Here is a 56621-nt window from a genome sequence, read left to right as displayed (position 1 = left end):
TGAAATCGCACTTTGCGGCGCCGGTTCGATATACTCGGGAGCCTGGAACGACCAATCGCCGTACACTTCCATAAACCACACGCCGATTCTAAACGCCATCTGCAATAATGCTTTCGCTTCATGCACTTCTCCATAACTTGGTTCATGCACCGCTTTGTTCCCTTTTTGGCGAATGACATTTAACAAATCATAAATTTCTTTTGGGATAATTTGATCATAAAAGAGCGCTCTTAGACGTTCTTGCTGGTCCGTTCCCCGCTCTTCGCGAATGTCTTCCAACGCTAAAATATATTTTGTAATCGTTTCCGCAAATTTTCTCAGTTCGCTAATAGCGACGTTTGGATTTTGATACACATTCCGTTCCGCCGTTTCCCCCACCTTGGCGAGAACTTCCCATTTTTCCTCAAGAAAATGAAAGTTGTGCGGCATATGGACACCTCGTTTTTGCATATTCCTTATCTCTATTACTCTAATCACAATGATAAGAAATACCTTTATTTTTCTAAGAGATTCTTAGTTCTATTTTACCACAAAATTAACAGTATACCTTAATCATTTCCAATGGAATTCAACGCAAAAAACCTAAATAAAACATTGCCAGGTTATTCACCTTACACCAATCAATTGGATTCGAAACTTCATGTATGTTGAAGTCATCATATATTCCCTAAGTTGCTGCCATCGTGAAAAAATTACAAAGACGTTCCAAATCAAATGGATCGTCTTTTAACTTTCCTCTAATCCAAAGAATTTTAAAACTTTTTCAATTGTATACTGGCTTCTTAATTTGTATGCACTGTTTTGATTCGCTTTTAATCCCTTTGTCCAATATGCTTTCTCCTTTGGAACAGTTTCCACCCATTCGACCCGTACAACATGTTCACATAGTTCATCGTTCTCTAAATCATGTTTCATATTTGGGGCGTTTAGCGGTAAATCAATAAGTTTTTTCCTTTCCTCGTTAATCTCAATCTCGACATCCCGCATCGGCTTTGCCTCTTCTACCACTTTTCCGATTCCTACATATCCATGCTTCGGGATCATACAAAATATTCTTGCGCCTACAAATAATTGCTTTAGAGTCCTGCTGTACCATTTGCCATTTCCAGCAGAAATAAAACCATATTTAGTCGCATCTTCCCAGCTTCGATACTGTCCGTCATCAAAATTAACGACAAAGTCTTGTTTGTTCCATTTCTCTGTTTTGCTCTCATTCCTTGTATTACTTGATTTTTCTTCCACAACATTCGGGTCAATTAACCAGCTTCTCGTAATAAACTCTTGGTTTCCTTCTTTAAAATATCTAAAAAACACAGCGTTAATCGGAACACCAAAATTATCGGACAAATAGTTGATAATTCTTTCCGTTTCTGCATCTAATTGCGACGAAACAATAATTATTTGGTGGGACTCATTTAATTTTTCCGGCAAATCAGTTCCAAATTTATCTACAAATGCTTCCTCTAAAGGAATCCCTTGTTTATCCTCAAAAAGTTTTAAAATTCGTTCGTAAGATAAATTTTGTACCCAAGAAGCATAGTCAAGAGCTTGGGCTACAACTTCTCTTGGGGTACGATTTTTCTTTAGTTCGATAATTGAGATGTTTCCCTCTTGATCCAATGCAAACATATCAATAAATTTCCCGTAATCAGTCTGAATTTGCCGACCAATTAAAAGCAAATCATCCGAAAGAATCGATAAATCTTTTTCTAATATATCTTCTAGCTTTTTTTCTGATTCTATTGGTGAGTAAGACAACTTTTTAACTTCATTATCGATCTTCCAAATCCCTACTTCAATCGGCATTCTGTCTCCCTCCAATTCATTTAAACAGATTGTTCTATGTTTTTCCCTAAGATTTTAACATAAAAATCCAATAGTTAACTATATTGAAGAACGCTTTTGTATGCACTATCGTCACCAACGGTGATAAAATGGTTCTGCCACAATTTTGGTGAAGAAATCAAGGATAGATTCATGTGGTTAACTAATATTTTTTTAGAAAAGTATTAAACGAATGGGTAAAGGACTTTTTTGCTCAGTAAATCGAACTTGGCTCGCCCATACATTTGGCGTTTGATGACCTTTAGACGGTTTACTTGTCCTTCTACAATGCTGTTGCTCCAAGAGTAGGATCATGCGTGTTTGACCGATTCTATATCTGATTGTATGTATTTGATAAATTGTTGTACTTCATGTATCTTACTGTCTTCAGCCTGTAAGAGTCGTTCCTGAAGTGCTTGTTTATTCTTTTGTTCGTTCATCAGCTTCTGGAAGGCCTGAATAACGGATTTTAGTCGATGCAAAACTTGATGTTGTTTGAAGCACTTGTCAAAGGGGATTGGTTCCTCCTGCGTAGGGAGAAGTTGGGACCACAAGTATGCTTGTAGTTTATATCTAGAAATACGAATCTTGTTTGTGTTTTTTTCATTCATCTCCCGTTTTCTTAGCCTTGCAATATAGTCCTGTAATGTAGACAATGACTGGTCATATCTCTGTTTTTGTATCACAGAAAAGATATGATTGACCGTTGCTTGTGCTTGTAGAAGCTCTAGGATTTCCGAACGGTAGAGATCGGCACGATGTCTACCACGCCGTATAGGCTTCGGGGGCTTTTTCAGCTGTAAGTATTTGTCTAATGTTTTTCTGTCCATGCCAAACTCCCTTATGATGTCTGCTTTACGTTGTCCTTCCTTATACCGTAGTTGTACTTGCTGAATCAGCGCCCATCTTTTCTTCTCACTAGCAGTGAGAGAATGGCACTCTTGTCTAGAAGGTCTGTAGTCATCCGACCCTGCAACACAAATAGAAATAGGACGAGGGAAGCTCTTTTTTAAAAACTGCTCCACCTTTTGCGTTAAGTTGTGAAAGAGATGCCAGCGGTCTGTAATCTGTACCGCATGAGGGCATCCTTCACGAATTCCTTTCGCGTATTCCGTGGAACCATCACGAGTTACAACTTGAATAGAAGGATACTTTCGCAGCCAGTTAGACACCTCTTGTACCGTTCGATTTTCCAATAACGCCATCGGCTTTTGGGTTTGTAAGTCACAAACGATACTTCCGTATTGTGCCCTTTTTTCACGTCCCAGTCGTCAATTCCAATGATAGTAGGTTCTGTAATAGGAGGTATTTCTTCCTTACGAATCAAATACAGAAAACTATCTGCACTCGTAGGAATCCCATACTGCTTAGAAACTTTACGAGCAGTCTCTGAGGCAAGATGCTTGAGAAAGGCGGTCAAGCGACTGGTACGTCTAGCATAAGGAGACCACCAATCTGGAGTTTGCTCCGTAAAAATACGTTGTGAACAGGCAGAATGATCACAAAAGAATTTCCTTGCACGTACATCCAGAAATATTTGTAACGAGAAAATAGTTACATCTTGAATCACACGCCAGTATCGGCTGTGGACACGCGAAGAAGGCATGTTACATGATGGACAAAGATTCAATTTTTGTTGAGATTGGACATACAACTTGACGCACGAACGATCAACAGAATAAAATAGCAACTTCCAATCCTTATAGAATGTTTGCAGTTCCAAAATAAACCCTCCCGTGATAATAGTTTACTACTATAATGACCACGAGAGGGTTTCACCAAAATTGCGGGAGAACCGATAAAATCCCCAATAACAGCGGTTTAAAATTCCCCACTTACAATAGAACCATCGTGTCAATGAGAGGGGCTATGGTTCGTGATGACGAGAGGGGAATTTTTTATGATCAAAGAAATGTATGAAAGAGGAATGAGTATTTCCGATATGGCGAGGAAATGGAGGATCGATCGGAAAACCGTTCGAAAGTATATTCAACCCCCAATCTACAATGAACCCATAGAGTGCGACACAAGGAGGAGATAAATAAGTTATACTGAAGCTATGGAAAAACGGAATCGATACACCGCAGAATTTAAGACGAAGGTTGTCATGGAAGTGCTGAGAGAAGAGCAGACAATGAATGAGATTGCTGGGAAGTACGAAATTAGTCCGGTGATGCTAAGCCGGTGGAAGGCGGAGTTTGTGGAGCGTGCCTCCATGGTGTTCGGCCGTGAAACCAAAGAAGCCGAGAAAATGAAAAGAAACTACAAGGAGAAGCAAGAACAATTAGAAAAACTGGTTGGTCAACTGACGCTAGAGGTCAGTTGGCTCAAAAAAAAATCTGGCCTCTAAGGTATCGACAAGAGATCGGGAAGCGATGGTGGAACGAGATCATCCAAAAATCAGCATCAAGCGTCAGGCGGAGCTCTTGAGTATCCATCGCACGAATGTGTATCGGCAGCGGGAGCCGAGGCAAGAAACGCCGGAGAATGTACAGCTGATGCATGAGATTGACAAGTTGTATACCAAACATCCGTTTTTTGGCTACAGGCGGATGAGCAGCAAATTGCAGGAACAGGGATGGCGCGTCAATCGCAAGCGCGTTCAGCGGCTTATGCGCGTGATGGGAATCGAAGTGATCTACCCGAGCCCGAACCTGAGCAAACGGTACCATGCCCAGTATATCCGTCCCTACCTGCTGCGCGGGTTGAAGATTGATCGTCCGAACCAGGTCTGGGGCATTGATATTACGTATCTACGGATGGGTAAAGGCTTCATGTATCTGTTTGTGATCATTGACTGGTACAGCCGCAAAATCATCGATTACGAGCTTTCCAGCACGTTGGAGAAGGCGTTCGTGCTGACGTGCCTGAAACGGGCACTGGGGCGCTGTCAGCCCGAGATTATGAACAGCGATCAGGGCAGTCATTTTACGAATCAGGATTACTTGGACTTGTTGATCAAGCACAACGTAAACGTATCGATGGATGGCAAAGGCCGGGCACGGGATAACAGCCGTACGGAACGCTTCTTTCGTTCGCTCAAATATGAGGAAATCTATCTGAATGAGTATGAGAACCCTCGGGCGCTTCGCAAGGCGATTACAGCTTATCTACGCTTTTACCATACCGAACGCCCCCATCAGGCGTTGGGTTACGCCAAGCCGGCAGATGTGTATGCGCGGACTGCTTAACGGCATCCGCTCCCCATTACAATTGAAGGAGGACTTAACTTATTTTTTCCGAAATTGTGTCTTGACAATGGGGGGCATTACAATCCCTCAATCCCCCTTCCCTATCCAAGCGAAAACCAAGAAAAAGCAAGTTAGATCCATTTAAGCCGTATCTTCAAAAACGAATATTAGAGGATGGGGTGTTCAATAGCGAAAAGTTGTTTTTCGAAATTCGATAACAGGGCTATACCGGGGGGAAAGACGATTTTAAAAGACTATATGAAACCTTTCCGAGAGACGGCGAAAAAGAAATACACCGTTTGCTATGAAACGCTTCCTGGCGAACAAATGCAAGTCGATTGGAAGGAAGAAAAGTCAAGTTATCGCTATTTGTGGCCACGTTAGGCTATTCGCGGATGAAATACGCGGTATTTACGACCAGCCAGGACCAGGAGCACTTAATGGAATGCCTGATTCAAAGTTTCAAGTACTTTGGAGGGATTCCACAGAAAGTGTTATTTGACAATATGAAGACCGTTACAGACGGGGAGGAACGCTTGTCGAAACTGCCGTATTCGCAAGCCGATCGATCCGTTTGATGTTACCGCGCAGCCTTCGGTGGATGAGCGCCGGATTCGAGAGCTGCTTACGTTGTCCTTTATTGACTGGAAAGTGTTTAGTGCAAAATAAAAGTAGCGCATGATGCAAGATAAAAGTTTAGCAGTTTATAAAATAAAAAAATCATTGTCAGCACCCCTATCCCACCACTAATGTTTATTGCATTTGACATCAGGAACATGTTACAAAACAAATATATAGATGCATAAATGCACATAAAAAAACATCCCTTGGAAATTATATACACTGATCGCAAACTACAATCTCAATGATGATACTATAAATTCCAATTAGATCGAAAAACATATATGTCCTTTTAGGAATTAGATCGTAATGTACACCTCTTGGGATGTATTTTTGGTCACTATATACGCCTTCCAATAGGATAGATTTTTTTATGTGCATGCATACATTGGTTTTGTACGTTTTGCAACAAGTTAATATTATTGACCTGTAATTTCTTTTAATTTGTTTGAAAAATCCATATCTAAGAGTGCCTTATTTAACTTCTTATAATACGGTTGATTAAGAATCCACTGATTATTTTCTTGAATTTTATTTTTATTTATAAACGCAAGCCATTCTTCTTCTAATTCATTTAAAGATTTTTTATAAACTTGCTCGATTTTTGTTTTTAAATTTGCCTGATTGTATATGAGAAAATACTTTTCTTTTCCGTACTTATCTATTAAATATGTTGTAAAAGATCCGGCTTCGACATAACTTACCCAACTTAATGCTTCATTTCCATATACATCCACAAATTTTTCCGCTAATTTCTCATTCATTAGAACTTCTAGGGGAATATACCTTCTATTATTCACAAAATAATTCATTAATTGATGTATCGGTGTTTTCTCATTTGGAAACAGATTTTCCTTGTACTCATTCTGAATAAATACTGCTATTCCTTCTTGAGTAAAATAGCCTGAACCGGGGGTATAGCCAAATAACGCATGAGATAATTCATGAATAATTGGGGCTCTTCCTTCTAGATACCTATAGTAATGGATACTATTCCCATTCACATAACTTACTTTATTCCCCTTGTTCAATGTAATATAATACTTTTTCTCTTTAATAATAAGTGGTTTAAAATTTCTTTCCAAATAAAGAGCAGCTTGCTTCAATCTTTTTTTAAAATAACCAAGCTCCTTTGGGGTTAAGTTCAAATCATTTTTTATAATAAACTCTATACCATATTCATCCATTATAAGTTTATCTTCGAGAATATTGTTCTTACCCTCTTCACTCTGATACCTATTATTTGAATTGATTTTGGCTCCACCCTGTGAACAAGAAGCTAAAAGTAATACAAAAGCGGCTAAAAGTACGCTAAATTTTCTCATCAAAAATCCTCCTATTCTTAAAATTCATAACTCAACTTTCGCAGTGAAAAATTTATGAATAATCCTTGATTTGATAGGTTTCTTTGGGTATCTCATATTCACTTGACACTGAAAAAATTCGTCTAAAAAACAAAAAGACACCTCTTTCTTTTGGTAACTATTGGTGTCCAAACCAAAAACCAAAGAAAGAAAGGTGTCACCATTATGATAACGAAAAAAGAGTGTTTTGCGCAATTACCAAAAGAAATAAAAGACGGATTTTCTGAATTACAAATTGGTAAACATTTAAGAAAAGCTGGAATTATCAAGGCTTGTGGTTATTCTTGCTTATCGATTTTTCAACTATTATTTCTTCTTTGTGTCTAGTTACAAATCCCACACATTGAATAACAACTCCTCTAAAATATATTTTTAGAATATAAATCCATATTGATTTTATATATTAGATATTTAATATTTGATTCCTTCTTTTCTATTTTTTATCTAGACAAATAAGAGCACATGCGCTAATATTTATTATTAGCTCAATTATTTTTGAATACAATTATCATTTTTTTATACGATTTATCAAAGTTTATACGCTAAAACAGATTGCTGATTCTTGTATTCGGTCGTACATTGACATAATTGTGTATGGATTAATGACAACATTATGTACTCATTAGCCCCCTAATGAATTTGGACACTCGATAAGGTGTTTTTTATAATCGAAGTGACCAAATGAAGGGGGCTTTTGATGTACATGAAACGAAGAAAACATTCGAAGGAATTTAAGCTACAAGTAGTGAAAGAAGCATTAGAAGTTGGAAATAAAGCATTGGTAGCTAGAAGATACGATCTTAGCTCGAATCTCGTGCAAAGATGGGTAAAAGCGTATGAAGAAGGACAGCTAGGCGAAGAAACGGTTAATTCCTCTTCAGCTGAAGTAAAAAGGCTGGAGGAGGAAAACGAACAGCTTAAGAAGCTATTAGGGGAAAAAAATTTAGAAATTGCGATTTTGCGTGATTGGATAAAAAAGAAGAACCCTCACTTACTGAAAAATGGGAAGTAGCCGAGCAGTGGATCGAGAAAGGATATCCGATTACGAAAGTGCTGGAGATTCTGGAAATCAATCGTTCGACCTACTATTATCAACAAAACGGAAAAGTCGAGGAGAAAACAGTAGGTGAGGGACGTCCAATCCCCGGCTACTCTCTGACGAAAATGGGTGAAAAAGTGCCAGACGAGCAAATCAAAGAATGGCTATCTGAGCTGGTCATGAGGGAAGGATTTGCTTACAGATACCGAAAGTTGACGATCCAGTTAAGAAGAGACCATCAGCTCATGATCAATAAGAAAAAGGTTTATCGATTGTGTAAAGAGATGGATTTACTATGTCCACAGCGAAAGAAATAGATTTCTTATCCACGGAAACTCGCTCGAAATCGCATTATTACAGGCTCGAATCAGTTATGGGAAATGGATGTGAAATATGGATATATCGAAGGAGAAGAACGCTTTTGCTTGGTTTTGTCGCTCATCGATGGGTATGACCGTTCGGTGATTGATGACCATATTGGGTTGAGTGGTTCAGGAAGCGATGCCGTAAAGACGCTTCAAAGAGCGTGATTCAAGCGTCAGCAATTTGAACAGGCAAATAAACCTGTGATTCGGACAGACTACAATGAACCCATAGAGTGCGACACAAGGAGGAGATAAATAAGTTATACTGAAGCTATGGAAAAACGGAATCGATACACCGCAGAATTTAAGACGAAGGTTGTCATGGAAGTGCTGAGAGAAGAGCAGACAATGAATGAGATTGCTGGGAAGTACGAAATTAGTCCGGTGATGCTAAGCCGGTGGAAGGCGGAGTTTGTGGAGCGTGCCTCCATGGTGTTCGGCCGTGAAACCAAAGAAGCCGAGAAAATGAAAAGAAACTACAAGGAGAAGCAAGAACAATTAGAAAAACTGGTTGGTCAACTGACGCTAGAGGTCAGTTGGCTCAAAAAAAAATCTGGCCTCTAAGGTATCGACAAGAGATCGGGAAGCGATGGTGGAACGAGATCATCCAAAAATCAGCATCAAGCGTCAGGCGGAGCTCTTGAGTATCCATCGCACGAATGTGTATCGGCAGCGGGAGCCGAGGCAAGAAACGCCGGAGAATGTACAGCTGATGCATGAGATTGACAAGTTGTATACCAAACATCCGTTTTTTGGCTACAGGCGGATGAGCAGCAAATTGCAGGAACAGGGATGGCGCGTCAATCGCAAGCGCGTTCAGCGGCTTATGCGCGTGATGGGAATCGAAGTGATCTACCCGAGCCCGAACCTGAGCAAACGGTACCATGCCCAGTATATCCGTCCCTACCTGCTGCGCGGGTTGAAGATTGATCGTCCGAACCAGGTCTGGGGCATTGATATTACGTATCTACGGATGGGTAAAGGCTTCATGTATCTGTTTGTGATCATTGACTGGTACAGCCGCAAAATCATCGATTACGAGCTTTCCAGCACGTTGGAGAAGGCGTTCGTGCTGACGTGCCTGAAACGGGCACTGGGGCGCTGTCAGCCCGAGATTATGAACAGCGATCAGGGCAGTCATTTTACGAATCAGGATTACTTGGACTTGTTGATCAAGCACAACGTAAACGTATCGATGGACGGCAAAGGCCGGGCACGGGATAACAGCCGTACGGAACGCTTCTTTCGTTCGCTCAAATATGAGGAAATCTATCTGAATGAGTATGAGAACCCTCGGGCGCTTCGCAAGGCGATTACAGCTTATCTACGCTTTTACCATACCGAACGCCCCCATCAGGCGTTGGGTTACGCCAAGCCGGCAGATGTGTATGCGCGGACTGCTTAACGGCATCCGCTCCCCATTACAATTGAAGGAGGACTTAACTTATTTTTTCCGAAATTGTGTCTTGACAATGGGGGGCATTACATTTTATTGGCTTACATGCTCGTTGAATAAGAAAGCTTAACCAGAAACATGAGTTAAATAATTCTTATTCAAATAAGCTTATAATATAATTGTTTAACTATTAAGTACTATGAATTCTAAACTAAAAATTTAGACTTAAAACAGCTAAAGTAACCAAAAAAGTTTATATAGCTGTTGGTTCCATTTAATTAATAAGCGGAACCTGTGATACAGTTGGTTTAACTGTTGCGTATAGAAATTATTTCAATTAAAAATATATTTACATATTCACTGTAACATATTCCTACTTCTACCAATCCTTTCTTTCAATGTATCTATTAAGATATCTAACGAATCATTCTCTCTCATGTCGATATATCTATACTCTTGTACAAGTGGCGGCAAGTCACTATGCTCAACATCAAAATTCAAACAAATAAAATCTACCTTACCCGACCGCATTCTCCTCTGAATAAAGTAATTTAATTCGCTTTTAGTCCATCCCGTAGATGAATTTAAGAAATTTTTGGAAATACAAATAATACCTAAATCACTATTTTCAAGTCCTTCATTAATTTTATCAACTATGCTATCTCCCAGTTGTATTTCATACTTATCATACCAAGCTTTTATTTCATGCACTTGTAACTTATTAAAAATAACGTCTACCAAAGGTTTATCTTTACTTGAATGAGATAAAAATATTGTAAAATCTTCTTTTAAAACATCACTATCCCAAATTTTGTTTAGTTCACTCTTTTCAGGAAACAAAAATATATGATTTGAGTTTGAAACTATTACTTCATCAACTGAGTCCTCATCAATAAATGTTGCAATATTATATCCTTTACTAGGCATGGCCTCAAAAATATCTGTGTGAAAATAATTAAATCTTCTTTTCTTATCGGGATAATTTTCGTTTAGCCAGTTTTCAAATTCAGCGGTATCAATAGAAAAATTAAGATGCAATAACAGCTGGAAATTATATGGATTATTGCTTACATAAATCCCTGCACCAACTAACTGATTAGTATCATATCTTCGTAAAATATCTTTTATAAATTCTTTTTCTTTTGTCCTTTCAGCATAACTTAGCGAAAAAACATAGCTTTTCATTTTTCTCCTCCTAATTTTGAAACTTTTAACTAACTATGTACATTTCCGATATTTCTAAAATCCTTTTTCAAATCTACTGATTTCTATGCTACTACCATCAAAAACAAACAGTTTCCCCCCCCTAAATTTTTTACAGTTAATTCCTGCAAAATAGAAACTCCCTCCCATTGCCATTTCTATTGAACATATAGTTTTTATCGACTATTACAACATTACCATGATTTCAGACCTATTATAGCGAATCTCGACGAAAAATAATGTCGAATTATGTCGTGTCAAATCGTTTATATTTATAAAAAATGCAGCATGGATACACCCTTTCACTCCATACGATTGCTATCAGCCTAATTACAATCAAGAAGCCAGAAATGAGACAATTTTTCATCATATTATTTATTGTCACTGTTCCATAAAACAGATACAATTAAATATAGAGGAAACAAGGGTATAGTTACACTACAAACATTTCTTTGCAATAACTCCCCTTTGCTTATCGATCGAAGGAAATGCAAAAAGTGAATTTTAAATTAAAGAACTAGTGCCAGAAGCAACTTCAAACACCGTTAGCAACATCTTAGCAATGAACATAAATTCATAACGTTGTCATTTCCTTTTATAAGTAGTCTCCTCTTACCTCCAATATTTCGTCAACCATATAGAAAATAAAATGACATCACCACCTATAACGCGAAGAACTAAAAACAAGGAGTGAGGTTCTTTGCAAGCATTAACCATTAAAATCCGCTTTTTCCCAGATGATCTCGAACGACTTCTCGATTTGAGTGAAGAGTATATCCGCATTGTCAATCAGATGAGCGAACAAGCAGAGAAACAAAGCTCATTCCCGAAAATTTCAACCAAAGATGTGACTGCTCGTCTTCCTTCCGCCGTTCTAAATCAAGCTATTCGGGATGCGAAAAGCGTCTACAAGAAGATGAAAAAGAAGGCAAGCGTCCCATCCTTAAAAAACCCGTCTACTTCGTGAATAACCAAAACTATACGATTGGACCTGAGCGATTGCTTTTCCAATTATGTCAGGAGAAAAAACAAGAAAAACCGTCTTTCGAGCCGTCGTGACCAAGCGGGATTGGAGGTTTTTACGCCATGCTAAACTCGGACTAATGCTCATTGTAGAAAAGGGCGGAAAATGGTATGCACAAATTTCTATTCACGTTCCTGTAAGCGAAAAGAAAACTAAAAAGGTGATGGGAGTCGATTTAGGAATTAAATTTCCGGCGGTAGCCGTCACTTCGGAAGGAAAAACTCGTTTTTTCGGAAGCGGAAAGCAAACGATTTTTAACTTTTTACAATTTTTCATATTATCCTAATCGTTTGTTGCCACAATACTAAGATAAATCCATTTGTATAAAAACAAAAACCGCAAATCCAACTAAGGATCTGCGGTCTCCTGTTTCGATGATTCCGACTGGGCTCGAACCAGCGACCTCTACCCTGTCAAGGTAGCGCTCTCCCAGCTGAGCTACGGAATCGTATGTTGTTGCAGTGCTCTATCGAACACATATCTTATTATATAAACGCGCATGGGGTTTGTCAAATACTTTTTTGAAAAAATGGAGGGACATTTTGGTGGAGTGATTGTGTGAGGTTTTTTGACATACTTTCACATCAATCCGTGATATCTTCCCATTGCCGTTATTTTGTGGAATGTGTTATGATAGGAAGAAATATTTCGGACGGAGGGAAGCTTATGAGATACGTCACGTTAACAGACGTGTTTGTCCATCCGGTTGCGCAAAAGTATTTGAAGCGGTCTGGCATCGCTCATGCGATTGCTACGGCGTATAATGCGTATCGCCTCGCTATTCAGCATGGCGTCAACGCTGACTTGGCGACGAAGGCCGGGCTGCTGCACGATATGGGCCACTATGAGTGGTACTCCAACGGAACATGGGATTACGAACAATATAAACAAAACGATATACATGCGATCAAAGGTGCCGAGCGTGCCCATAAACTGCTCATTCGCTTGGGCGAGCATCCGCAAAATGCCAAGGAGATCGCTTTGGCGATTCTGCTGCATACCGATTCTTATTTGCCTGAAGGCGAATTTAAACGCAAACCGCTGCAGACCATTATCAAGCTGGCGGATGAGGCGGATGAGGAACCAGGCGGCAAGCACCATTACCGGCAAATCGATGATGCGCTCGCATTGAAAAAAATTAAGCAGCTTGATGAACTTGTCAATCGCCAGCTGCAAAAGGAACGTCTTGATGATATCATCTAATAGGATTTTTTATTCGGAATCTGCCTAAACAGCCTTTCCCCGCTCCGGCGCAAGGAAAGGCTGTTTGTGTTTGCTGCCCTTTTCAACAAGCCGGCACAGCCATCGAACCGCGAGTGATTTTGTTTTTTCACTCGGATTCAGAAAAACAGCTCCTTTTGAAAAGGCTCCATAAGCAGCGGCCGGTAAAAGCTTCTGTAATCGCTATACTGATGGACGATGTGCTGACGGTTTCGGTTCACTAGCTCCAGCTTTTGCAAAAGCTCCTCTTCCAATTCTACCGCATCGGTCGATACGACATATCGCTCCAGACCGAGCGAAGCGGCACAATCAAATACTTTAAAGCGATAACCGAGCAGCACCGGCGGCACGCTGGCAGCCAATGAAAGCAAATTGGCATGCAACTTTAAATTAATCGTGGCCGAAAAACGGGATAAAAGCCGAATCAGCTGTTTTTCTGAATAGAGCTTTTGATCCCAAACAACGCGGTACGGGCAGCTGATTTTATCATAAAGCCGCTTGCACGCTGCCCGATCATTGTCCCAAACGGCGTAAATATAAATATGATATCCTTGCCTCATCAGCTTTTTTGCTACTTTGGCTAAAGCATTTTCAACCATTTCTTCATTTTGGCCGAATAGTCGATTATAAGTGGTTCCCCAATTAATGCCAATGATTTTTTCGTCGTTTCGTTTTTGGCGAGGGCGTTTCGTTTTCAATAGCAGAGCCGGATCGCTGACGGTATAGATATGGTCATGATCGGCAGCTAACGCTTCAAGCAGTTTTTGGCTCAGCGGTCCGCGAATCCCGGCAAAAGCAGCTGCGGCCATCGCATGCTTAAGCACAAATGAATCTTGCGAAGAAAAATATTTTGTAAGATCGGGCAGCTCGTTGGCGAGCAAAAGATCGACATCTCGCTTGTCAATTCCATCGATTCCGCTTCCCCACACTAACACCTTTTTTTCCATCTGCGTCGCTTGTTGTAAAATTTGCATATATTCAGGCTTTATCAGCGATCCCCCGCCCAGCACAACCACATCATAAGGAGCGATCTGTTCGGCGCACACCAGCGGCAGAGAAAAAGCGATTTTTTCATATTGGCCGTATTTCTTGCTAAAACGCTGAAACAAGCGCCATGACAATTCGTCTCCTAAATTTCGAAAGCCTACCCATCCCAAATACAACACCTTCGTCATAGCAACACTCCTTATAGCGACAGCCTTGACCGATCCGCTTTTCTATTCGTTTCTTTGTAAATGTATATTCCAACCAGCTTTATCGACAGTCTCCCTTTTCGTGAAACAACCGCTTTTTTTTATCTTCTTTTTGCGGATAATGACATCGATTCATCAGCTAAGGAGAAAATTATAGGCATGAAGGACAAAAACGGATTTTCTCCATGTATAGCATATTAAGGAGGATTTCTAGTGGTGAACCTTCCAGGGGAAGTGAGCGGATGATAAACAAGCCAAATCATGATAAGATGAAGCATAAAGCGGGATACGGACAGGAGGAACTCAAGTGGATCCATTATTGCAGGTGTTTGTCAAAGTCGCTGAAAAACAAAATTTCACTCGCGCTGCGGAGGAGCTGCACATGACACAGCCGGCAGTAAGCCAGCATATTCAGGCATTAGAGCGCCTCGCAGGAACAAAGCTGATTGAACGAAATAATAAGTATGTAAAGCTGAATAAAGCGGGACAGATTGTCTATCATCATGCTAAAGAAATATTGGGGCTTTATACCCGCATGAACCATTTGCTTGATGACTTAATGAACCGGGCGAGCGGCACGCTCGCGATCGGCGCCAGCTACACTTACGGCGAATATATTCTTCCCCATCTGATAGCACAATTGCGTGCACAATATCCGGACATTCAACCGACCATCACTATTGGCAATTCTCATGAAATCACGGAATTAGTAAGCAATCATCAATTAGATATCGGCATTATCGAAATGGAGATTGAACCGAAAGATGTCTATATCGAGCCATTTGCCGAGGACGAAATGTTCATCATCGCCTCCGCCCATCATCCGTGCGCTCAAAAGCAAACGGCGACAATGGAGGAGCTTTGCCGCGAGACATGGATCATTCGCGAAAAAGGATCAGGCACGCGCAAAGCAACCGATCAGCTATTTGCAAAATCCTACTGTTATCCACGCCAGCTCATGGAGTTTGGCAGTACCCAGTTAATCAAAGAAGCGGTAGAAGCAGGGTTGGGAATTACCTTTCTTTCACAATGGACGGTGAGAAAGGAATTGGCGCTTGGTTCTTTGCGGCAAATCCATATAGATGATGCGCCTTTTGTGCGCCAATTCTCCTTTATTACGCAAAAGACGCCGTTTTACACAAAAGCGATGGAAGTGTTTATCGATATTTTGCGGGAGCAGGGCGCAACCAAAAGCTTTTTGGGCGGGTGATCATAGAAGGACATCCCGCCCATTCCTTCGAACGAAAAAATATGGAGCGGCTGCTTGCCAATCCGCTCCGCTATAAGCTCCATCCTCTCAACTATATATGGGCTAAACGACAAAAAAAGAGAGGAAGGATAGCAAAATCGATGTGATACATATTGCAGCCAACGGGCGCAACGCTTTTGTCCGCAGATCGCGAAGGCTGACATTTAAGCCGAGGCCTACCATCGCCGCTGTCAGCATAAAAGAAGTCAAAGAAGAGAGGCTGTTTAAAAGCGGCTTCGGGATAGAAACGACACTGCCAAATAAGCTTAACAGCATAAAACCGAGTAAAAACCAAGGAAATTCGATTTTCTTTTCCTTCGTGTCAGCGTTCTTCTTTTTTCGCTTCATCCAATACATACATAACAAGCTGAGCGGTAGAAGCAATAAAACCCTCCCCAGCTTCGCCAGCAATGCAAAAGCTAATGCATCCTGTCCGGCCGCCGCACCGGCTAGCGCCACATGCGCCATTTCGTGCAAGCTGATTCCGCACCAAATTCCGTAATACTTATGAGAAACGGGCAGAAATGGCTGAATGAATGTATAAGCCAATGAAAAAACCGTCCCAACCAGCGCAATGATTCCTACCGATATCGCCGTATCTTCTTCCTTCGCCTCTATAATCGGAGCCACAGCGGCAATCGCAGCGGCCCCGCACACCCCTGTTCCAATTCCAAGCAACAGCGATAAAGAAGCGTTCGCTTTGACGATTTTGCCGAGTGCCATCATCATCCAAATGGAAAAAACGATGACGGCCGCATCGCGAAGAAGAAGCCCTAAACCTTGATGAATGACAACGGCCATATTCAGCTTTAAGCCAAACAAAATGATCGCCATCCTTAATAAGTGTTTGGCGGCAAATTGAATTCCAGACCGAAGCGCTTCCGGATAGCCAAAAAAGTGGCGATACATAACGGCCAGCACAATCGCACAGGCGAGCGGCCCTAAATGCTCCAAGCCGGGAATGGATGCGAACGCAAAGCCAAGCGCCGCAAACAAAAAAGAAAAGGCAACTCCTCCTATCCATCTCCAAGCCAAACGGCGATCCGAAGACGGTTGCTTGAAAACAGCCATGATGTCGTTTTTCATTGATGCTTCACCTCTTTATTATAATGGATCGTCCAGATCGCTGACCAATGGTCCTCTTCAGCATATCCCGGTTTCTTTCATAAGTGAAATAATAATTTTCAATAAATACCATAAGTAAATTTTATAACAATCGTCATCTACGCTTGTCTCCGGTCGGGACAACGATGGGTCGTCTGCCGAATAATAAAAAAATAGACCTTCCTTCATGCAACAGCACATGTTTAGAAAGGTCTATTTTCCACAGGCGGTGGTCCATATTCAATTGAAAGAGGCTACCTTCTCGCATGCTCTTAACCTAAGAAAAAGCGGACGTTGGCTTTTAGAATGATCGAGCCAAACTTTCTTTCGCGCTGACATAGGACAATCCTTGTTCAAAGTCGGCAATCAAGTCTTCTGCGGCCTCCAATCCGACACTTAAGCGCAGCAAGCCATCTGTAATTCCTCTTTGTTCTCTTTCCTCTTTTGGCATCGCCGCATGCGACATTTTAGCCGGATACGATAAGATCGATTCGACCGCTCCTAAGCTGACGGCAAACACCGGAATTTGGACATGCTTGACAAACGTACGGACGGCCGCTTCATCTGCTAAGCGAAACGAAAGCACCGCGCCAAATCCCTCTGCTTGGTACCGTTGTACCGAATGTCCCGGATGATAAGAAAGTCCTGGATAGTACACTTCCTCTACCTTTGGGTGCTTCGCTAAAAACGAAGCGATTTTCAGCGCCGCTTGGCTTGATTGCTGTAAACGGACGTGAAGGGTTTTTAAGCCGCGCAGAACGAGCCAAGCATCTTGCACTCCCAATATGGCGCCAAAGGCATTTTGCAGCTTATACAGCCGCTCGGCCAGCTCGCGATCTTTGACAACCGCTAACCCGGCCACCACATCGCTATGTCCTGATAAAAATTTTGTCGCGCTATGCAACACAACATCGACGCCGAGCTCAAGCGGCCGCTGCAATGCCGGAGTCATAAACGTATTGTCTAAAAAGGTTAAACAACCGTTCGCTTTTGCCAGCTTCACAATGCCGCGAATATCCGTAATTTTTAATAGCGGGTTGGAAGGGGTTTCTACATAAATCACTTTTGTATTTGGCCGAATGTGGGAAGCGACTGCATGCAAATCCGTCATATCGACAAACGTGTACTCGATGCCAAAACGGCTTAATACTTCGGTAATCATTCGGTACGTTCCGCCGTATACATCTTCGGTCACGAGCACATGATCCCCTTTGGAAAGCAGCAAAAACGCGGTCGAAATCGCCGCCATTCCCGAAGAGAAGGCAAAGCCGCGGATTCCTCCTTCCAGCTCCGCTATCGTCTCTTCAAGCGCCTCGCGCGTCGGATTTCCAGATCGGCTATAATCATACTTTCCAAACACATCAAAATCCGCTTGATGGAACGTCGAAGCGTGCTGAATGGGCACGCTGACCGCTCCTGTCTGCTCATCCACTTTCCATTTGTTATGCAATAAGTTGGTTTGAAATGAAAATGATTTTTCCATTGCGCTACACCTCTTTCATATTTTCCAAGGCCTGCGACAAATCAGCGATTAAATCCTCCACATGCTCAATGCCTACAGAAAAGCGCAATAAGCGGTTGCATACCCCATTGGCAATCCGAATCTCTTCAGGGATATCGGCATGTGTCTGCGTCGCCGGGTATGTAATAAAGCTTTCAACTCCTCCTAAGCTTTCAGCGAATGTAATGACGTTTAAGCTTTGCAAAAAGCGGTTGACCCACCGCTCTTCACGCAGGCGGAAGGACAGCATGCCTCCTCTTCCTGGATACAGCACATCCGTGACCGCTTCGTGTGATGCCAAAAATTCGCTGATTCTCCGCGCATTTTCTTCATGCTGCCTCATTCGCAGCGCCAGTGTTTTCATGCCGCGAATCAACAGCCATGAATCAAATGGCGACAGGACCGCGCCGATTGCGTTGTGATACTCGGCCAGCCGCTGACAAAGAGGCTCACCCTTTACGACGACGAGACCAGCGAGCACATCATTATGGCCTCCTAAATATTTTGTTGCGCTATGGATGACGAGATCCGCTCCGTGGCGAATCGGCTGCTGGATCACAGGCGTATAAAACGTATTATCCACAATCAAAAGCAGCCCGTGGCGTTTGGCCAGTTTCGCCACCTCGTCGATGTCTGTCTCCTGCATAAGCGGGTTTGTCGGCGTTTCTAAAAAAATCGCCTTTGTGTTTTTCGAAATCGATTTCTCCACTAATTGTATGTCGCGAAAGTCAACATAATGAAACGCTAAGCCGTACTTTCTCCAGCCTCTTTCAAATAGCCGATACGTTCCTCCATATAAATCGGCAGACACTAAAAATTCATCACCGCTTTCAAACAGGGAAAGCACCGTCTGAATCGCCGCCATTCCCGAACTGAATGCATACCCTTGATCTCCTCCCTCCAGTTTAGCAATGGCTTCTTCTACGATTTTGCGCGTCGGGTTTCCGGTACGGATGTAATCAAATCCTGTTGATTGGCCAATTCCCTCATGGCGATAAGCGGTGGAAAAATAGACAGGCGGATTGACGGTTCCTGTCAGCTTCTCGCTTCTGTTGCCAATCTGCGCCAGTAAGGTTTCTACTTTTTCCATCCTTTTTTCTCCTTCCTTTCCTCCAATAAAAAAAGCCTTCTTTAAGAAGAAGACTTTTACAGATCAACAAAAGCGCTTCTTCTTATCTTTCGAATTGAAACCAATTCGCTGGATTTAGCACCTGACCGATATCGGCTGGTTGCTGAAGCTTCACTGGGCCAGTTCCCTCCGCTTCTCTTGATAAGAATGAACGACGATATGGAATTTTCTGATTTTCTATCAATTTACATGATTTTCTGATAATTTGCAAGCTTTTTTTTACTGCGCGGTATATCCTCCATCGATCACAACGGCCTGCCCGGTAATTCCCTTTGCTTTTTCGCTTGCTAAAAAGAGCGCATAATCGGCCACTTCTTTCGTTGACAGCAGGCGCTGCTGCGGCACAAGCGGATAAATGACTTCCTCTAATACATGCTCAAGCGGCACGTGGCGTGCTGCGGCCAAATCGGCCAGCTGGTTGCGTACAAGCGGCGTATCGACATATCCCGGGCATAAAGCGTTCACTGTAATACCGTGAGCGGCTCCTTCTAGAGCAGCTACTTTGGTTAGGCCAATGACCCCATGCTTCGCGCTATTATACGCCGCTTTGCAGGCAAAGCCGACCAAACCGTTAATCGAGGCCATATTGATAATCCGGCCATAACGCTGCTGCTTCATGATGGGGAATATATGCTTTATCGCCAAAAACGGCGCGATAAGCATGACGCGAATCAGTTTTTCAAACGATTCGGAAGGAAATTCTTCAATCGGCGCCACATGCTGCAGCCCAGCGTTATTCACTAAAATGTCAATCCGGCCATAACGAGCAACGGTTTGAGCCAACATTTGTTTGATTTCCTCTTCTTTTGTTACATCACACTTCAGTCCCCATGCATCCCAGCCTTGTGCACATAACGATTCGGCTGCTTTTTGGACAGCCCTTTCATTGATATCACTAAGAACGACTTTCGCGCCATGCTCAGCAAAGCATTTGGCGATTTCAAAGCCGATTCCTTGCGCCGCTCCTGTTATGAACAATACTTGATCGTCTACCATTTTTCATTCCTCCTCGTTCATATCCCTAGTCCTAATGAGAAAAGAATAATCGCCAGAATCGTCCCAAGAGCAGGTACAATAACCGTTAAAGCCCCAACCGCGCCATATGCCTCGCGGTGCGTTTCACCGCAAATCGCTCGAATCGTCGTCACGACATAGCCATTATGCGGCAAAGAATCCAAAGCTCCTGACGAAATCGCGACCACCCGATGCAGCGCTTCAGGATGGACTCCCATATCCAAATAATGCGGAGCGAGCAACGGAAGAGCAATAGCCTGGCCTCCTGATGACGAGCCGGTTAGGCCAGCGATGACACTGACAGCGATAGCGCTGCCAATTAATGGACTTCCTGGAATACTGGTAATCGCGTGCACGGCATCCGTAAACGCTGGAACGGCTTTCGCCACACCGCCAAACCCGACGACGGCCGCCGTATTTCCAAGCGCGATCAATGCGCCTAAAGTTCCCTCAGAAACAGCCCCGCTAAAGTTTTGAAAATAGCGGCGATTGAGAGCATATACCGCAATGACTCCGCCAAGAAGCGCCACAATTAATGCCGATTGCTGCAACGAATGATGGAAAACAAAAGCAATCACCAACACGACAAGAAGCGGAATAAACCCCAAAATAGGAGGCGGCAATTCCCTTGTACCGTCCAGTGGATCTCCCTCTCTTGCTACAAATTTCTCTCCTTTTGCAACCGCTTTCATCACCATGCGCTTTAACCACCAATACCCGAAAATCGCCATGAAAATGGAGACAATGATGCTAACTTCCCAACCTGCATACGGCGATGTTTTTAAATACTCAATGGGAATCCAGTTTTGAATTTCCGGCGAGCCAGCTGATGTCATCGAAAACGTCACGGACCCAAACGCTAATGCCCCCGGAATAAAACGCCGCGGCAAATTCGCTTGTTTAAATAAGCTGACAGCCATCGGATAAACGGAGAACGCTACGACAAATAGGCTGACACCGCCGTATGTCAGTACGGCGCAGGCAATTACAACCGCCAAAACCGTCCGCTTCATGCCAAGCTTTGCGACAATCCATTGTGCTACACTTTCTGCCGCTCCGCTATCCTCCATGACTTTTCCAAAAATGGCGCCAAGTAAAAACATTAAATACCACGATTGAATAAAGCTAGAAAATCCCGCCATATAATTTCCGACAAAGCTGGCTTCCCCCTCGCCAACCTGCTGCGGGAAAAGGGCCAATCCGCCCAGCACCGCCACCAAAAGGGCGCATAACGGCGCGGCAATAAATAAATTCATCCCTCTCATGGTCAAATAAATTAATAAAGCCAATCCCCCAATGAGACCGATCATACTCCACATTTCCTCAGCACCCCCTATGTTTGTCTCCAACACAACAGCTGTCAACGGCTTACAGTTTCACGCAGAAAAAGGTAAAAGCGATGCGTTTCCCCATCGACATTTCGGCACCAATTGACCTCTCCTTCTTTTCTCCCCTCCTTTTTAGAGTGGTTCACTTGCTTTTTATTGCAAAAAACATGCCAATAAAAAGGAATGAAACGAAAACCGTTTAATGGTCCTCCTGTCCTTTCCATTCCGTTCCTCTGGAAGCTTTTTCGTCAGCATTTGAATCACGGCAATTAGAAAAGCATAAAGCGCCCGCCGAGGAGGCTATGGCCGCCGCAGTGCGGGACGAAGCGACTTGAGCCGATGGCGCTTGCAGTTAAACAGCACCTTACTTAAAAAGGACAAGATATACATCCCAATATGACGAAAAGATTCCGCTTTCCCGGAATGATTTCCGAAAAAGCGGAATCTTTACATTATGACAAACCGTATTTTTTGATTTTTTCATACATGGCTGATTTGCTGATGCCCAGTTCTTTCGCGGCTTTTTGTTTATCATGGCCGCAGCGCTGCAGGCTTTGTTGAATCGCCGCTTTTTCTGTTTCCTCCAGCAGTTCTTTTAGTGTTTTTCCTTTCATTTGATAAGATGAATTCGCTTTCAAATATTCCGGAAGGGCATCCACTGTAATCGTTTCGCCATTGGCAAAATGAACCGCCACCTCCATGACATTTTCTAATTCACGAATATTCCCCGGCCACACATGCTGTCGCAGCAGTTTCATGACCTCTGCGCTGATTGCATTCACTCTTTTCCCTGATCGCTTGGCGATTTTTTTCATAAAATGATAAGCGAGCATTTCGATATCCTCTGGCCGTTCGCGCAGAGGCGGAATCACAAATGGAATCACATTAATTCGATAATAAAGATCTTCGCGAAATCGTTTTTCCTCTACCATTTTTTCTAATGGTCGATTGGTGGCGGCAATGATGCGGACATCGACAGATATCGTCTTTGTCGAGCCGATCGGCTCCATTTCTTTTTCCTGCAGCACGCGCAGCAGCTTGACTTGCATATGCAACGGCAAATCGCCAATTTCGTCAAGAAAAATGGTGCCGCCGTCAGCGAGCTGAAATTTGCCTTTCTTTCCGCCCTTTTTCGCGCCTGTGAAGGCTCCTTCCTCATAACCAAATAACTCGGATTCCAATAAATGCTCGGGAATGGCGCCGCAATTGACTTTAACAAACGGTTTTTGGCTTCTGCTGCTAAGCTGATGGATGCTGTGGGCGAACAATTCTTTGCCGGTGCCGCTTTCCCCGCGGATGAGCACAGAAATATCGCTATCAGCAATTCGTTTGACTTTTTCCTTTAATTCTTCCATTTGCTTTGAACACGATATTAAATCCGTCAGCGTATATTTCGCTCCATTGTTTTCCGTCCATTCTTGAAAATAGGTTTGCAGCTGCAACAACAAACTTTTAATATGGCTATTCATTCGCTTCCATTCATTTGTGTCTCGAAAAATGACCGTACCCACCGCGCCAATAACCCTTCCGTCCACCACGATGGGAATGCGGTTCGCAATCATATAATTTCCCTTAATGTAGTGCAAATCAGCGATCTCTTCTTTCCCTGTCTTGACTACAATATGCATTCGCGTATTTTCAATGACCTCTGTCACATGCTTTCCGATTACCTCTTCTTGTTTCCTCTCCAAAAATTCACAATAATTTTTATTCATATAAATAATGTTCCCTTTCTCATCTACCACAACAATCCATTCATAAGCGTTATTAATGACCGCCTCTAAAATTTGATGCTGAAAAATCACATTCTCCACCTGTCGCTCCCCCTTCCGTCCCCATAAAACCGCTTTTGTAATCATAAGTTTGACAAAGACAGCCAAACACCTTCTCGATCGCTCTCACTTGACGTATTCACATTCAAATGAGCAGGTAAGCGATCCACATAATCGATGGAGCTGTAAGCATCCTGTTGTTCGAGCGCGTTTTTTGGGGGACAAAAGCCGGGGCAACACCGCTTTCAGACCATTTGAGTGCTGAATTGCCTATCGGTCCCATTGTGAAGCGGCAGTTATATAAATGCTTGAGCATGACATACTTTGTCGAAAATATGTTACAATATTGATGAACCTTTATTTTATGATGGAGGATGCAAGCAATGATGATACAAAAAGGAGTAGTCAATGAACAAACGATTTACAGCCGGGAACTCGATGAGGAAGTAAAACTGTTGATTTATGTGCCAAGCACCTTTTCTCCACTTTATAAATATTCTCTTTTAATCGCCCAAGATGGAAAAGATTATTTCATGTTTGGAAAAGTCGGGCGCGTGATTGAGAAACTGATGGAGGAACAAAAAATTGACCGTACGATCGTCGTCGGCATTCCATATAAAGATGTCCATGACCGCTACGAAAAATATCATCCAAACGGCAAACAGCATGCCGCTTATCTGAAATTTTTAACGACGGAGCTTGTGCCTTATTTAGATCAAGAGTTTCCTACCTATCAAATGGGAATGGGCCGCGCCTTAATCGGCGATTCCTTAGGTGGAACCGTTTCGCTGCTAGCTGGTCTTACATATCCGCATACGTTTGGAAAAATCGCGATGCAATCGCCGTACATCAATGAAGCGATCATCGAGAAAATGGAGCATTTTTCTGATCCGCATCTGCTCCATGTCTATCACTCAATCGGCAGCGAGGAAACAGCGGTAAAAACGACAAACGGCAACATTGAAGATTTTGTGACACCGAATCGGCAGGCACATGATCTTTTTGTCCAAAAGGGTTTTTCTTATCAATACGAGGAATTTGCAGGCGATCATGCGTGGACGTATTGGCAGCCTGATCTTCCGAAAGCGCTTGAACATATTCTCTCTCTTTAGCGCAATGTTACACTATAATATTTTTCAAAATTTTGTTATAATTAAATAATACCGCAATATAGGGAGGGATTGAGTTGAAATACGGGATTGCTCTTTTTCCATCAAAACAGATACAGGATTTTGCGAATTCATACCGAAAACGCTATGATAGCCATTACGCACTCATTCCGCCGCATATCACGCTGAAAAACGTATTCGAAGCGGACGACATTCAAGCGCAAACGATTATTAAAACGCTTCGCCAAATTGCTGCGGAAACCGATGTAATTCCGTTAAAAATTACAAAATTCAGCTCGTTTTATCCGGTGAACAACGTCATTTATTTAAAAGTGGAGCCAAACGAGACGCTTCAGGAGCTTTATAAAAAATTGCACAGCGGTGTTCTTACAGACCAATCTGATTATACGTTTGTCCCGCATATTACGATTGGCCGCAATTTATCGGACGCTGAGTATTTTGATGTATTTGGGCGGCTTAAAATGCAAACGGTGCATTTTGAAGAAACAGCCGATCGCTTCCATTTGCTTTATCAGCTGGAGGATGGCGCTTGGACTGTGTATGAAACCTTCCTGCTTGGAAAGGACCGAGAATAGCATGGAAGTGGCATTCGGCAGAAAAGACGATCAAGAGCTGTACAGCGACGCTCTTTTTGTGCGGAGAAAAGTATTTATTGAGGAGCAGGGCGTTCCTGAAGAAGAGGAAATCGATTTTTTTGAAGAAGACTCCGTGCATTTCGTTCTTTACGCACAAAACCAGCCGGTGGGAGCGGGAAGGCTCCGCATGATCGGGGATGGCATCGGCAAAATGGAGCGCATTTGCATTTTGCCCCATTATCGCAACAAAGGAGCCGGTCGCCTGATTATGGAGCGCATCGAGAAATTTGCCAGAGAAAGCGGTTTACTGCAGGCGAAATTGAATGCGCAAACACACGCTGAACCTTTTTATCAAAAGCTCGGCTATGAAACCGTTTCCGGCGTATTTATGGATGCAGGCATTCCGCATGTGACGATGATAAAAACACTCTAGGACCGTATGATCATACGGTCCTTCAAACTGCGTCAGTCCGCTTATGAACGCTTTCATTCGCTTCTCGTCTTTGCTCGTCTACGCTCCTTGTCTGCCAATCATTTTCAAGCGAGTCCGATGTGAAACCATCACCATCAATAAAGGATATAAAAATGGTTGTAGACAACGTCAACATGGACGTTGTCTACAACCATTGGGACCGTAATCATCATACGGTCCTTTTTTCATAAGGCGCAATCCACAATGCATGCCGCTGAATGGAAAGCACAGCTTTTTCATCCTTGACCAGCTTTAACAAGTAGCCGGTTATAGCGGTGCGATATAGCACCCATGAAGAAAGGCGGCTTGTCTCGATCTCCCAGCGCGTACACATTTCGCGAACCAATTGTTCATGGCTCAATCCGTCTGGCGCGTTTTTGATCACATCCTCCATGCTTTCGAGTACGCGCTGATGCCAAGCGATATTCTGGCGAATTAGCTCCTCAGCATCTTCTTCATAGGCCCCATGCCCAGGAACGGCGCGCTTTACAGGCCATTCAAGCAGACATTTAAGGGTTTGCAGCGTTTGATCGGCATCCACAAGATAAGGGATTTTATGCTTTTGTAATGTTTCTCGTCCAAAAAAGGCATCGCCCGCATACAGCACATCGTGAATCTGATAGCCCAGCTGATAATAGCTATGTCCTGGCAAAGCGATGCTGTTGATCGAGATGCCTTGAATGTCCCATACTCCTTCGCTCACTACCTCATCAATCCGTATCGCTTCTCCTTCCAAAAACTTATTTCGCATATCCAGCGTCGGCCAATTTCCTTGAAACAAATAGATCGGTTCAAGCATTGGATTGCGCAAAATCGCTTCTTCTAAAACAGGAGCCATCGTATAAATGTTTCGCTTGTTTTGCAAATACGCCGCTCCTCCGTAATGATCCGCGTGAGCATGAGTGATAAGAAGGTGGGTAAGCGGCAGACGTTCCTGATCCAATTGATTCAATACCTTTCTCATCGCTCCTTGATCAAGCCCCGCATCAATCAAAATTCCTACCTCTCCATCGCAAACATAGCCAATATTCACAGCTCCTTGAAAATAATGGCAATGATGGTTAATACGAATCAGCTTCATGAAACTCCTCCAGCTTAAATGGATTGATTTAACCGTTGTCCTTTGCCTGTCAGCTCTGCTTCAAACCGAGCAGCGGCTGTTTGTTTTTCTTTGTCGGGACGCCTAGATCGGGAACGCTGATAAGTAGCCGCGTTGTTTTGCTCCGCTATTCGGCTACATGCTGTAATCGGAAATGCCGCCGGCACCCCCGAATGCGTTCGTCCAGGTCGATTCGCATAATAAAAAAAGGCGTCATATGGAAATCCCACTGTATACATATTGGATTCCTCCTTGTTTATTTAAATTCGCTCCTCCACAAACAAATCCTTTTTTTCTCATCTTATGTTTTGTTAAGATAAACATTGACGTTCGCAAAAGACAAAAAGGAGCTTTCGATAATGGATAAAGCAGTTTATAAAGGAAAAACGCTGCGGCTTGCGTCACTGCCCAGAGAAAAATATGAAGCGTTATATGAGGCCGCCTTGCGCGGACAGATTACCTGTACGATATGCGGCGATCCAGTTCAACTATATTTAGGCATTCAACAACAGCCACATTTTTACCATGAGGAGAGACACGTTTGCTCCCCTTCCTCTGCAATCAAACCATTCGAACATCCAGAATGGCGAAAACCGCTCGCTTATCAGGCTGCGTCACCTTTTTTGAAAACCCAACCAATCCCAAGCGAGCAGCAGGCGCCGGCCATTGCATCGCTTCCTTTAGACGCCTCCCAGCTGCAAGCGGTGCAAACAATTGAAGGACCGCTGCTTGTATTAGCGGGAGCCGGGAGCGGAAAAACACGTGTACTAACAGCACGAACAGCTTATATGATCGGGGAGCGAAACATCCCTCCTTCTGCGATCATGCTTGTAACATTTACGGCAAAAGCAGCAAATGAAATGAAAGCGCGGCTTCTTACATATCAAAATATGAATCAAGCAATCTTATCCCGGCTTGTAGCTGGCACATTTCACAGCATTTTTTACCGCATGCTTGTCCATTTCCATCCACAGCGCTGGCATTCGAGCCGTCTGCTAAAATGGGAATGGCAGAAGGAACAAATGATAAAAGAAGCGGGACGCGAGCTTGATTTAGATGAACGCGAATTTGCCTATGATCAAGCGCTACAACAAATCTCTTATTGGAAAAACACACTTGCCACTGTGGAACGTGTTCGAAGCAGCGGCCAATGGGAAGAGCGAGTTCTTTATTTGTATAAACGCTACGAGGAGATGAAGCAGGAACGAGGATTATTCGACTTCGATGATATGCTGTTAGGGTGCTACGAAATGCTAACGGAGCAGCCTTCTTTGCTTGCGCGCTACCAGGATCGGTTTCGTTATTTCTTAATCGATGAATTTCAAGATATTAACCGCGTGCAATACGACATTATCAATATGCTATGTGCTCATACGAGAAATCTTTGCGCCGTCGGCGACGATGACCAAGCGATTTATTCATTTCGCGGTTCTGATCCCTCGTTCATTTTAGAATTTGATCGTCACTATCCTGAAGCGAAAGTCGTTGCCCTTACTGAAAATTATCGTTCGTCCCATCATATCATAGAAGTCGCCAACACTGTCATTTCGCGAAATCGCTTCCGACGCAGCAAACAAATGAGGGCGCAATTTGCCGATGATGAACCCGTGCTTTTCTTTTTTCCGTATGATGAAGAAGAAGAGGCGACAATGGTAGTGGAGGATATTAAAGAACGGCTTCAGCACGGAGCTAAACCTAGCGATTTTGCCATCCTCTATCGTACTCATACCACATCGCGTGCGATTTTTGAACGTCTCGTGCAGGCCGGACTTCCTTTTGTTGTGGAGCAGGACGGCGAATCTTTTTATCAACGCCGCTTTGTTCGTTATTTACTTGCTTATTTGCGGCTTAGTCTGGATCCCAATCATGAAGAAGCCATCAACGATCTGCTTGTGTCTCTCTTTTTAAAGCAGTCGCTTCTTCAAGAAATAAAGGCCGTAAGCATTCTTGAAGATTGTTCGCTTTTGAAGGCTTTAACAAGCTTATCGTCGATTTATCCATTTCAAAGAAAAAAATTAAAAAACATTTTTCCTTTCTTCAAAAGCTTAGCGAAGTTGAAGCCAATTGAGGCGATTGAGATGATTGAGACGGAAATGGGATTTTCAGAGTTTCTTAAAAAACGAGGAAATGAAGGCAATGTGATTGAAAAGGGGAGCGATGATATTCGGGATGTAAAGGTAGTAGCCAAAAAGTTTAAAACCGTTCCCGCGTTTCTCAAACATGTGGACACGATGATGGAAGCTGCCAGACAGCTGCCCAAGCAAAAGACAGCCCCAAACGCCATTCAGCTCTCGACGATTCATCGGGCCAAAGGATTGGAATATCCGTATGTATACGTGTTGGGAGCAGTGGAAGGAAGTATTCCACATGACTATGCCATGGAAGCAAATCGCAATGGAGACCCGCTTCCCTTAGAGGAAGAGCGACGTCTCCTATACGTTGCGATTACAAGAGCGAAACGTTCACTTCATCTATCTGTTCCAGCACATAGACGAATGAAAACCGCTCAGCCATCACGCTTTTTAAAAGAATTGGTTCGGCAAACGACCGAGGGAGCTCCCGTATAGAGACTCCCTCCTCGTTACTTTTTGTTGTTGTTCAGCATATTCGCAATGGTATTAAAATCTAGTTGTTTACCGTTTTTGGTGATCATCTTCACAATTTGGTCTTCTAATTCTTTCGGCACTTTTCGATTAGCGATTTGCGCTACTCGCTTTACAACCCCGCGCACTGTTTGCTCATCTTTAAAGTTTGCGTTTTGTAATGAATTAGCCAGTTCAAATATATCTTTCATATTCACGCCTGTTTTCTTTTCAACGTTTTTAAAAAATTGGTTATCCATCTTTCCATCCTCCCTTTTACTATTACATCGTATGAAAAAACGAATAAGAAGTGCATCCATTCAAAGAAAAAGTACGAGCTGCTCTTTTCTCAACCAGCCCGTACCTTCGGTTCATTAACCTACAAACGCCGCACCCACGATAATTAACAAAATAAACAACACGACGATTAACACGAATGTAGAACCGTAACCATAACCGCCGCCGCCGTAGCCATAACCACCATAACCACCGTATCCACAATATCCAAACATTGCGTTGCACCTCCTTGCATGTTGGTAGTTCTATCGTATGCAGGAATGACGAAAACGGTATGGGCGCTTATGATTTAAAATTCCGGAAAATTCGCTCCATTTGTTTTCCTTTTTTCCCAAACCAGCTATTGATATAACCGATATTTCCTTCAATATCTTTTAAAAATTGGCCGTTCATTTTTTCAATTTCCTTTATTTTTTGTTCAAATTCCTGTCCCCACTTTTCAAATCGTTTAATAAATTGGTCATGTCCTTCATGCTTAGATTTGGCGATATCCCGCAATGCTTTTTCAAATTTTTCGCTCATCCCTTCACCGCCTTTCTATCAGATTATTTATGCAAAAAGCCAAACAATGTGCGCGATAAATTCGGAAGATTAAAAAATTGGCATAAAAGTAAGGATGTTTTGAGAGCGGAAAGAAGCACTGACTTGCCTTCGGTTGTGGGAAAAACGGGGATTCTTCTTTTGAAATGATAATAGGTTCAATTTTCTGTTTGTTGAGCATGACGCATAAGTAGTGTGGATACCTCTCCATATTTATAAACCTGCCTATCATCATAATAGGCTATATGGACTCCAATAGGGTCAAGCAATGTCAATTTTATTGGATCATCAACACATCTGTTATATTATCAACACCTGTGATAAGACATATCGATTCTTTTTTACAAACGAAATATGATAAAGTAGAAGCGGATGAATTCAACATGTGAATAAGGAGGAATTTCGGTTGAAAGAGTTGCAAACCATTGATCAATTCCAAGAGGTCATTTCCGGGGAACAGCCGGTTATTGTCAAATTTTATACAACATGGTGTCCTGATTGTGTGCGCATGGATATGTTCATCGCTGATATTGTCAATGAATATTCACAATACGATTGGTTTCAAATCAATCGTGATCATGTGCCAGAGCTTGCTGAAAAATACCAGGTAATGGGCATTCCTAGCTTGCTTGTGTTTCAAAAAGGCGAAAAAACGGCTCATCTTCACAGCGCTAATGCTAAAACGCCTGAGGAAGTAAAAGAATTTTTACGATCCGTTTTCTCTAAATAAAGCGGAATAAGCCAGTGGAATTCATTCGTTTTCCCTCGCTCTTTCCGAGACCGCACGCATTATGCAACTACATCGCCAAAAAATAGCGTTTCAATCTACTTAAAAAGGGTGTCCCGAGGTTTTGCTAAATCGGGCACCCTTTTTACAAGATCCTAGTAGTCAATCTCTTCATACTCCTTTGGATGAGGCGTCACATGCTCGTCGTTGTATGTCCATTTAATGTCGATTTCTTCATCGGTCGTATAAGCGGGCTGTTCCGTCTCTTTTTTCTTTAACGATATTTTTATATCCTCATCTGTTGTTGTCACTTTTTTCTTCATTCAGGCCACTCCCTTTTAATTTTTTAATAACGGCTCTACTTTTGCCAACAGATTACGAATTTTTTCCGCATTTTTCTGATACATCGCCTTCGCTTCCTCTGCTTTTGTCTCTAAAGCAAAGATCTCAAAATCTGCCTCGACCTTTTTCAGAGCCGCCAGTAGCAGTTGCTTTTCTGACGCTTCCGGTATTTGAATTTTATCATCATATAAATCGACGGTTAGCTGGCCGTATGAATCCACTTGGGCAATAAAAACATTTTCCAACGTTACCCCTTGCTTCTCTAACTCCATTTGGAGCCATCTGCGATTTAATCCGGCAGTTGAGAGCGGTTCGTCTAGAATTTTTCCATCCATAATCACCGTCTGCGGTTCTTTTTCGTTTGGAGCATTTGGAAAGACATCGCCAACCGCTAGAGGCTGTTTTTCCCTTTTCAATAAAACGTTTAAATCTCCATTCGGTTCTAATACGGCAAATTCGACGTCTGCCAAACGAAATACGTCTTTTTTTCGCAGCTGCTCCATCAATTCATCAATCGTGTATTTTTCCTTTTTCAAGTTATCTTCTAATACTTTTCCGTTTTTAATGAAAACCGTTGAATTCCCTTCGACAAAATCGCGGAACTTTTTATTTTTCAATGAAATATACGAGACGGCAACAGGAACTAAAGACCATATTAAAATGCTGGGGATTCCTTCCCTTAGATTAATACTGAGGTCGACCGACATAGCTGCCGCAATATCGCCGACCGTAATCCCGACAATATATTCAAAAAAAGACAGCTTCGATAATTGTTTTTTTCCTAACATTCTTGTAATGATAAACAATCCGATCAAAATGGAAGCGGATCGTATCGATGCTTCTAACCATATTGGCATTGATCATGCTCCTTACTTTCCATGATATTGTGGTTCTTCTCGCTCTAATTGGCTAATGCGCTGCTTTAAATCAGCAATGATTTCCTCTGTTTTCATCATCGCCTCATGAAATGTTCGCTGCGCCTGTTCATCCCTTGAAGAAAGAGCGAATTGCTGAAAAGAAGCGCGAATACTTTTTAGGCTGGCCAAGCTTTGCTTAACTTGTGAAGCAACAGTCATAGCTTTCCTCCTTATCCTTTTGGGCGAAACAATAACGCACCAATAAATCCAAAGACGATCGCGGCTGAAATTCCTGCGCTTGTGACCTCAAACATGCCCGTTAATACACCAATAATGCCGTGCTGTTCCCCTTCTTGAAGCGCTCCATGAACGAGAGCATTCCCAAAGCTTGTAATCGGAATGGTGGCGCCAGCTCCGGCAAAATCAATTAATGGCTCATATAAGCCAAAGCCATCCAAAACCGCACCAGCGACTACAAGAATGCTTAATGTATGAGCTGGGGTCAGCTTAAACACATCCATCATAATTTGACCAATCACACAAATGATCCCACCAACAACAAACGCCCAAAAAAACATTCCCATCATTCTTCATCCCCTCCATATTCAATCGCGACTGCATGCGCGATACATGGAATCGTTTCACCTTGCTGAAACGATAACGGCGATAATAAGGCTCCTGTTGCTACGACGAGGATTCTTTTCAATTCTCCTCGCTTCATGCGATTGAGCAAATGTCCATATACAACAGCTGCCGAGCACCCCGCACCGCTCGCTCCCGATAATACGGGCTGACCTTCACGATAAATCAGCAAGCCGCAATCTTGGTATTTTTCTTCATCAAGATTCAATCCATGCTCCCGCAATAAATCGAGCGACACTTGCCGTCCAATTTTTCCTAAGTCTCCAGTTACAATTAAGTCGTAATCCGAGCTGTCCATTTGCATATCGCGCAGATGCGCTTCAATCGTATCAACGGCAGCGGGCGCCATCGCTCCTCCCATGTTAAACGGATCCGTTAATCCCATATCCACCACGCGGCCCATTGTCGCAGCAACGATACGGGGTCCGGCTCCGCTGCTGCTGATTAGCGCTGCCCCGGCCCCTGTTACCGTCCATTGAGCCGTCGGCGGTTTTTGTCCGCCGTATTCAGTAGGGTAGCGAAATTGCTTTTCTACTGCTGTATTATGGCTTGACGCGCCCGTTAAAACATATTGCGCTCCGCCATGATTCACAATAAAGGCTCCAAGCGCAAGCCCTTCCATTGAAGTAGAGCAGGCTCCAAACACGCCAATATAAGGGGCGCCGATTGTTTTGGCCGCAAAGTTGGACGGTGTCATTTGGTTAATGAGATCACCGGCAATGATAAATTGTATATGTTCTTTTGTAATGTTGCCTTTTTCCATAGCTTTAAAAAAGGCTTCTTCCAGCAGCACTTTATGAGCCTTCTCGTATGATTCTTCCCCGAGCCAAAGGTCTTCATGCAGCAAATCAAAATCATCGGCAATGCGTCCGTTTGCTTCAAATGGCCCTCCGACTGCCGCTGCGGCAACAATGGCAGGCTTGTTCTCAAATATCCAGGTGCGATGCCCTTTCATCATCCGAGCCCACCCCATTTCACGGCAATCGTTTTAATTAAGGCAATGACAAAAGCAGCAAAGGTGCCAAATAAAATGACAGAACCCGCCAGCTTAAACATGTTGGAGCCGACTCCTAAAACAAATCCTTCTGTCCGATGTTCAATCGCTGCGGAAATGACGGCATTTCCAAATCCCGTTACCGGTACGGCTGTTCCAGCTCCAGCGAATTGAGCGATTCGGTCATAAATACCAAATCCAGTTAAAATCATCGACAAAAAGACCATCGTTGCCACGGTCGGATTGCCGGCTGTTTGTTCAGTAAAATCAAAAAAATACATATAAAAATAAGAAACGGCCTGGCCGATTACACAAATCAACCCGCCTATGAAAAAAGCGCGAATACAATTTTTCAACACTGGACGCTTCGTTTCCCGTTCTTTTGCAAATGCTTGATAATCCTGCTGTACCGCCGTTAAATTTTTCCGTTTCTCATCTGCCATCTCGTTCACCCCTTTGGATTATGCGGTCTCTTCGCTCAGTTTCTTCAGTTTTTCGATTTCTTCATTCAGCTTGCGTTCTCCCATTCGCGTTTTTTGCAGCTGCTTTTTCAGCTCGTTCGTCTTCCAAAACAGCTTTAAATCGCTGGAGATTACGACTTGATGCTGTGGAAATCGTTCTTTCAGCTGCTTCTGCACCTCTTTTTCGATTTGTTTTTTATGAAAACGCTCCATGTGTTTGACTTGATAAGCAAGGAACAGTTTATTTTTCGTATTGACGGCCACTGCATCGCGAATCGCTTGTTTTTGCTTGATATCGTTCACCGCTTGTTGAGCGGCAGACTGGTCCATCGTTGCCGAATACGCTGTTCCATCCATATTTAATCGAATCATATTTCTTCCTTGGAGCGATTGGTCCTTCACTTCTGGCTCTCTTGCGCAACCAACGATAAAGAGGCTACAAATCAGTAATAATGTCACCTTTTTCATCATTCTTCATCAACCCATTCATCTATGTATTTCGTTTGAAAAAAGGTTGGTGCTTAACCAACCTTTTAATCCTTGCAGGCGTGCTAACCTTTGTTGCGGAAACAAAAAACGCCTGCCACAGCTTTATTGATTATATTGCGGCTCTTCTTTTTGGATCTCTTGAACACGGGCGTTCACTAAATCAACAATGGCTTGCGTTTGTTGAGCTGCTTGCTGATAAAGCTGTTTTGCCGCTTTATTCTCGGTTTGAAGTGCAAATGTTTCGAAGCTTGCTTGAGCTGATTTTAATCCGGCAAGCGTTTGCTTTACTTGAGATGCTACTGTCACGTGCACAACCTCCTAAAAATTTTGATTACACTGTTAGAATGGGTTTTTGTAACAAAAATATAACTTCCATTTTTTTCTGAAATAAAAAACTGCCTCTTTACTATAGAGGCAGAATGTTGTTCATTCTTTTTTATCGGTTTTGTCCAAATAACCACGCCCAATTGACGGATTATTGATGATTCCGGCTACAACCAAAATTCCTAGCAACGTTTCATACAGCTGTTCGTATTTTCCTAAATCAAGATCCACTCCGAATGTTTGCAACGCCAGTAAAATAAACGAGCCAAGCGCTACCCAAAGCCCATAGTTTTTAAATCGTTCCATTTCTCCTCAGCTCCATTTTCACTTATTCAATTAAAACCATGAAAAAGGTCTTCTGTTTTCGTCGCCATCATTCTCTTCTGAATGATGGTCTTTATGCGTTTCCTCCGCTTCCATCTCGCCACTCTCTACATGGCGCGGCGGCGAGAACCACGGATCGTGGATGCGGCCCTTTGGAGAAATAATGACATCATCAGCGTGGATAATTAATTTATCAACGTGGATGACACGAGGCTTTTTATTTTCGGACATCTTCGCTTCCTCCCTTGTAATTTAAGCTTTTTGCATTGTTAGACTATGCAACTGTCACGCTTATGGTATAGGCGTTTTTCATAAAAAAGGATGATCTTTCCGATAATCCTTGCAGCTTCGTTCATTTTTTTCTAATCGTCTTTCCACATCCGCATCCACCAGATTTTTTTCCTTTAGATGATGAGTGGATCGAATAGGATTTCGACCCATTGATAACAATCGGCTTTTTCCCTTTCATCGCTCTATGACCTCCAAGTGTTGGGTTGTTACTATTCTATGAAGGCAGCAGAGCGTTGGTACCAGGCAAACTTTATTTTTCTTCCGTTCCTTCACTAAAGGAAAAAGGAGCTGAAGATGGAGGAGAATCATTTTTTTCCTTTCTTTTGATAATCGCATTTTGTTGTCGCAGCGTGTGGAAAAACCAATTCTCTCCTTCCTCTGTTGGAAAATGGATTTTGGATTGTGCTAAACGCCGTTCCAGCTCTTCTTTTTCTTGCTTAAGTTTCGTTAACTCTTCGTACCGTTTTTCACTTTGCCAAGCAAGCTCTTTTAAAATGATATTTTCAGCCACCACTTCTTCTATTTGCTTTGTTAACTCTCTTACTTTAGCTTCTGCCCTTTCCAGTTCCTCTGTGAGTCGTTTATTTTCCAGCTTGAGCGCGTTAGAATCGTTTCGCTGCGCTTCATATTGCGCCAGTTTGGACTGCAAATCCGCCATTTTTTGCTTCAATACCATAACATCCTCTTGTGGTTTTGAGTTCACCGCTATTCTCCTCCTTAAAAAATCATGTGATTCTAATACATACAAATTCAACCCGTTTTCCTTTTAGACCAAAAAAATGAAATTTCCGCTTTTATCACGGCACATTTACCCAGCTTTTTCATAGTATACAGTAGTCGTAACCTCCGCTACGATTTATTTCATTCATTACAGCGGAGAAAACTTTAAATAGGAGGAAAGAGTTATGAGTCACTCTCATCATAAAGAAAAAGTATGTATTAAAACTCGCAAAGTGTATGACTGGGTTACTCGCCAGGTCGATGTACCGCTAAGAAGCTTTAACGATGATGAATTAGAAGCCGTCTTTCCAGAAGATCGCTGCCCGCGACATCATAAAAACATTTGTGATTTCTTGGCTTCCAATGATTTGAACGCTCAAGATTTCATGATCCGCTGCTTCTTATCCGACGAGGATGGAAACCGAATCGATCCTGTAGTGGATAACGATGCGCTTATCTGCCAAGAAATCATCCAATCCAATGGCCGGCAGCCTGTCAATGTTACTCTGCCATCTGGGGATCAAGTCACATTGCAAAAAGTGAAAGTGCTTGTGAAAGGGCACGTTGTTGTACAAATTTTAAATGCGAACGGACATATTGTCGGCGAATCAGCCCCTATTCCGTTTGCTACTGCCCAAACCTTTATTTTATGCGCTCCTGAAGGAACATCGCTTGACTGCCATATTTCCTTCTTCGAATGCGATGCCAGCTTGATCTGCACAAACAACTTTTCACAATTAGATGTTTCCATCACATTGTGCTTAGAAGTGCAAATTGAAGCGGATGTGAAAATTGAGGTAGAAGGTCGTTTTTGCAGACCACGTGAAGAAATTTTGGAAGCAACACTTTGCCCTACTGATAACTTCCCGCCTCAATGTCCTGAAGTATTCCCAAGTCATTAAATCTCTTTGCGAGTTAGGCTGTTGCTCCATACAACAGCCTTTTTTATTTGCAGATTCACAGCAGGAAAAACAGGGAGAATGTTTGGATCCACGATCATATAAGGTGAAGCTTCCCCTTTTGATTTTTATAAGACTTTAAGTAAGCCAGCCTTGGAAACATCCTTGTGGCATTCTATTACAACTTATACAGTCGTATTCATTTTCTTTTTTCATATATATATATCAAGAGTACAAATGAATCCATTATGACGGATTCGAAATGCCTGTCGAACCAAGGACTCGTTTGACGTATTCAGCCTGTTAAGGAGGGTGGAGATCATGGGACAAAACCCCCCGAACCACCAAATTCAATTGCAGCAAAAAATTATCCATTACCGTTCAGAAATTGCTAAATATGAAACTCAGTTAAAAGCGCTCGAAACAGAGCTGCAAAAAGAAAAACTCCGCAATGAATATTTGCTCGACAAGCTTCATTTGACTGAAACGACGCATATTGAGCCTTACGAAAAAAAGATCGCTCAGCTCGAACAGCAAATGTTATCGTACGAGGTAGCCCTTGAAGAGGCTGAACGGCAAATTCAGCATCTAAAGCAATTGAAGTATACCGAACATGAAGAAAAAACGGTTCCTGCGGTGACGAAAGCCCAAGCCTTTTTTGCCTACTCGCTCCTTCTTCCTGAAACAAGCGAAGAAGAAATCATTGTCATTGGCGATTTTGTTATTCAAAATATTGGAAATGAACCACTAAGTAATTTGATTGTTTGCATCCGCTCTTCCCCAAAAAGAGCAGGTGAACTTAGCGGTAAAATCGCAACGAAGCCTCTTCCGGCTGACTCTCATGCTTCTGACGCATCGAATGAAACCATGTTGGAATGGACATTTGCCTACGAGGATTGGAAAGAGAAAATCAAAGAGGGAGAATACTGGCTGAAGCCGACCCATATGAAAAAGCTGATGCCAAATGAAGAACTGCGCTTTTCCCACTTCGAAATGAGAATTAACCAAATAGAAGATATCCGCTCCGTTGTCGTAAACGGCTTCGTTTACTGCAATGAAATACCGCGCGGGCTGGCGTCATTAAATCATATTATTATTAACCTATGATCCCCTCTGTTTTCCATCAACAGAGGGGCTTTTTATTTAAGTTCTCTTTTCATCTCGAATATCAGAGCAAGCCGCATTAGGCGTTGGTCTAAACCGTTTTTCCCTTTCAGTCATATAATGTCACTAGCTATTTTTACTATCGTCCACAAGGGAGTGACAGAGCATGTATCGGGTATTCATTCATCCGCAGCTATTAAAGAAAAAAACAAAGAAAAGCCATGCAGTCTCACCAGTCGCCAATGAAGCAAAGCAGCAATTAGTCGGCTTGCCGCCAGGAACAGAGCTTAACGTTCATACTGCCGGCCAAACCTATTATAACGCCCTCTTCCAGTCATTTAACGAACAGACGGAAGAAGTTTCCTTATTAATCGATCCATTTTATAAGGACGGCGGCCAGATTATATGTGTTAAAAGCAGCGACATCCTTTCTCTTGATTTTCCTGTTTCGGAAAATAAGAGTCATTTCGCGGACAAAGAAGACGAATAATTGTATGCAGCCAGGTGGTAAACCTGGTTTTTTATTTGCTGTTATAATGGCAATTTTTCTTATAAAATAGGCTTTTGCCATATTTCCGATAAAGAATGTCCTCACATACACTATCACAAATAGTGCTCATCCTGCCCATTCGCACTTGAATCCGTGATTTTCTAATTCAATCATCACCCGTCACAACTAGCTTACGCTTTCATTGGCACATATTCACTCAGCAAAAGCAAGGCCTCGTCATCAAGGAAACGCTCAAGCACAAGCGATGACGGTTTTATATATACTTGATCAAACATTATTAAAAAACGGCCTCATACTAACGCAAAGATGCAGCAACTATCGAAAAAGAAAGTGATTGATGTTTTTGACCATCAGCAATAAGAATACAATTCGCCTCCATCACATACGTGCATGACGAAATAACAAGTCGATGACTTGCCCTCATCCCACTAACCAAACATCAATTTCTCGATTGTGGCTCCAAACAGATTCATTTGTTAAAAAAAGGGGTGTTTCTAATGAATGTATGCATTGTCGGAACTGGATACGTCGGATTAACAACAGCGGCGGTTTTAGCTGAACTCGGCCACCAAGTATACTGTGTCGATCAAAACCATGACAAAATCGAGCAGCTAAACCGCGGATATATTCCGATTTATGAACCCAATCTAAAAGAAATAATAGAGAAAAATCGCGACCGTCTCACTTTTACAAACGGCCTTGATCTAGGCATCAAACACGCTTCTATAGTTATCATTTGTGTCGGTACTCCTTCTTTAACAGACGGACGGACGGACTTAACCTACATCCAATCAGCCATTGACCATTTAGCGCTCCATATCGACTCCTATAAAACGATTATTATTAAAAGCACGGTGCCTCCTGGAACAACCGAACAGCTCTATATCCAATTATTAGAGAAAGGAGTGCCGAACCATTTATTTTCTATTGTTGCAAATCCTGAATTTTTAAGGGAAGGCTCAGCCATCTTCGATATGCTGCACGCGGACAAAATTGTCATTGGACTCCGTCCGGATGACCAGCGATCGCTCCCGATTATGAAAAGCTTATATGCCGGGATCTCTTGTCCATATGTGATTACAAGCCTCACAGGGGCAGAAATGATTAAATACGCTTCTAATGCCTTTTTGGCGACAAAAATTTCTTTCATAAATGAAATGGCACGCATCTGTGACGCCGTCGGCGCGAATATACACGATGTCGCCAAAGGCATTGGATATGATCCGCGGATTGGCCCCCATTTTTTGCAAGCAGGACTTGGGTACGGCGGATCATGTTTTCCGAAAGATGTAAAATCACTCGAGCAAGTTGCTCATTCCCAAAAGATTACCCCTCATCTTTTACAAGCGGTTCAGCTAATTAATGATTCTCAAGTGGATCTTTACATTCAAAAGCTGCAACAAGCAGTCAACCATTTATCTGATCAAACCATTGCGGTTCTAGGAATCGCTTTTAAGCCCAATACCGACGATACTCGCCACTCTCCTGCAGAACACCTTATTCGAAAGCTTAGCGAAGCCGGCTGCATCGTCCGTGCCTATGATCCGAAAGCGAAGCTAGATAGCAGCCATCAGCCAAACGTAACGCAAACCGATACCCTCCAAGAAGCAGTTGAAGGCGCAGATATCTTAATCATCGCCACTGATTGGCAAGAGTTTCGGCAATTAAATTGGCGAGAAATAAAAGCGCGAATGAACGGCCCCATTGTGCTTGACGCAAGAAATTGCCTCAGACGTCAAGACATTGAACAATGGGGACTACAATATATAGGAGTTGGTTGTGGATGAAAATCGTGGTCACGGGAGCGGCAGGCTTTATCGGCTCTCATTTATGCGAAAAATTATTAGAAGACGAGCAAAACATTGTCATAGGCATTGATGGCTTTATCGGCCCTACTCCCATCCATCTAAAATCCTTTAACATGGACTCGCTTTGTTCGCATCCAAGGTTTACGATGCTTGCCCAAGACCTTTTCATGATTGATTTAGAGGCTCTCTTAAAAGATGTAGACATCATTTATCATTTAGCAGGGATGCCAGGTGTTCGCACAAGCTGGGGAAAGGAGTTTGAAGCATACATTCTTCATAATATTTCTTCGACTCAACGGCTGCTGGAAGCATGTAAAAATTCGCCTATCAAGCAATTTATTTATGCTTCCACCTCCTCGGTATATGGAGAAAAAACCGGAAAGCTCTCAGAAACAGCAGAGACGGCCCCTCTTTCTCCCTATGGTATTACAAAATTAACAGGAGAGCATTTATGTCGCGTATATCACACCTCATTCGGAATTCCGACCGTTGTTTTACGCTACTTTACTGTTTATGGTCCAAGGCAGCGTCCTGATATGTCATTTCATCGCTTTATTAAACAATTGTTAACGAAGCAACCGATCACGATTTTCGGCGATGGAATGCAATCGCGTGATTTTACTTACATTTCTGATTGTATAGCAGGAACCATTTCAGTCTTGGGCAAACGCCATATCATTGGCAAAACATTTAATATCGGGGGAAAAGAAAAAGCATCCATTAATGAAGTCATTGATTTGCTTGAAGAATTGACAGGAATAAAGGCCGACAGACATTACTTCCCTTCAGCGCTTGGCGAACCCAAACATACTTGGGCCGATCTTTCAATGGCAGAACAAGATTTGCATTATTCCCCAAAAATAACGCTAAAAGAAGGATTAAGACGTGAAATCGAGTATATTCGTTCCATCTATCAGGTGGACCTGCCATGAATATCGCTTACATTTGTACAGAAAAGCTGCCTTCCCCTGCCATAAAAGGGGGAGCGATTCAGCTTATGATCGACGGAATCGCTCCGTTTATATCACAAACAAACAAGCTTACGATTTTTTCCATTACCGATCCGCTTTTACCTGTAAGAGAATGTAGAAATGGAATCGAGTATATTCGTTTTCCAAAAGAAACATATGAGCATGATGTGGCCGCCGAACTAGCGAAACATTCATTTGATGTGATTCATGTATTTAATCGTCCAGCCCATATAGCCAAATATAAAGAAGCCGCCAAACAAAGCTCATTTGTTCTCAGCCTTCATAACGATATGTTTTCTCCACTCAAACTATGTAAAGAAAAAGCGGAGCAAGCTTTGCAGAGCAGCACACTCATTACCGCAGTTAGCGAATATATCAAACAAACGGTGATTAGGAGATATCATGTCCCGGAGCAAAAAATTCGTGTTGCTTATTCAGGGGTCGATTTAGAAAAATATGTCCCTATCTGGACAGAGGAAGGCGAGCGCATTCGCCGCCAGCTTCGCCAAACATTCGGCATTGATGATCAAAAGGTAATCGTGTTCATCGGAAGGTTAAGCAAAACAAAAGGGCCGCACTTGCTTATTCAATGTATGCCTGATCTCCTTTTGCGTCATCCGGATGCACGATTGGTCATTGTCGGCGGAAAATGGTTTAGCGAAAACACTTGGGATGATTACGTAAGCATGCTTCATCGCTTATCTGCTCCGCTTAAAAACCATATTATATTTACAAACTATATTCCCTCTGAGCAAATTCCTCGCATGTTTTTAATCGGTGATGTATTTGTTTGCAGCTCACAATGGCATGAACCGCTTGCGCGTGTCCATTATGAAGCAATGGCAGCAGGAATCCCGATTATTACCACCAATCGCGGCGGAAATCCGGAAATTATCCGTCATCTGGAAAACGGATTTGTCATCAATCATTATCACGACGCCACTGCTTTTTCAAAAGCGATTGATTATATGTTCACTCATCCGGAAAAAGCACAAGAAATGGCGCGCATCGGCAGGGAGGAGGTGGAAAGACAGTTTCAATTTCGGCATGTCGCCCAGCGCTTTGCGGCGATATATGAAGAAGCGTTTACAAACCATTGCCTTCATTAGCGAATGCTTCTCTTTTAATAATCCATCAAAAAGCCACCCGCCTCTTAACAGAGTGTAAATAGGAAAGATTCGTCTTGCCTCATGAAATCATCAAGAAAGGATGCCCCTCATCGGAGCATCCTTTCTCTTTTCATTTGCCAATGATAAAAGCGCGAAACGGTTTGTCATTGCTTCCTTTCCCTTTCCTGCGAGGAAATACAGGAAGCTCATAAGAAGAGGACGATAACACTAAAGATTTGTGATTCGCAGCAGCCGGCGAATTAGGTTGTTTTTCTTCAAGCGTTTTCTTCCTTTTCGGTTCGCTTGCACTTACATGCTCACCAGTTGAGTTTTGTTCTTGCTTTGCTGGACGGTCCGCTTGTAACGTTCCTTTCCGCTTTCTTCCCTTTTCTTTCCTTTTGTTCTTCTGTTCAGTTTTGCTTTCCTCTTGATTTAAGTCTGCTTCCTCCAGTTCAACCGCTGTATGTTGTTGCAGCGGCTCAACTGCATATTCTTGGTGCGTTTGTTCGTGCTCTGCTTGCTGCGCATGGGTCCAAACATCAAGCAACTCAGAAGCCACCCGATTCCATTCATAGCGAGAAACCGCTAATTCTCTTCCTTTTTCCCCCATTTTCTTCATAAGCGATCGATCTGATATAATTTGCGCAATTTGAGCAACAAACTCGTTCGGATCTTCCGGATTTTCTACAACAAGACCGTTTTCTCTTGGCACGATCACTTCGGAATTGCCTCCTCGAGCAGTCGTTACAATTGGAAGGCCAGCAGCCATCGCTTCATAATGCACTCGAGCCAAGGGCTCCTGCCATTGGGATGTACAAACAAAGAGATCAGCAGCCGCAAACCAATTTTGAATTTCATCTGGAGCAACAAAGCCGGTTGTGACAACGGGCACTGGAAGTCTTTTTGCCAATGCGCGTACATAAGCAATATAATCATTTACATCATTTTGGCTAAACCATCTGCTTCCAATGATCACTAAGGCAAGATCTTTAAATTTTTTTGCTAGCTCTGGAAGCGCCCTCACTAATTGATCGACCCCTTTATTGCGAGAGAGTCTTCCGGCAAATAAAATCACCGTTTTATTTTCCAAGCCGTTAGCTCGGCGGATTTCCTGGCGTATTTTCTGCATTTTCGGATGGTGGCCTGGTAAAAACCGATTCGTATCCACCCCGGAATAAATTGTGCGCACCTTGGCAGCCGCTTGTGGGTAAAGGTCGCTAATTACATTTCCAACATAATCGCTGACCGTAACAATATTGGATACTTCTTGTATAACGTTCTCTGCTTCTTGAGGATCCATTTTTTCAGGATGAAACATATCGTTATGCATGCTTAGTGTAATTTTCGCTAACGGAGCTGCCTGCCTGACAGGAAGGACAAGACGCGGGCGGTTAAAAATATGGATCAGATCAAATGGATGTGCTTCAATGTAGCGAACAACACTTTCCCGATAAATCTCAAACACTTTTCCCGGAACTCGCACATAATGAATGCCGTCCAGCGTTTCTTCATCTGGCAGAGATGGATCGCTCACGCCTAATACCGTAATATCATGCTCTTTTTTTAAAAACGGAAGAATTCCCTCAATATAAGTTTGGATCGCTCCGCCTAATACTGGGGGAACAGGAAGTTTTTCCGTGCAAATCATTAAAACTTTCATTCGTATCCCCCTTTTTCCCAATCATGTTGAATCTCTTCTAAAACAGGCCATTTCGATTGATCCGTATCAACAATCGTTTGGATCAGCTGGGTCGTTTCTTCGTTTAGAAATAGTTCCGGCTCATATACAACTTCTTTTATATTTTTATAAAATTCATTCGGCATGGACAAATCAATCATTAAAATTTCATATAGCTCAGCCGAGATTGGATTTGCTTCATGGTATGATCGGATCATTTCCCTCATCCATTGCGCATCCCAGCGATATAAGTCAGCCATTGTGCCGCTAATCAGCTTTCTTAAATCACGAATTGGGAGATCAAAAGCAACACCGTCCAAGTCAATAATCCACATTCCTTCGGCTCCCATTTGACCATTGGACCAGCCATAGTCCTGATGGACAAGCCCCCAATACTCGTTTCCCTTCGCCGCCAGCTCAAAATAATGAGATTGATTTAGTCTGTCAAATCCTCTTTTTGCCTGCTCTTTAAACTCGTCGACAGTATTTAATAAATGCGGACTCGCCGGCATCTCTTGATAAGCCGTAGCAATGGTCCGAAACCATTCCATTTTTTCAATCATTTTTTTATAGCTTTTCGGCCACTTATGCAGTCTGGAAGCGACTTCTGCCTGCTGTGGCGGAACGTAGCCTTTGCTTAAGTGATGAAACTCGCCAAGAGCGTAGCATAGCTGCTTTGCTCCTTCTAAATCTTTAGAAACGGGCGCCAGTGGTTCAATCCACTCAGCCACAAACCATAACTTTCCCCCCACTTCCACATAATTTTGTCCATCCTTTGTCTGGATAATGGCTGGCACCCTTGCTTTCTTCACATTCACTAAATACTCTTGGGCGCCTAAACTAAACAAACTTCTAGTCGGTCGGCGATGCAATAACTTTAGACTTTTGGGGCCTGATTTTGTCTCTAGCTTCCAAATAGCTCCCCCTTTATCCGGCTTTGTCGTCACAACCTGACGGCTCTGTACAGACAAATCGTAGCTTTGCAGCACCTCTTGCGCTATTTGCTCGATATAATCAGGTACATAAAATTCATGATCTAGTTCACTGACCACCCACGGCCCGATTCCACTCTTCTCCACACGATCCCTCCTCTTGCCATATAAAGCGATTCACATCATTAACTGAATGAAGACAGCCTTTATAAACGATTCTCCTGCATTTGTTGCAAAAGTGTCTCCATTCTTTGAATAAAAACCCAGCGTTCCATGGAACATGCTCATGCACTAGATAGAAGCCTCCTCTTTTCATATGGAGCATATGCTGTTGTCCAACGGCCGAATGTCCAAGACCCCTTGCTTTCAGACTGATATTTCGCTAAACCGTTCGTTGTCCGGTTCGTAGTTACCGATTTTTGTGCTGAAGAAGAGTCTATGACCGTCAAGACCATCCGGCTGCTTTTTTCTCGAACCTGTTCGCTTGACCTTCAAAATGGCAGTTATTATAGAAACCCGTATAATGGATGACGCTCTCTCTTTTCCTTTTTGTCTTCATGTCCTAAACTCCTATTCTCGATCTTTTCACTTTATTGAGCCAACGAATGAGAGAGGCCACTCAGAAACAGAGGATCACCTCTTTTGACAGCGATGAGGCATCCGCCTGAAACCTACTATAAGGTATGCCGCCTTAGGAATAAGGTATAGACAAATATAACAAAGGGAAACATTTTTTCCTCTGAGCAGCCGTTACCGCTCTCCCTTTAACAAAAGAACGCAAGCTCTTCTTTATAAAAAATGCCCCTATCAGCTGTTAAGCTGACAGAGGCGATTTCTTCGCAATTTTCATCTTATGCATCTTTGCTAAACCCGATTAAGGTTACAGAATCAATTTGGTTAAATGGAATGGTAAATTTGTTTCCTCGGTCCGTTTGAAATTTCACATGACCGTTTCGATACTCCAAAATAAAGCCTTTATATTCCCCTTTTCTCGTAACAAGGTGGCATTTGATCCGTGACATTTGGTTAGGTAGCTTCACAAGAAATTGAATTTGCTCTTCCAATGTCATTTCTTGAAATTGCTTCTGTTTTCCTTGTTTCTGCGCATCCTCCCCCCATTCTGCTATTCCTGTCTGCTGAGATGATCGAGGCTTTTTGGCTTGAAAGGACTGCTGCATATATGAAACCTTTGGTTCTAAATTTGGTTGGACAATATAGAGAAGCGGCTCGTTCGGAACGCTTTGTTTCATCGGCTTTCCCCCTTTATTCAAAATGTTCTACAACATAATGTATGCTTTCTCTAGGCAAAAGTACACTCGCAAACAAGAAATGCCCGAGCGTGACAAAGCAGATTTCATAAAATAAAAAATGACCAAACTGCTTGTTTGGTTCTATCGCTGCCATTTGTGATGTGAATATTGGAGTTTGAACCTTTTCCGCGGTTGGGTGGACGAACGACACCGCTTCCCAGAATGTCATGGAGATCTTCTGTCGTCCATTGCTTTCCTTGTTACGTTTATCAAAAAAAGAAGCAGCCCGCGGATATCACCCACAGACTGCTTTGGATTTCCTATGCGATTGCCTTCTTGCAGCATCCATCGTTTCGATTGCAGATGGACTTTCTCATATACCCCATCTTTCGTCGTTTTTTCATCAATTTATAAGCTTGTTGCTATGGGGCTATGGATCCATAATTATAAGAGGACAGGACGCCGAACAACCAGCCGCTTTCAGGTAAACGAATTTGTCTGGAAGCGGTATTGTTCGACCGCCCGACCGTTGAAATCCCCACTCAGGAACAAAGGGTGGAGGCATCCGTATCTATATATGCCGCTCCATCCCGTTTTTTTGAAAAAGCCATGATATTAACGGGCCAAAATATGATAGCCGGAATCGACATGAATGCATTCGCCGGTAACACCGCGAGACAAATCGCTGAACAAAAACAGCGCCGCATCTCCTACTTCCTCTTGTGTTGTTGTCCGGCGAAGCGGGGCTTTCTCTTCGATTTCTTTTAAAATAGAGTTGAAATCGCTGACCCCTTTTGCTGATAATGTGCGAATCGGCCCAGCAGAGATCGCGTTGACACGAATGCCGTATTGGCCTAAATCGTTCGCTAAATATTTGACACTCGCATCTAATGAAGCTTTGGCAACACCCATGATATTATAGTTTTGTACAACGCGCTCGCCGCCAAGATACGTCAACGTAACAATGCTTCCGCCTTCAGTCATAAGCGCTTTTGCTTCTCTTGCGACAGCCGTTAATGAATAAGCGCTAATATTATGCGCTAACAAAAATCCTTCACGGCTTACATTCATGTATTCGCCGCTTAAATCTTCTTTGTTGGCAAATGCAATGCAATGCGCTACTCCGTGGATGACACCCACTTTTTCTTTGATGTCTGCAAAGCATTTGACAATGTCCTCATCATTTGTCACATCGCAAGGAAGCAACAAAGCGGTCTCATCTTCAAGCGTTTCAACTAATTTGCGCACTTCCGCCTCAAAACGCTCTCCCGCATAGGTAAAAATCAGCCGGGCGCCTGCTGCGTGAAGCGAACGGGCAATTCCCCACGCAATGCTTCGTTTATTCGCCACTCCCATCACGACATATGTGCGACCTTTTAATGATAACGTCATTCGCCATCCTCCTAATGATCATAGCTTTTATTTTTATTATTTGTTATTAGTACCAAGTATTAATTTCATTATAACAAAAAAAATAGCTCGACAAAATAATAATTTTCTCGAAAAAAAAGAATCGACAAATTTTTTCCGCTTGATTTACGCACTTCCCTTTGCAAAAATAATAGAATTAGCTAATATGGATATGGTAAGTTTTTAACACGGAGTTGAAAAAACGATGGAACAAGATAAATTATCGCAATCAAAGTTAGATTATAATTTGTTGTTTGTGCTATTTTTAATGGCGATTGTCAGCGCGATTGCCATCCAGAGCGCAGAACCGTCGCTCCCTGAAAAGCTGCAATCGGTAAATTTTTCATTGAAGCAGCTGCAGTGGTATGTCATCGGAGCCTTTGTCATTGCGGCTACGCTAATTATTGACTATGACCGCCTCTTTCACTTAGCTTGGTACCTGTACGGATTTGGAATGCTGCTTCTGCTCGGTCTTGAGTTCAATGTTCCCGGAACGGTGACCCTCAAAGGAGCAACAAGCTGGTACCACATCCCTGGTGCCGGTAACTTTCAGCCGTCCGAATTAATGAAAATTTTTATGATTATTGTCATAAGCCGTATTATTATGAATCATCGCGAAAAATATCCGGAACCAACGGTAAAGGAGGATTTTCAACTACTAGGGAAAACCCTCCTCGCCACCGCGCCGCCTTTATTTCTGCTTATTAGACAGCCAGACTTAGGCATGTCGATGGTGTTTATGGCGATTGTCGCCTCCCTTGTGCTCGTATCGGGCATTCGCTGGCGCATTATTTTGGGGATTATTTTTAGCGGCCTCTCTATTGCCGGCATTCTCATTTTTATTTTCTTTCAATTTCCTGATTTTTTCCATAAATATATTTTGAAAGATTATCAATTAGATCGCTTTTACGGCTGGCTTGCTCCATATGAATACTCCAATGAGCAAGGGTTTCAGCTCATTCGCTCTCTTCTTGCGATCGGATCAGGAGAAATGTACGGAAAAGGGTTTGGAAATTTGGATGTATATTTGCCGGAAGCGCACACGGATTTCATTTTTGGCATTATCGCTGAGCAGTTTGGGTTCATTGGCGCAAGCATTGTGATCTCGCTCTTTTTCCTGCTTGTATACCGGATGGTTCACATTGCTCTTGAAAGCCATGATTTATATGGCAGTTATTTATGCACAGGGGTCATCGGCATGATTACGTTTCAAGTCTTTCAGAATATTGGCATGACCATCGGATTGCTGCCGATTACAGGATTGCCGCTTCCATTTATCAGCTATGGAGGAAGCTCGCTGGCCACTTACATGCTGGCCATTGGCATCGTCTTAAACGTGCGTTCCCGCACGAAAAAATTTATGTTTTCGTCCGAAGAATAACCTTGATGGGGTAGACAAAGTCCTCTTTGACTTTGTCTACTGTCATTTTAAGCACCCATTCCTTGTGTTTTTTCACCTTATCCTATTTTCAACATGCTTAAGACGCACCCTCACAGGCGGATGAGCGAGGCAAGCGACACAGCATGGATCAATCTGCTAAAGTCGCAAGCTTGCGGCTTCTTTGTTTATTCCCTGCCAAAAGGTCATACAATATAAAAGGTGTCACTGAACAGGTTTGCATCTAGAAATCGGATCATTTTGGACGGCCAGATCATCGAATAACCAACCGCCTTACAAACTCGCCCATTAGCCTGAAAGCGATGCTGTTTAATCCCTTTTCGCGCGGGACATGACAAAACAAATCTGCCGATTGTCTCCGGCCGTCGCTCATGCAGAAACCATTGGCTTTAACTCATGATTGAAATGGAAAGAAGGGGAACGGATGAAAATCGATATTATCGGAGATATTCATGGTTGTTACACGGAGCTAGTTGCTCTGACAAAAAAGCTAGGATATGAGTGGATAAACGGCATGCCGATTCACCCGAGAGGAAGAAAGCTGGGATTTGTCGGCGATTTGACCGATCGCGGACCACAATCTTTACAAACCATCGAAACTGTATTTTCACTTGTGAAAAACGGGCTGGCTCATTATGTCCCCGGAAATCATTGCAATAAGCTGTACCGCTTTTTCCTCGGACGAAACGTACAAATCACGCACGGCTTAGAAACGACCGTAGCTGAATATGTCGCTCTCCCTTTAAGCGAACAGAACCTCATGAAGAAAAAGTTTATTTGGCTTTACGAGCATGCCCCTTTATATGCTCGCCTCGACAACAATCGTTTGGTTATCGCTCACGCCGGCATTCGTCAAGATTATATTGGCAAGTACAATCAAAAGGTCAAAACATTTGTGTTATACGGAGATATCACTGGGGAAACGAATCCGGACGGAACACCGCTTCGCCGAGATTGGGCCAAATATTATAGTGGAGACGCATGGATCGTCTATGGTCATACTCCTGTTAGAAAGCCGCGCATCCTCAATCGAACAGCAAATATTGATACAGGATGCGTATTCGGAGGAGCGCTAACAGCATTGCGCTATCCAGAAATCGAAACGGTTTCCGTTCCCTCTACTTTGCCGTATATTCCAGAAAAATTTAAAGAATTCAACTAAAAGAGGGCGCTACTGTGCAGCAGCGCCCTCTTCAATCAACCGGTTCATATCATGGGGAAGCGGACAACGAAACCGCTTCATTTGCTGGTGAAACGGATGAAAAAAAGACAGCTCCGTGCTATGCAGCGCTTGGCGATTTATTTTTTCGCGGCTCCCTCCATATAATTCATCGCCTAAAAGCGGATGACCTAAATAAGCCAGATGAACACGAATTTGATGGGTTCGTCCTGTTTCAAGCTCCAATGATACATGCGTATAATGCCGGAAGCGCCGCAAAACATGAAAATGTGTGATCGCCCGTTGTCCGTCTTCACAGACCTCCCTCTCAATAATGCTGTCTCCTTTTCGGCCAATCGGCGCAGTGATCGTTCCTCTCTCATCTTCCACTACGTTATGGCAAAGAGCTTCATATTTTCGCTTTACATACCCTTTCTTCTGCAATTCGGACAATAAGTGGTGGACATGGCGGTGCTTGGCCACAAGCACCAGCCCTGAAGTATCACGGTCCAGCCGCGTCACAATGTGCACCGTCGAAGATAGATTTTGTTTGTCGTAATGATGCAGTAAAGCGTTCGCCAACGTGCCTCTTGGATGTTCACGAGATGGGATGGTTGGCATGTAAGGCGGCTTATTAACCACTAACAAATATTCATCCTCATACACCACATCAAGGGATAGAGGTTCTGCTATCATATCTGCACTTCGTTCTTCTGGAGGAAAACGCACAAACAATGTCTCACCGCACCGAAGGAGATGACGGACAGTGACAGGGTTTCCATCAACTTCAATAGCGCCGCCATGAAACTTAATATCGGTTAATGCAGTCCGCGAAATGTGTTGTTCTTTCAAAAAATCGCGAATAAGCTTTCCATCTGCTTGTTGTGTAATCGTCCATTGCAATGAAAAGTACGTCAATGCTGTTTACCCTTTCTTTCACATGTTTAGTCGGTAATAAATGAATCGCGGACCCGTTTCCAAAACGGAAACGGACGAAAACGCGCAAAGCGAACCTTTTCATCGGCTACACGGCATTGAATGGATTTTACCTCTTTATGAAGCAGCGATAGATGGTCAATTGAAATTTGAAAATCGCTGTAATTGACCGGCTTCAACATACATGTATGGTGCGCTGGCAAAACAAGCGGCGAACCAATCGTCCGGAACACACGATTGTTAATGGATGCCATTTCCGCCAATTGAATCGCTTCCAGCGATGGATGCAAAATGGCTCCTCCTAACGCTTTATTGTATGCCGTACTTCCAGTCGGGGTCGAAATGCAAAGCCCATCTCCGCGAAACGTTTCAAAAAGGTCACCCTTTATTTCTACATCCATAACAAGCGTTCCCGTGACACTTTTTACCGTGCATTCATTCAGCGCCAAATATCTTGCCTCCCGCCCGCCATTAACGTAACGGATAATCACCTCAAGCAATGGGTATTCGACCACTTGATAAGGAGTTTTCGCAATGGCAATCACAAGTTTTTCAATTTCTTCAGGCACCCAATCTGCGTAAAAGCCCAAGTGGCCTGTATGCACGCCAACAAATGCCGTTTTATCAAGGCGGCGGCAGTACCGATGAAATGCATAAAGCAGCGTCCCATCACCGCCAACGGAAATGACAATATCGGGCTGATTTTCATCATATTCAAGTCCAAAATCCAACAAGTAGCTTTTCATTTTTTGTGTTAGCGCATTAGATATGGCATCTCCTTTAGAGGTGATGGCAAATTTCATATCCTCTTGTTTTTTCTTCATCGTTCTTCCCCTTTTGCTTCTTGTTTTCGGGAAAACACCGCTTGCGCCTCCTGAATCTCAAACCGGATTTTCGACATTTCCTCATCCAACAAATAAGCAGCCTCTGCCGTGCGCTGCAGACGTGCTTTAATCTCTTCCGGAAAACGCCCGCTATATTTATAATTTAAAGAATGCTCAATTGTCGCCCAAAAATTCATAGCCAACGTTCGAATCTGAATTTCTACCAAAATCTTCTTTTCACCATGGATCATTTGTACAGGATAGCGAACAACAACGTGGTAAGAGCGATAGCCGCTTTCTTTTTTTTGCGTGATATAATCACGCTCCTCCACGATTTCAAAATCGTTGCGCTGCCGCAGCAGCTCCACCACGATTTTTATGTCATCCACAAATTGACACATCATTCTCAGTCCGGCAATATCCTGCATTTCCTCTTCCAACTTATCGAGAGGGATATTTTTCTTTTGAGCTTTATCAAGAATGCTCGCGATCGGCTTGACTCTTCCAGTCACAAATTCAATCGGTGAAGGAACACCTTGCATTTCAAATTGTGTCCGCATTCCTTTTAATTTCACTTTTAACTCTTCTACTGCTTGTTTATAAGGGGCGAGAAATAAGTCCCAATGCTTTACCATATAACCACCACCAAGCATTATGTAAGAAATACGTCTTTTACGGCCTTCTCCATCTCTTCACCATAGTTTGCATTTCCTTCAATATTGTCAACTAAATAAGCCAATTCTTCCTGGAAACCAGGCAATTCCATTTTGGCAGCACCGCATTGGAGAAAAACAGAAAGCGGCTGGTGCAATGCCTGTTTTACTTCCGGCCAGACTGGCTGGGGAATGGCTATATAGATAAATTCATCTCCCGCTTCAATTATATAAACAAATGATAAAAGATCAGAATCCACAAGCATATAGCGTTTCGGCGCCGCATTCTCCAGCGAAAACGGCGGTTCTTCAGCCAACAGCCATAGTTGTTCATTGCGTTTTTCTACTTGTTGAATCATTATCTTTTTCCTCATCATACCGTCTCCTTCCACTGCAACAATCCAATCCAACTTTTATTTTACCATAATACACCTATGCACAATAAACCATTGATATTCAGTTTGAAACATTTCATAATAAGGATAAGAGTACAAGGAGACGAAAGCAGATGAAACAAGAAATCGAAATGGAGTTTAAAAACTTGCTGACGCAAGAAGAGTTCAATCGCCTTAAGCATTTTTTTTTCATTAGGGATGACCAGTTTGTTTATCAGGAAAATCATTATTTTGACACGCCGGAATTTTCCTTAAAAGGACAAGGAGCGGCATTGCGCATTCGAGTCAAAAACGATACATATACACTGACGTTAAAGCAAACAATCGAACAAGGATTGTTGGAAACTCATGAAGCACTTACAAAAGAAAAAGCGCAGTCCATATTAAACAATCCGGCAATGATGGAAGGAGAAATGAAAAGCCTTTTAAAAGACATGGGGATAGCAGCAGAACAATTGCAGCATTTCGGAACACTCGCAACCCACCGGGCGCAAGTTCCTTATGAAGGCGGAATGCTTGTGTTGGATCATAGCTGTTATTTGCAAACAGAAGATTACGAGCTGGAATTTGAAGTTAATGACTGGGAACAAGGAAAAAACAGCTTCGAGAAATTGCTCGCTTCCTTCCGTATTCCCTATCGTCCAAGTGCAAACAAGATCAAACGTCTCTATGCTAAAAAATATGGAGTTGAGGATCAATCATGAACATTCAACAAATCAAAATGTGGATGGAGCTTCAAGCGTTGCGTTCATTTTCTACCAACACTTCAACTACAGCTGATCCTTTCACGGAAATGGGAACGCCGTTTCAAGCGTTGTTGTCCCAAGTGCTTGAGCAGACAGAATCAAAGCAGCCGCAAACAGAGGAGACTTCCTTGAAATCTCTGACCGCTCTGCCGCTCCGCACGTTAGCAGCTGCTCCAGCCAATCAAGCCGCTCCTTCAAACAGCCGTATAGAGGAAATCATTCAACAAACCGCTGAAAAATATGGTGTGGATCCTAAACTGATTCGTGCGGTTATTCGTCAAGAATCCGGGTTCCGTCCTGATGCGAAAAGCCATGCTGGCGCCGCCGGGCTTATGCAGTTAATGCCGAGCACAGCGAAAATGCTTGGGGTAGCTGATGCATTCGATCCCGTTCAAAATATAGAAGGAGGAACAAAGTATTTACGTCAGCTATTAGACCGTTACAATGGCAATCTTGAGCTTGCCCTCGCCGCTTATAATGCAGGACCGGGGAACGTTGACAAATACGGAGGAGTTCCTCCATTTCGTGAAACAAGGTCGTATGTACAAAAAGTACTAAACATATACTATTCGTAAAAAATCCTTTGTTTAGAGTGCGACCGCTAAGTCGCTTTGTTTGAGATATATGGACTTCATTGTTAAAATAGCAATACATGATATTTGTTTTAAAGGAGTTATCAATGATGGCGGAACACTCGAGAACACCGTATGAATCGATTGGCGGGGAACCAATGATTGCAAAGCTCGTTGATGCGTTTTACAGCCGTGTTGCTAAACATCCTGACTTACAACCTATTTTCCCGGCTGATTTAACGGAAACAGCCAGAAAACAAAAACAATTTTTAACTCAATATTTAGGAGGTCCGCCCCTCTATACAGAAGAACACGGCCATCCAATGCTTCGAGCCCGCCATTTGCCGTTTGAAATCACTCCGACTCGGGCCAAAGCATGGCTGGCCTGTATGAGAGAAGCGATGGACGAAGTCGGCTTATCCGGACAAGTGCGTGAAGAATTTTATCATCGCCTTGTACTGACTGCTCACCATATGATTAACACTCCAGAACAAGATAGAGAGGAGCATTCCTTTGAATGAAAAGGTAGCTGGCATCGTATCCAACTTTCCATTCGCTTTTCAGCATTGTAGTGGTGAGAAAAAGCCTTTGGAAATTTATTTATTTATCGATCCTCTTTGTCCGGAATGCTGGGCGCTTGAGCCCATTATCAAAAAGCTTTTCATTGAATATGGACGATTTTTTACCTTAAAGCATGTGCTAAGCGGAAGACTGGCAACATTGAACATCTGTAAAAAACAAAAATTTGAAGTGATTGCTCATACGTGGGAACGCACGGCCAGCCGCTCCGGCATGTCTTGTGATGGAAGCCTATGGTTTGAAAACCCTATAGACACTCCCTATTCCGCTTCGATTGCCATTAAAGCGGCGGAACTACAAGGAAAACGGGCTGGCATGCGCTTTTTGCGCAAGCTCCAAGAACTCCTGTTTTTAGAAAAACAAAATATTGCTGATATTAATGTTTTGTTGGAGTGTGCGAAAAATGTCGAGCTGGATGTTAATGAATTTATGAAGGACCTTCATTCTAACAGTGCCGCGAAAGCATTTCAATGCGACTTAAAAATTACATCAGAAATGGATGTCCAAGAAGTTCCCACACTCGTCTTTTTTAACGAAAATATTGAAGAAGAGGGCATTAAAATTTCTGGATGCTATCCATATAGCATTTATGTGGAGTTGATTCATGAAATGCTGGGATTCTGTCCAGAGCCATCACCGCCACCCCCACTTGAAGCCTTTTTAAACCATTTTAGATTTGTTGCCACAAAAGAAATCGCCGTTGTGTATGATCTTGATATACAAGAGGTCGAAAAGGAAATGAAAAAGCTGCAACTCAAGCAAAAAATTGAAAAAGTTCCCGTAAAGTACGGAACTTTTTGGAGGTATCTTTCGACCAAATAATTTCCTTTTACACATAAAAAGACGAAAGACCCAGCGCAGGCCGGGTCTTTTGTCTTTTTATTGTCATTAAGACAACAAAGGGGATGGGAGAAAATTTTCACGGTCAAACAAAGGGGTATAAGGTTATTTGTGATTTTATTCACGTAATTATCATATCAGTGATCGTTTTTTTTGACAACTGTTTTGTTTATTTGTTCACGATTTTGTCATAAATCCTTAAGCAAGGCATGTTAAACCGGACCATCATCATACAATGAATATAAAACAGCTAGAAATGGAGGGAACAATGAAACGAATCACGCTCATTTTTTGGATGTTGATAGTGTTGATTGCCTTTCTTTTGAATTTATTCGGCTTAATGCACGTCATGCCTTTATTCATTACGATGCCTCTTTTGTTTCTTTCGATTTTATTCGCATTATGGACATTTAACAACCGCAACCGTTTTAAAGGATTTCAA

The 56621-nt window shown here is 42.7% G+C and carries 64 protein-coding genes, 1 tRNA gene, 4 pseudogenes and 1 riboswitch (2 of these 70 running past the window's edge); of the genes and pseudogenes, 31 read left to right on the top strand and 38 right to left on the bottom strand.

Features of this window, described 5'->3' with window-relative positions; translation table 11 throughout:
- The 4 genes and pseudogenes from hsdR to GRQ40_RS18930 form a co-directional block, all read right to left on the bottom strand.
- Positions 1–429: the 5' end (the start) of a type I restriction-modification system endonuclease gene (hsdR, locus tag GRQ40_RS04630; RefSeq protein WP_159720760.1), read on the bottom strand. The gene continues 2817 nt to the left of window position 1, outside the view; 429 of the gene's 3246 nt are visible here — the first part of the coding sequence; its start codon is at positions 427–429; the stop codon falls past the left edge of the window.
- 297 nt (positions 430–726) lie between these two features.
- The gene (locus GRQ40_RS04625; protein ID WP_066149349.1) at positions 727–1806 is read right to left on the bottom strand and encodes a PDDEXK family nuclease; all 1080 of its coding nucleotides are present in this window, start codon (positions 1804–1806) and stop codon (positions 727–729) included.
- Between the two features lie 329 nt (positions 1807–2135).
- Positions 2136–3092 carry a transposase gene (locus GRQ40_RS04620; RefSeq protein ID WP_159720758.1) on the bottom strand — a complete coding sequence of 319 codons (957 nt, stop codon included), beginning with the start codon at positions 3090–3092 and terminating at the stop codon, positions 2136–2138.
- A gap of 239 nt (positions 3093–3331) precedes the next feature.
- Positions 3332–3454: pseudogene (locus GRQ40_RS18930) on the bottom strand (transposase family protein); the annotation flags it as partial.
- A gap of 246 nt (positions 3455–3700) precedes the next feature.
- Here GRQ40_RS18930 and GRQ40_RS18925 point away from each other — a divergent pair.
- From GRQ40_RS18925 to GRQ40_RS04595, 4 genes and pseudogenes are all read left to right on the top strand, one after another.
- A pseudogene (locus GRQ40_RS18925) lies at positions 3701–3862 on the top strand (IS21 family transposase); the annotation flags it as partial.
- Between the two features lie 21 nt (positions 3863–3883).
- A protein-coding gene (locus GRQ40_RS04605) for an IS3 family transposase (protein WP_159719466.1) occupies positions 3884–5015 on the top strand; the annotation gives its coding sequence in 2 pieces (ribosomal slippage) (positions 3884–4153 and positions 4155–5015; 1131 coding nt in all).
- Positions 5016–5092: 77 nt separating this feature from the next.
- Positions 5093–5551, top strand: a pseudogene (locus GRQ40_RS04600) (DDE-type integrase/transposase/recombinase); the annotation flags it as partial.
- A pseudogene (locus tag GRQ40_RS04595) lies at positions 5549–5666 on the top strand (ATP-binding protein); the annotation flags it as partial. The pseudogenes GRQ40_RS04600 and GRQ40_RS04595, both read left to right, overlap by 3 nt.
- 389 nt (positions 5667–6055) lie before the next feature.
- On the opposite strand, the gene GRQ40_RS04590 reads toward GRQ40_RS04595, so the two are convergent.
- Positions 6056–6961: a gluzincin family metallopeptidase gene (locus GRQ40_RS04590; RefSeq protein WP_159719461.1), complete on the bottom strand. Its 906-nt coding sequence runs from the start codon at positions 6959–6961 to the stop codon at positions 6056–6058.
- Positions 6962–7165: 204 nt separating this feature from the next.
- Between GRQ40_RS04590 and GRQ40_RS04585 the strand changes: the two genes are divergently transcribed.
- From GRQ40_RS04585 to GRQ40_RS04565, 5 genes are all read left to right on the top strand, one after another.
- Entirely contained in the window at positions 7166–7327 is a 162-nt protein-coding gene (locus GRQ40_RS04585; RefSeq protein ID WP_231734649.1) for a hypothetical protein, read from the top strand.
- A 376-nt stretch (positions 7328–7703) separates the two neighbouring features.
- On the top strand, positions 7704–8012 hold the full coding sequence (locus GRQ40_RS04580) for a transposase (RefSeq protein ID WP_159719460.1): 309 nt from the start codon (positions 7704–7706) through the stop codon (positions 8010–8012).
- Complete coding sequence (locus tag GRQ40_RS04575; RefSeq protein WP_159719459.1) at positions 7967–8356, top strand: IS3 family transposase; 390 nt, start codon at positions 7967–7969, stop codon at positions 8354–8356. The genes GRQ40_RS04580 and GRQ40_RS04575 overlap by 46 nt, the downstream gene beginning before the upstream one ends.
- A gap of 69 nt (positions 8357–8425) precedes the next feature.
- Positions 8426–8569, top strand: coding sequence for a hypothetical protein (locus GRQ40_RS04570; RefSeq protein ID WP_159719458.1), 144 nt, complete (start codon positions 8426–8428; stop codon positions 8567–8569).
- 108 nt (positions 8570–8677) lie between these two features.
- Positions 8678–9809 (top strand): IS3 family transposase gene (locus GRQ40_RS04565; RefSeq protein ID WP_159719466.1). Its coding sequence is split into 2 segments (ribosomal slippage): positions 8678–8947 and positions 8949–9809, totalling 1131 coding nucleotides; the frame shifts between segments, so codons are not numbered across the junction.
- Between the two features lie 348 nt (positions 9810–10157).
- On the opposite strand, the gene GRQ40_RS04560 is transcribed toward GRQ40_RS04565, so the two are convergent.
- Positions 10158–10985, bottom strand: a complete 828-nt coding sequence (locus tag GRQ40_RS04560; RefSeq protein ID WP_159719456.1) for a toll/interleukin-1 receptor domain-containing protein — start codon at positions 10983–10985, stop codon at positions 10158–10160.
- Between the two features lie 718 nt (positions 10986–11703).
- On the opposite strand from GRQ40_RS04560, the gene GRQ40_RS04555 reads away from it, so the two are divergent.
- Positions 11704–11970: a hypothetical protein gene (locus tag GRQ40_RS04555; RefSeq protein WP_159719455.1), complete on the top strand. Its 267-nt coding sequence runs from the start codon at positions 11704–11706 to the stop codon at positions 11968–11970.
- Between the two features lie 46 nt (positions 11971–12016).
- Positions 12017–12313 (top strand): hypothetical protein, encoded by a 297-nt coding sequence (locus GRQ40_RS04550; RefSeq protein WP_159719454.1) that lies wholly within the window; start codon positions 12017–12019, stop codon positions 12311–12313.
- Between the two features lie 89 nt (positions 12314–12402).
- Here the strand turns inward: GRQ40_RS04550 and GRQ40_RS04545 are convergent.
- Positions 12403–12475 (bottom strand) — tRNA-Val (locus tag GRQ40_RS04545).
- A 218-nt stretch (positions 12476–12693) separates the two neighbouring features.
- Here GRQ40_RS04545 and GRQ40_RS04540 point away from each other — a divergent pair.
- Positions 12694–13230 (top strand): HD domain-containing protein, encoded by a 537-nt coding sequence (locus GRQ40_RS04540; protein WP_159719453.1) that lies wholly within the window; start codon positions 12694–12696, stop codon positions 13228–13230.
- Positions 13231–13367: 137 nt separating this feature from the next.
- Here the strand turns inward: GRQ40_RS04540 and GRQ40_RS04535 are convergent, their stop codons facing one another.
- Positions 13368–14423: a polysaccharide pyruvyl transferase family protein gene (locus GRQ40_RS04535; RefSeq protein ID WP_044744195.1), complete on the bottom strand. Its 1056-nt coding sequence runs from the start codon at positions 14421–14423 to the stop codon at positions 13368–13370.
- A 325-nt stretch (positions 14424–14748) separates the two neighbouring features.
- On the opposite strand from GRQ40_RS04535, the gene GRQ40_RS04530 reads away from it, so the two are divergent.
- Entirely contained in the window at positions 14749–15651 is a 903-nt protein-coding gene (locus GRQ40_RS04530; RefSeq protein WP_159719452.1) for a LysR family transcriptional regulator, read from the top strand.
- A gap of 102 nt (positions 15652–15753) precedes the next feature.
- Here the strand turns inward: GRQ40_RS04530 and GRQ40_RS04525 are convergent, their stop codons facing one another.
- The 6 genes from GRQ40_RS04525 to GRQ40_RS04500 all read right to left on the bottom strand — a co-directional run bounded on the left by GRQ40_RS04525 (position 15754) and on the right by GRQ40_RS04500 (position 23571).
- Positions 15754–16761, bottom strand: coding sequence for a YeiH family protein (locus tag GRQ40_RS04525; protein ID WP_236546440.1), 1008 nt, complete (start codon positions 16759–16761; stop codon positions 15754–15756).
- Positions 16762–17095: 334 nt separating this feature from the next.
- Positions 17096–18277, bottom strand: coding sequence for a cystathionine beta-lyase (metC, locus tag GRQ40_RS04520; protein ID WP_159719450.1), 1182 nt, complete (start codon positions 18275–18277; stop codon positions 17096–17098).
- Positions 18278–18281: 4 nt separating this feature from the next.
- Positions 18282–19385 (bottom strand): methionine biosynthesis PLP-dependent protein, encoded by a 1104-nt coding sequence (locus tag GRQ40_RS04515; protein ID WP_159719449.1) that lies wholly within the window; start codon positions 19383–19385, stop codon positions 18282–18284.
- Between the two features lie 79 nt (positions 19386–19464).
- Positions 19465–19572: riboswitch (SAM riboswitch) on the bottom strand.
- A 71-nt stretch (positions 19573–19643) separates the two neighbouring features.
- Positions 19644–20420, bottom strand: a complete 777-nt coding sequence (locus GRQ40_RS04510) for a 3-hydroxybutyrate dehydrogenase (RefSeq protein ID WP_159719448.1) — start codon at positions 20418–20420, stop codon at positions 19644–19646.
- Between the two features lie 17 nt (positions 20421–20437).
- Positions 20438–21757, bottom strand: coding sequence for a GntP family permease (locus tag GRQ40_RS04505; protein ID WP_044744189.1), 1320 nt, complete (start codon positions 21755–21757; stop codon positions 20438–20440).
- 461 nt (positions 21758–22218) lie between these two features.
- On the bottom strand, positions 22219–23571 hold the full coding sequence (locus GRQ40_RS04500; RefSeq protein WP_159720756.1) for a sigma-54 interaction domain-containing protein: 1353 nt from the start codon (positions 23569–23571) through the stop codon (positions 22219–22221).
- A gap of 350 nt (positions 23572–23921) precedes the next feature.
- On the opposite strand from GRQ40_RS04500, the gene GRQ40_RS04495 reads away from it, so the two are divergent.
- The 3 genes from GRQ40_RS04495 to GRQ40_RS04485 all read left to right on the top strand — a co-directional run bounded on the left by GRQ40_RS04495 (position 23922) and on the right by GRQ40_RS04485 (position 25676).
- Entirely contained in the window at positions 23922–24650 is a 729-nt protein-coding gene (locus GRQ40_RS04495; protein WP_080860656.1) for an alpha/beta hydrolase, read from the top strand.
- A gap of 74 nt (positions 24651–24724) precedes the next feature.
- The gene (locus GRQ40_RS04490) at positions 24725–25243 is read left to right on the top strand and encodes a YjcG family protein (RefSeq protein ID WP_044744185.1); all 519 of its coding nucleotides are present in this window, start codon (positions 24725–24727) and stop codon (positions 25241–25243) included.
- Between the two features lies 1 nt (position 25244).
- Entirely contained in the window at positions 25245–25676 is a 432-nt protein-coding gene (locus GRQ40_RS04485; RefSeq protein ID WP_066148344.1) for a GNAT family N-acetyltransferase, read from the top strand.
- A gap of 208 nt (positions 25677–25884) precedes the next feature.
- Here the strand turns inward: GRQ40_RS04485 and GRQ40_RS04480 are convergent, their stop codons facing one another.
- On the bottom strand, positions 25885–26796 hold the full coding sequence (locus GRQ40_RS04480) for an MBL fold metallo-hydrolase (RefSeq protein WP_159719447.1): 912 nt from the start codon (positions 26794–26796) through the stop codon (positions 25885–25887).
- Between the two features lie 14 nt (positions 26797–26810).
- Positions 26811–27053 carry a hypothetical protein gene (locus tag GRQ40_RS04475; protein WP_080860654.1) on the bottom strand — a complete coding sequence of 81 codons (243 nt, stop codon included), beginning with the start codon at positions 27051–27053 and terminating at the stop codon, positions 26811–26813.
- A gap of 120 nt (positions 27054–27173) precedes the next feature.
- On the opposite strand from GRQ40_RS04475, the gene GRQ40_RS04470 reads away from it, so the two are divergent.
- A complete protein-coding gene (locus GRQ40_RS04470) occupies positions 27174–29381 on the top strand; it encodes a UvrD-helicase domain-containing protein (protein ID WP_159719446.1) in 2208 nt (735 codons plus the stop codon).
- A gap of 14 nt (positions 29382–29395) precedes the next feature.
- Here GRQ40_RS04470 and GRQ40_RS04465 read toward each other — a convergent pair whose 3' ends face one another.
- From GRQ40_RS04465 to GRQ40_RS04455, 3 genes are all read right to left on the bottom strand, one after another.
- Positions 29396–29656, bottom strand: coding sequence for a sporulation-specific transcription regulator SpoVIF (locus GRQ40_RS04465; RefSeq protein WP_044744180.1), 261 nt, complete (start codon positions 29654–29656; stop codon positions 29396–29398).
- A 114-nt stretch (positions 29657–29770) separates the two neighbouring features.
- Positions 29771–29908 (bottom strand): YjcZ family sporulation protein, encoded by a 138-nt coding sequence (locus GRQ40_RS04460; RefSeq protein ID WP_080860649.1) that lies wholly within the window; start codon positions 29906–29908, stop codon positions 29771–29773.
- 67 nt (positions 29909–29975) lie between these two features.
- On the bottom strand, positions 29976–30215 hold the full coding sequence (locus GRQ40_RS04455) for a hypothetical protein (protein WP_044744179.1): 240 nt from the start codon (positions 30213–30215) through the stop codon (positions 29976–29978).
- A 403-nt stretch (positions 30216–30618) separates the two neighbouring features.
- On the opposite strand from GRQ40_RS04455, the gene GRQ40_RS04450 reads away from it, so the two are divergent.
- On the top strand, positions 30619–30963 hold the full coding sequence (locus GRQ40_RS04450; protein ID WP_304440073.1) for a thioredoxin family protein: 345 nt from the start codon (positions 30619–30621) through the stop codon (positions 30961–30963).
- Positions 30964–31115: 152 nt separating this feature from the next.
- Here the strand turns inward: GRQ40_RS04450 and GRQ40_RS18275 are convergent, their stop codons facing one another.
- The 11 genes from GRQ40_RS18275 to GRQ40_RS04400 all read right to left on the bottom strand — a co-directional run bounded on the left by GRQ40_RS18275 (position 31116) and on the right by GRQ40_RS04400 (position 36387).
- Complete coding sequence (locus GRQ40_RS18275) at positions 31116–31283, bottom strand: hypothetical protein (protein ID WP_172798647.1); 168 nt, start codon at positions 31281–31283, stop codon at positions 31116–31118.
- 15 nt (positions 31284–31298) lie between these two features.
- Positions 31299–32159, bottom strand: coding sequence for a DUF421 domain-containing protein (locus tag GRQ40_RS04445; RefSeq protein ID WP_066148340.1), 861 nt, complete (start codon positions 32157–32159; stop codon positions 31299–31301).
- Positions 32160–32171: 12 nt separating this feature from the next.
- Entirely contained in the window at positions 32172–32378 is a 207-nt protein-coding gene (locus GRQ40_RS04440) for a DUF1657 domain-containing protein (RefSeq protein ID WP_044744176.1), read from the bottom strand.
- 11 nt (positions 32379–32389) lie between these two features.
- Positions 32390–32746, bottom strand: coding sequence for a stage V sporulation protein AE (gene spoVAE / locus GRQ40_RS04435; RefSeq protein ID WP_044744175.1), 357 nt, complete (start codon positions 32744–32746; stop codon positions 32390–32392).
- Complete coding sequence (gene spoVAD, locus GRQ40_RS04430; RefSeq protein WP_066148338.1) at positions 32743–33759, bottom strand: stage V sporulation protein AD; 1017 nt, start codon at positions 33757–33759, stop codon at positions 32743–32745. The genes spoVAE and spoVAD overlap by 4 nt, the downstream gene beginning before the upstream one ends.
- Positions 33756–34238 (bottom strand): stage V sporulation protein AC, encoded by a 483-nt coding sequence (gene spoVAC / locus GRQ40_RS04425; RefSeq protein ID WP_159719445.1) that lies wholly within the window; start codon positions 34236–34238, stop codon positions 33756–33758. Before spoVAC ends, spoVAD begins: the two co-directional genes overlap by 4 nt.
- An 18-nt stretch (positions 34239–34256) precedes the next feature.
- Positions 34257–34727, bottom strand: coding sequence for a YhcN/YlaJ family sporulation lipoprotein (locus GRQ40_RS04420; protein WP_159719444.1), 471 nt, complete (start codon positions 34725–34727; stop codon positions 34257–34259).
- Between the two features lie 120 nt (positions 34728–34847).
- Positions 34848–35051 carry a DUF1657 domain-containing protein gene (locus GRQ40_RS04415; RefSeq protein ID WP_044744172.1) on the bottom strand — a complete coding sequence of 68 codons (204 nt, stop codon included), beginning with the start codon at positions 35049–35051 and terminating at the stop codon, positions 34848–34850.
- Between the two features lie 120 nt (positions 35052–35171).
- Positions 35172–35375 (bottom strand): phage holin family protein, encoded by a 204-nt coding sequence (locus GRQ40_RS04410; protein ID WP_044744171.1) that lies wholly within the window; start codon positions 35373–35375, stop codon positions 35172–35174.
- 30 nt (positions 35376–35405) lie between these two features.
- Positions 35406–35624 carry a hypothetical protein gene (locus GRQ40_RS04405; RefSeq protein WP_080860637.1) on the bottom strand — a complete coding sequence of 73 codons (219 nt, stop codon included), beginning with the start codon at positions 35622–35624 and terminating at the stop codon, positions 35406–35408.
- Between the two features lie 310 nt (positions 35625–35934).
- Complete coding sequence (locus GRQ40_RS04400; RefSeq protein ID WP_066148332.1) at positions 35935–36387, bottom strand: GAS domain-containing protein; 453 nt, start codon at positions 36385–36387, stop codon at positions 35935–35937.
- Between the two features lie 202 nt (positions 36388–36589).
- On the opposite strand from GRQ40_RS04400, the gene GRQ40_RS04395 reads away from it, so the two are divergent.
- The 6 genes from GRQ40_RS04395 (at position 36590) to GRQ40_RS04370 (ending at position 42806) form a co-directional block, all read left to right on the top strand.
- The gene (locus GRQ40_RS04395; protein ID WP_044744169.1) at positions 36590–37306 is read left to right on the top strand and encodes a BMQ_0737 family morphogenetic spore coat protein; all 717 of its coding nucleotides are present in this window, start codon (positions 36590–36592) and stop codon (positions 37304–37306) included.
- 318 nt (positions 37307–37624) lie between these two features.
- A complete protein-coding gene (locus GRQ40_RS04390; protein ID WP_159719443.1) occupies positions 37625–38410 on the top strand; it encodes an intermediate filament family protein in 786 nt (261 codons plus the stop codon).
- A gap of 163 nt (positions 38411–38573) precedes the next feature.
- Complete coding sequence (locus GRQ40_RS04385) at positions 38574–38897, top strand: hypothetical protein (protein ID WP_052660982.1); 324 nt, start codon at positions 38574–38576, stop codon at positions 38895–38897.
- 518 nt (positions 38898–39415) lie between these two features.
- On the top strand, positions 39416–40705 hold the full coding sequence (locus tag GRQ40_RS04380; protein WP_159719442.1) for a UDP-glucose dehydrogenase family protein: 1290 nt from the start codon (positions 39416–39418) through the stop codon (positions 40703–40705).
- On the top strand, positions 40702–41658 hold the full coding sequence (locus GRQ40_RS04375; protein ID WP_044744166.1) for an NAD-dependent epimerase/dehydratase family protein: 957 nt from the start codon (positions 40702–40704) through the stop codon (positions 41656–41658). Before GRQ40_RS04380 ends, GRQ40_RS04375 begins: the two co-directional genes overlap by 4 nt.
- Positions 41655–42806 carry a glycosyltransferase family 4 protein gene (locus GRQ40_RS04370; RefSeq protein ID WP_066148327.1) on the top strand — a complete coding sequence of 384 codons (1152 nt, stop codon included), beginning with the start codon at positions 41655–41657 and terminating at the stop codon, positions 42804–42806. The genes GRQ40_RS04375 and GRQ40_RS04370 overlap by 4 nt, the downstream gene beginning before the upstream one ends.
- Positions 42807–42936: 130 nt before the next feature.
- Here GRQ40_RS04370 and GRQ40_RS04365 read toward each other — a convergent pair whose 3' ends face one another.
- From GRQ40_RS04365 to fabI, 4 genes are all read right to left on the bottom strand, one after another.
- Complete coding sequence (locus GRQ40_RS04365) at positions 42937–44466, bottom strand: glycosyltransferase family 4 protein (RefSeq protein ID WP_159719441.1); 1530 nt, start codon at positions 44464–44466, stop codon at positions 42937–42939.
- On the bottom strand, positions 44463–45563 hold the full coding sequence (locus tag GRQ40_RS04360) for a CotS family spore coat protein (protein WP_159719440.1): 1101 nt from the start codon (positions 45561–45563) through the stop codon (positions 44463–44465). Before GRQ40_RS04360 ends, GRQ40_RS04365 begins: the two co-directional genes overlap by 4 nt.
- A gap of 704 nt (positions 45564–46267) precedes the next feature.
- Positions 46268–46666 (bottom strand): CotO family spore coat protein, encoded by a 399-nt coding sequence (locus tag GRQ40_RS04355; RefSeq protein ID WP_066148322.1) that lies wholly within the window; start codon positions 46664–46666, stop codon positions 46268–46270.
- Between the two features lie 615 nt (positions 46667–47281).
- Positions 47282–48058 carry an enoyl-ACP reductase FabI gene (gene fabI / locus GRQ40_RS04350; protein ID WP_066148319.1) on the bottom strand — a complete coding sequence of 259 codons (777 nt, stop codon included), beginning with the start codon at positions 48056–48058 and terminating at the stop codon, positions 47282–47284.
- Positions 48059–48281: 223 nt separating this feature from the next.
- Between fabI and GRQ40_RS04345 the strand changes: the two genes are divergently transcribed.
- Together GRQ40_RS04345 and prpE are read left to right on the top strand one after the other, a co-directional pair.
- Complete coding sequence (locus tag GRQ40_RS04345) at positions 48282–49457, top strand: FtsW/RodA/SpoVE family cell cycle protein (RefSeq protein WP_159719439.1); 1176 nt, start codon at positions 48282–48284, stop codon at positions 49455–49457.
- A 442-nt stretch (positions 49458–49899) separates the two neighbouring features.
- Entirely contained in the window at positions 49900–50637 is a 738-nt protein-coding gene (gene prpE, locus GRQ40_RS04340) for a bis(5'-nucleosyl)-tetraphosphatase PrpE (RefSeq protein ID WP_159719438.1), read from the top strand.
- A 9-nt stretch (positions 50638–50646) separates the two neighbouring features.
- On the opposite strand, the gene GRQ40_RS04335 is transcribed toward prpE, so the two are convergent.
- Genes GRQ40_RS04335 through GRQ40_RS04320 form a run of 4 tightly spaced genes read right to left on the bottom strand, consistent with a single transcriptional unit; the run spans position 50647 to position 53421 of the window.
- Complete coding sequence (locus GRQ40_RS04335; protein WP_066148311.1) at positions 50647–51552, bottom strand: RluA family pseudouridine synthase; 906 nt, start codon at positions 51550–51552, stop codon at positions 50647–50649.
- Positions 51553–51578: 26 nt separating this feature from the next.
- Positions 51579–52373: an NAD kinase gene (locus GRQ40_RS04330; RefSeq protein ID WP_183186680.1), complete on the bottom strand. Its 795-nt coding sequence runs from the start codon at positions 52371–52373 to the stop codon at positions 51579–51581.
- A gap of 17 nt (positions 52374–52390) precedes the next feature.
- Positions 52391–53029 carry a GTP diphosphokinase gene (locus tag GRQ40_RS04325; protein ID WP_066148307.1) on the bottom strand — a complete coding sequence of 213 codons (639 nt, stop codon included), beginning with the start codon at positions 53027–53029 and terminating at the stop codon, positions 52391–52393.
- Positions 53030–53046: 17 nt separating this feature from the next.
- Positions 53047–53421, bottom strand: a complete 375-nt coding sequence (locus GRQ40_RS04320) for a UPF0738 family protein (protein WP_066148305.1) — start codon at positions 53419–53421, stop codon at positions 53047–53049.
- Positions 53422–53555: 134 nt separating this feature from the next.
- Between GRQ40_RS04320 and GRQ40_RS04315 the strand changes: the two genes are divergently transcribed.
- The 5 genes from GRQ40_RS04315 to GRQ40_RS04295 form a co-directional block, all read left to right on the top strand.
- Entirely contained in the window at positions 53556–54146 is a 591-nt protein-coding gene (locus GRQ40_RS04315; RefSeq protein ID WP_066148304.1) for a CYTH domain-containing protein, read from the top strand.
- Positions 54143–54763 (top strand): lytic transglycosylase domain-containing protein, encoded by a 621-nt coding sequence (locus tag GRQ40_RS04310; RefSeq protein WP_159719437.1) that lies wholly within the window; start codon positions 54143–54145, stop codon positions 54761–54763. Before GRQ40_RS04315 ends, GRQ40_RS04310 begins: the two co-directional genes overlap by 4 nt.
- A gap of 107 nt (positions 54764–54870) precedes the next feature.
- On the top strand, positions 54871–55281 hold the full coding sequence (locus GRQ40_RS04305; protein ID WP_044745745.1) for a globin domain-containing protein: 411 nt from the start codon (positions 54871–54873) through the stop codon (positions 55279–55281).
- Positions 55274–56161 carry a ClpXP adapter SpxH family protein gene (locus tag GRQ40_RS04300; protein ID WP_044745744.1) on the top strand — a complete coding sequence of 296 codons (888 nt, stop codon included), beginning with the start codon at positions 55274–55276 and terminating at the stop codon, positions 56159–56161. Before GRQ40_RS04305 ends, GRQ40_RS04300 begins: the two co-directional genes overlap by 8 nt.
- 286 nt (positions 56162–56447) lie before the next feature.
- Positions 56448–56621, top strand: the 5' portion of a protein-coding gene (locus GRQ40_RS04295; RefSeq protein ID WP_044745743.1) for a hypothetical protein. Its footprint extends 18 nt past the window's final position; the window shows 174 of its 192 coding nt (coding positions 1–174); its start codon is at positions 56448–56450; the stop codon falls past the right edge of the window.

It is taken from the genome of Anoxybacillus sp. PDR2, assembly GCF_009834045.1.
Taxonomy (GTDB): Bacteria; Bacillota; Bacilli; order Bacillales; family Anoxybacillaceae; genus Anoxybacteroides; species Anoxybacteroides rupiense.
Note: the sequence above shows the minus strand (reverse complement) of the source record. Positions and strands in the feature narration are given on the sequence as shown.

Bases quoted from the DNA above. Each gene is read 5' to 3' on its own strand.
- GRQ40_RS04625 (WP_066149349.1), bottom strand. From the start codon at position 1,806: ATGCCGATTGAAGTAGGGATTTGGAAGATCGATAATGAAGTTAAAAAG.
- GRQ40_RS04590 (WP_159719461.1), bottom strand. From the start codon at position 6,961: ATGAGAAAATTTAGCGTACTTTTAGCCGCTTTTGTATTACTTTTAGCT.
- GRQ40_RS04585 (WP_231734649.1), top strand. From the start codon at position 7,166: ATGATAACGAAAAAAGAGTGTTTTGCGCAATTACCAAAAGAAATAAAA.
- GRQ40_RS04580 (WP_159719460.1), top strand. From the start codon at position 7,704: ATGAAACGAAGAAAACATTCGAAGGAATTTAAGCTACAAGTAGTGAAA.
- GRQ40_RS04560 (WP_159719456.1), bottom strand. From the start codon at position 10,985: ATGAAAAGCTATGTTTTTTCGCTAAGTTATGCTGAAAGGACAAAAGAA.
- GRQ40_RS04550 (WP_159719454.1), top strand. From the start codon at position 12,017: ATGTCAGGAGAAAAAACAAGAAAAACCGTCTTTCGAGCCGTCGTGACC.
- GRQ40_RS04540 (WP_159719453.1), top strand. From the start codon at position 12,694: ATGAGATACGTCACGTTAACAGACGTGTTTGTCCATCCGGTTGCGCAA.
- GRQ40_RS04535 (WP_044744195.1), bottom strand. From the start codon at position 14,423: ATGACGAAGGTGTTGTATTTGGGATGGGTAGGCTTTCGAAATTTAGGA.
- GRQ40_RS04525 (WP_236546440.1), bottom strand. From the start codon at position 16,761: ATGGCTGTTTTCAAGCAACCGTCTTCGGATCGCCGTTTGGCTTGGAGA.
- metC (WP_159719450.1), bottom strand. From the start codon at position 18,277: ATGGAAAAATCATTTTCATTTCAAACCAACTTATTGCATAACAAATGG.
- GRQ40_RS04515 (WP_159719449.1), bottom strand. From the start codon at position 19,385: ATGGAAAAAGTAGAAACCTTACTGGCGCAGATTGGCAACAGAAGCGAG.
- GRQ40_RS04510 (WP_159719448.1), bottom strand. From the start codon at position 20,420: ATGGTAGACGATCAAGTATTGTTCATAACAGGAGCGGCGCAAGGAATC.
- GRQ40_RS04505 (WP_044744189.1), bottom strand. From the start codon at position 21,757: ATGTGGAGTATGATCGGTCTCATTGGGGGATTGGCTTTATTAATTTAT.
- GRQ40_RS04495 (WP_080860656.1), top strand. From the start codon at position 23,922: ATGATGATACAAAAAGGAGTAGTCAATGAACAAACGATTTACAGCCGG.
- GRQ40_RS04485 (WP_066148344.1), top strand. From the start codon at position 25,245: ATGGAAGTGGCATTCGGCAGAAAAGACGATCAAGAGCTGTACAGCGAC.
- GRQ40_RS04480 (WP_159719447.1), bottom strand. From the start codon at position 26,796: ATGAAGCTGATTCGTATTAACCATCATTGCCATTATTTTCAAGGAGCT.
- GRQ40_RS04475 (WP_080860654.1), bottom strand. From the start codon at position 27,053: ATGTATACAGTGGGATTTCCATATGACGCCTTTTTTTATTATGCGAAT.
- GRQ40_RS04470 (WP_159719446.1), top strand. From the start codon at position 27,174: ATGGATAAAGCAGTTTATAAAGGAAAAACGCTGCGGCTTGCGTCACTG.
- GRQ40_RS04465 (WP_044744180.1), bottom strand. From the start codon at position 29,656: ATGGATAACCAATTTTTTAAAAACGTTGAAAAGAAAACAGGCGTGAAT.
- GRQ40_RS04460 (WP_080860649.1), bottom strand. From the start codon at position 29,908: ATGTTTGGATATTGTGGATACGGTGGTTATGGTGGTTATGGCTACGGC.
- GRQ40_RS04455 (WP_044744179.1), bottom strand. From the start codon at position 30,215: ATGAGCGAAAAATTTGAAAAAGCATTGCGGGATATCGCCAAATCTAAG.
- GRQ40_RS18275 (WP_172798647.1), bottom strand. From the start codon at position 31,283: ATGAAGAAAAAAGTGACAACAACAGATGAGGATATAAAAATATCGTTA.
- GRQ40_RS04445 (WP_066148340.1), bottom strand. From the start codon at position 32,159: ATGCCAATATGGTTAGAAGCATCGATACGATCCGCTTCCATTTTGATC.
- GRQ40_RS04440 (WP_044744176.1), bottom strand. From the start codon at position 32,378: ATGACTGTTGCTTCACAAGTTAAGCAAAGCTTGGCCAGCCTAAAAAGT.
- spoVAE (WP_044744175.1), bottom strand. From the start codon at position 32,746: ATGATGGGAATGTTTTTTTGGGCGTTTGTTGTTGGTGGGATCATTTGT.
- spoVAD (WP_066148338.1), bottom strand. From the start codon at position 33,759: ATGATGAAAGGGCATCGCACCTGGATATTTGAGAACAAGCCTGCCATT.
- spoVAC (WP_159719445.1), bottom strand. From the start codon at position 34,238: ATGGCAGATGAGAAACGGAAAAATTTAACGGCGGTACAGCAGGATTAT.
- GRQ40_RS04420 (WP_159719444.1), bottom strand. From the start codon at position 34,727: ATGATGAAAAAGGTGACATTATTACTGATTTGTAGCCTCTTTATCGTT.
- GRQ40_RS04410 (WP_044744171.1), bottom strand. From the start codon at position 35,375: ATGGAACGATTTAAAAACTATGGGCTTTGGGTAGCGCTTGGCTCGTTT.
- GRQ40_RS04405 (WP_080860637.1), bottom strand. From the start codon at position 35,624: ATGTCCGAAAATAAAAAGCCTCGTGTCATCCACGTTGATAAATTAATT.
- GRQ40_RS04395 (WP_044744169.1), top strand. From the start codon at position 36,590: ATGAGTCACTCTCATCATAAAGAAAAAGTATGTATTAAAACTCGCAAA.
- GRQ40_RS04390 (WP_159719443.1), top strand. From the start codon at position 37,625: ATGGGACAAAACCCCCCGAACCACCAAATTCAATTGCAGCAAAAAATT.
- GRQ40_RS04385 (WP_052660982.1), top strand. From the start codon at position 38,574: ATGTATCGGGTATTCATTCATCCGCAGCTATTAAAGAAAAAAACAAAG.
- GRQ40_RS04380 (WP_159719442.1), top strand. From the start codon at position 39,416: ATGAATGTATGCATTGTCGGAACTGGATACGTCGGATTAACAACAGCG.
- GRQ40_RS04375 (WP_044744166.1), top strand. From the start codon at position 40,702: ATGAAAATCGTGGTCACGGGAGCGGCAGGCTTTATCGGCTCTCATTTA.
- GRQ40_RS04370 (WP_066148327.1), top strand. From the start codon at position 41,655: ATGAATATCGCTTACATTTGTACAGAAAAGCTGCCTTCCCCTGCCATA.
- GRQ40_RS04365 (WP_159719441.1), bottom strand. From the start codon at position 44,466: ATGAAAGTTTTAATGATTTGCACGGAAAAACTTCCTGTTCCCCCAGTA.
- GRQ40_RS04355 (WP_066148322.1), bottom strand. From the start codon at position 46,666: ATGAAACAAAGCGTTCCGAACGAGCCGCTTCTCTATATTGTCCAACCA.
- fabI (WP_066148319.1), bottom strand. From the start codon at position 48,058: ATGACGTTATCATTAAAAGGTCGCACATATGTCGTGATGGGAGTGGCG.
- GRQ40_RS04345 (WP_159719439.1), top strand. From the start codon at position 48,282: ATGGAACAAGATAAATTATCGCAATCAAAGTTAGATTATAATTTGTTG.
- prpE (WP_159719438.1), top strand. From the start codon at position 49,900: ATGAAAATCGATATTATCGGAGATATTCATGGTTGTTACACGGAGCTA.
- GRQ40_RS04330 (WP_183186680.1), bottom strand. From the start codon at position 52,373: ATGAAATTTGCCATCACCTCTAAAGGAGATGCCATATCTAATGCGCTA.
- GRQ40_RS04325 (WP_066148307.1), bottom strand. From the start codon at position 53,029: ATGGTAAAGCATTGGGACTTATTTCTCGCCCCTTATAAACAAGCAGTA.
- GRQ40_RS04320 (WP_066148305.1), bottom strand. From the start codon at position 53,421: ATGAGGAAAAAGATAATGATTCAACAAGTAGAAAAACGCAATGAACAA.
- GRQ40_RS04315 (WP_066148304.1), top strand. From the start codon at position 53,556: ATGAAACAAGAAATCGAAATGGAGTTTAAAAACTTGCTGACGCAAGAA.
- GRQ40_RS04310 (WP_159719437.1), top strand. From the start codon at position 54,143: ATGAACATTCAACAAATCAAAATGTGGATGGAGCTTCAAGCGTTGCGT.
- GRQ40_RS04305 (WP_044745745.1), top strand. From the start codon at position 54,871: ATGGCGGAACACTCGAGAACACCGTATGAATCGATTGGCGGGGAACCA.